At 71.0% G+C, this 57671-nt stretch carries 47 protein-coding genes (2 of these 47 cut by a window edge); 30 read left to right on the top strand and 17 right to left on the bottom strand.

Annotated features, from left to right (window positions below):
• Together ACIQNU_RS34435 and ACIQNU_RS34430 are read right to left on the bottom strand one after the other, a co-directional pair.
• Positions 1–515, bottom strand: the 5' portion of a protein-coding gene (locus ACIQNU_RS34435) for an ABC transporter permease (protein ID WP_401373867.1). 454 nt of this gene lie to the left of the window's left edge; only the first 515 of its 969 coding nucleotides appear in the window; its start codon is at positions 513–515; its stop codon lies off the left edge, out of view.
• Positions 516–522: 7 nt separating this feature from the next.
• Positions 523–2235, bottom strand: coding sequence for a peptide ABC transporter substrate-binding protein (locus ACIQNU_RS34430; protein ID WP_401373865.1), 1713 nt, complete (start codon positions 2233–2235; stop codon positions 523–525).
• A gap of 188 nt (positions 2236–2423) precedes the next feature.
• On the opposite strand from ACIQNU_RS34430, the gene ACIQNU_RS34425 reads away from it, so the two are divergent.
• Positions 2424–3155 carry a TetR/AcrR family transcriptional regulator gene (locus ACIQNU_RS34425; protein WP_401373863.1) on the top strand — a complete coding sequence of 244 codons (732 nt, stop codon included), beginning with the start codon at positions 2424–2426 and terminating at the stop codon, positions 3153–3155.
• A 15-nt stretch (positions 3156–3170) separates the two neighbouring features.
• Here the strand turns inward: ACIQNU_RS34425 and ACIQNU_RS34420 are convergent, their stop codons facing one another.
• Both ACIQNU_RS34420 and ACIQNU_RS34415 read right to left on the bottom strand, forming a co-directional pair.
• On the bottom strand, positions 3171–4304 hold the full coding sequence (locus tag ACIQNU_RS34420; RefSeq protein ID WP_401373862.1) for a M20/M25/M40 family metallo-hydrolase: 1134 nt from the start codon (positions 4302–4304) through the stop codon (positions 3171–3173).
• Positions 4305–4309: 5 nt separating this feature from the next.
• A complete protein-coding gene (locus tag ACIQNU_RS34415) occupies positions 4310–5209 on the bottom strand; it encodes an alpha/beta fold hydrolase (protein WP_401373860.1) in 900 nt (299 codons plus the stop codon).
• Between the two features lie 101 nt (positions 5210–5310).
• On the opposite strand from ACIQNU_RS34415, the gene ACIQNU_RS34410 reads away from it, so the two are divergent.
• From ACIQNU_RS34410 to ACIQNU_RS34385, 6 genes are all read left to right on the top strand, one after another.
• Positions 5311–6198, top strand: coding sequence for a LysR family transcriptional regulator (locus ACIQNU_RS34410; protein WP_401373858.1), 888 nt, complete (start codon positions 5311–5313; stop codon positions 6196–6198).
• 70 nt (positions 6199–6268) lie between these two features.
• Positions 6269–7327: a tartrate dehydrogenase gene (locus tag ACIQNU_RS34405; protein ID WP_401373857.1), complete on the top strand. Its 1059-nt coding sequence runs from the start codon at positions 6269–6271 to the stop codon at positions 7325–7327.
• Positions 7328–7536: 209 nt separating this feature from the next.
• Positions 7537–9360, top strand: a complete 1824-nt coding sequence (locus tag ACIQNU_RS34400; RefSeq protein WP_401373855.1) for a protein kinase — start codon at positions 7537–7539, stop codon at positions 9358–9360.
• A 114-nt stretch (positions 9361–9474) separates the two neighbouring features.
• Positions 9475–10254, top strand: coding sequence for a transglutaminase domain-containing protein (locus ACIQNU_RS34395; protein WP_401373854.1), 780 nt, complete (start codon positions 9475–9477; stop codon positions 10252–10254).
• 113 nt (positions 10255–10367) lie between these two features.
• The gene (locus tag ACIQNU_RS34390) at positions 10368–10844 is read left to right on the top strand and encodes a carboxymuconolactone decarboxylase family protein (RefSeq protein WP_401373852.1); all 477 of its coding nucleotides are present in this window, start codon (positions 10368–10370) and stop codon (positions 10842–10844) included.
• Between the two features lie 46 nt (positions 10845–10890).
• Entirely contained in the window at positions 10891–11814 is a 924-nt protein-coding gene (locus ACIQNU_RS34385) for an RNA polymerase sigma-70 factor (protein WP_401373955.1), read from the top strand.
• A 17-nt stretch (positions 11815–11831) separates the two neighbouring features.
• Here ACIQNU_RS34385 and ACIQNU_RS34380 read toward each other — a convergent pair whose 3' ends face one another.
• Positions 11832–13007, bottom strand: a complete 1176-nt coding sequence (locus tag ACIQNU_RS34380; RefSeq protein WP_401373851.1) for an acyl-CoA dehydrogenase family protein — start codon at positions 13005–13007, stop codon at positions 11832–11834.
• A gap of 94 nt (positions 13008–13101) precedes the next feature.
• The gene (locus tag ACIQNU_RS34375; protein WP_401373849.1) at positions 13102–13557 is read right to left on the bottom strand and encodes a MarR family winged helix-turn-helix transcriptional regulator; all 456 of its coding nucleotides are present in this window, start codon (positions 13555–13557) and stop codon (positions 13102–13104) included.
• Between the two features lie 227 nt (positions 13558–13784).
• Here ACIQNU_RS34375 and ACIQNU_RS34370 point away from each other — a divergent pair, with 227 nt between their 5' ends.
• From ACIQNU_RS34370 to ACIQNU_RS34355, 4 genes are all read left to right on the top strand, one after another.
• On the top strand, positions 13785–14411 hold the full coding sequence (locus tag ACIQNU_RS34370) for an isochorismatase family protein (RefSeq protein ID WP_401373847.1): 627 nt from the start codon (positions 13785–13787) through the stop codon (positions 14409–14411).
• Between the two features lie 166 nt (positions 14412–14577).
• A complete protein-coding gene (gene panD, locus ACIQNU_RS34365; protein WP_401373846.1) occupies positions 14578–15015 on the top strand; it encodes an aspartate 1-decarboxylase in 438 nt (145 codons plus the stop codon).
• A 38-nt stretch (positions 15016–15053) separates the two neighbouring features.
• Positions 15054–15398, top strand: a complete 345-nt coding sequence (locus ACIQNU_RS34360; RefSeq protein ID WP_401373844.1) for a GNAT family N-acetyltransferase — start codon at positions 15054–15056, stop codon at positions 15396–15398.
• Positions 15392–16066: an arylsulfatase gene (locus ACIQNU_RS34355; protein ID WP_401373842.1), complete on the top strand. Its 675-nt coding sequence runs from the start codon at positions 15392–15394 to the stop codon at positions 16064–16066. Before ACIQNU_RS34360 ends, ACIQNU_RS34355 begins: the two co-directional genes overlap by 7 nt.
• Positions 16067–16497: 431 nt before the next feature.
• Here the strand turns inward: ACIQNU_RS34355 and gndA are convergent, their stop codons facing one another.
• Positions 16498–17937, bottom strand: a complete 1440-nt coding sequence (gndA, locus tag ACIQNU_RS34350; RefSeq protein WP_401373840.1) for an NADP-dependent phosphogluconate dehydrogenase — start codon at positions 17935–17937, stop codon at positions 16498–16500.
• A 120-nt stretch (positions 17938–18057) separates the two neighbouring features.
• Here gndA and ACIQNU_RS34345 point away from each other — a divergent pair, with 120 nt between their 5' ends.
• Both ACIQNU_RS34345 and ACIQNU_RS34340 read left to right on the top strand, forming a co-directional pair.
• The gene (locus tag ACIQNU_RS34345; RefSeq protein WP_401373839.1) at positions 18058–19032 is read left to right on the top strand and encodes an acetylxylan esterase; all 975 of its coding nucleotides are present in this window, start codon (positions 18058–18060) and stop codon (positions 19030–19032) included.
• Between the two features lie 136 nt (positions 19033–19168).
• A complete protein-coding gene (locus tag ACIQNU_RS34340) occupies positions 19169–20452 on the top strand; it encodes a transglycosylase family protein (protein WP_401373837.1) in 1284 nt (427 codons plus the stop codon).
• Here the strand turns inward: ACIQNU_RS34340 and ACIQNU_RS34335 are convergent.
• Positions 20442–21575, bottom strand: coding sequence for a DMT family transporter (locus ACIQNU_RS34335; protein WP_401373836.1), 1134 nt, complete (start codon positions 21573–21575; stop codon positions 20442–20444). The genes ACIQNU_RS34340 and ACIQNU_RS34335 overlap by 11 nt on opposite strands.
• A gap of 349 nt (positions 21576–21924) precedes the next feature.
• Between ACIQNU_RS34335 and glgA the strand changes: the two genes are divergently transcribed.
• Positions 21925–23088 (top strand): glycogen synthase, encoded by a 1164-nt coding sequence (glgA, locus tag ACIQNU_RS34330; protein ID WP_401373834.1) that lies wholly within the window; start codon positions 21925–21927, stop codon positions 23086–23088.
• A gap of 18 nt (positions 23089–23106) precedes the next feature.
• Positions 23107–24324 (top strand): glucose-1-phosphate adenylyltransferase, encoded by a 1218-nt coding sequence (gene glgC / locus ACIQNU_RS34325; RefSeq protein ID WP_401373832.1) that lies wholly within the window; start codon positions 23107–23109, stop codon positions 24322–24324.
• A 54-nt stretch (positions 24325–24378) separates the two neighbouring features.
• Here the strand turns inward: glgC and ACIQNU_RS34320 are convergent, their stop codons facing one another.
• The 5 genes from ACIQNU_RS34320 to ACIQNU_RS34300 form a co-directional block, all read right to left on the bottom strand.
• Entirely contained in the window at positions 24379–25401 is a 1023-nt protein-coding gene (locus ACIQNU_RS34320) for an ABC transporter permease (protein ID WP_401373831.1), read from the bottom strand.
• Positions 25398–26360 carry an ABC transporter permease gene (locus ACIQNU_RS34315; protein WP_401373829.1) on the bottom strand — a complete coding sequence of 321 codons (963 nt, stop codon included), beginning with the start codon at positions 26358–26360 and terminating at the stop codon, positions 25398–25400. Before ACIQNU_RS34315 ends, ACIQNU_RS34320 begins: the two co-directional genes overlap by 4 nt.
• The gene (locus tag ACIQNU_RS34310; RefSeq protein ID WP_401373953.1) at positions 26353–27951 is read right to left on the bottom strand and encodes a sugar ABC transporter ATP-binding protein; all 1599 of its coding nucleotides are present in this window, start codon (positions 27949–27951) and stop codon (positions 26353–26355) included. The genes ACIQNU_RS34315 and ACIQNU_RS34310 overlap by 8 nt, the downstream gene beginning before the upstream one ends.
• Positions 27952–27985: 34 nt before the next feature.
• Positions 27986–29083, bottom strand: a complete 1098-nt coding sequence (locus tag ACIQNU_RS34305) for an ABC transporter substrate-binding protein (RefSeq protein WP_401373828.1) — start codon at positions 29081–29083, stop codon at positions 27986–27988.
• 235 nt (positions 29084–29318) lie between these two features.
• A complete protein-coding gene (locus ACIQNU_RS34300) occupies positions 29319–30344 on the bottom strand; it encodes a LacI family DNA-binding transcriptional regulator (protein ID WP_401373826.1) in 1026 nt (341 codons plus the stop codon).
• A 160-nt stretch (positions 30345–30504) separates the two neighbouring features.
• Here ACIQNU_RS34300 and ACIQNU_RS34295 point away from each other — a divergent pair, with 160 nt between their 5' ends.
• From ACIQNU_RS34295 to ACIQNU_RS34280, 4 genes are all read left to right on the top strand, one after another.
• Positions 30505–33117 (top strand): PA14 domain-containing protein, encoded by a 2613-nt coding sequence (locus ACIQNU_RS34295; protein ID WP_401373825.1) that lies wholly within the window; start codon positions 30505–30507, stop codon positions 33115–33117.
• Positions 33118–33381: 264 nt separating this feature from the next.
• A complete protein-coding gene (locus tag ACIQNU_RS34290) occupies positions 33382–35751 on the top strand; it encodes a GH92 family glycosyl hydrolase (RefSeq protein WP_401373822.1) in 2370 nt (789 codons plus the stop codon).
• Positions 35752–35978: 227 nt separating this feature from the next.
• Positions 35979–37382: a wax ester/triacylglycerol synthase family O-acyltransferase gene (locus tag ACIQNU_RS34285; protein ID WP_401373820.1), complete on the top strand. Its 1404-nt coding sequence runs from the start codon at positions 35979–35981 to the stop codon at positions 37380–37382.
• 80 nt (positions 37383–37462) lie between these two features.
• Entirely contained in the window at positions 37463–38950 is a 1488-nt protein-coding gene (locus ACIQNU_RS34280; RefSeq protein ID WP_401373819.1) for an SDR family NAD(P)-dependent oxidoreductase, read from the top strand.
• A 6-nt stretch (positions 38951–38956) separates the two neighbouring features.
• On the opposite strand, the gene ACIQNU_RS34275 is transcribed toward ACIQNU_RS34280, so the two are convergent.
• Together ACIQNU_RS34275 and ACIQNU_RS34270 are read right to left on the bottom strand one after the other, a co-directional pair.
• A complete protein-coding gene (locus ACIQNU_RS34275) occupies positions 38957–39859 on the bottom strand; it encodes a GNAT family N-acetyltransferase (RefSeq protein WP_401373818.1) in 903 nt (300 codons plus the stop codon).
• Between the two features lie 9 nt (positions 39860–39868).
• On the bottom strand, positions 39869–40465 hold the full coding sequence (locus ACIQNU_RS34270) for an inositol oxygenase family protein (protein WP_401373816.1): 597 nt from the start codon (positions 40463–40465) through the stop codon (positions 39869–39871).
• Positions 40466–40804: 339 nt separating this feature from the next.
• Between ACIQNU_RS34270 and ACIQNU_RS34265 the strand changes: the two genes are divergently transcribed.
• Positions 40805–40984, top strand: a complete 180-nt coding sequence (locus ACIQNU_RS34265) for a hypothetical protein (protein WP_401373815.1) — start codon at positions 40805–40807, stop codon at positions 40982–40984.
• A 242-nt stretch (positions 40985–41226) separates the two neighbouring features.
• Positions 41227–43605 carry an alpha-L-fucosidase gene (locus tag ACIQNU_RS34260; RefSeq protein WP_401373813.1) on the top strand — a complete coding sequence of 793 codons (2379 nt, stop codon included), beginning with the start codon at positions 41227–41229 and terminating at the stop codon, positions 43603–43605.
• Between the two features lie 53 nt (positions 43606–43658).
• On the opposite strand, the gene ACIQNU_RS34255 is transcribed toward ACIQNU_RS34260, so the two are convergent.
• A complete protein-coding gene (locus tag ACIQNU_RS34255; protein WP_401373811.1) occupies positions 43659–44675 on the bottom strand; it encodes a LacI family DNA-binding transcriptional regulator in 1017 nt (338 codons plus the stop codon).
• Between the two features lie 271 nt (positions 44676–44946).
• Here ACIQNU_RS34255 and ACIQNU_RS34250 point away from each other — a divergent pair, with 271 nt between their 5' ends.
• The 5 genes from ACIQNU_RS34250 to ACIQNU_RS34230 all read left to right on the top strand — a co-directional run bounded on the left by ACIQNU_RS34250 (position 44947) and on the right by ACIQNU_RS34230 (position 52544).
• Positions 44947–46236: an ABC transporter substrate-binding protein gene (locus ACIQNU_RS34250; protein ID WP_401373810.1), complete on the top strand. Its 1290-nt coding sequence runs from the start codon at positions 44947–44949 to the stop codon at positions 46234–46236.
• An 11-nt stretch (positions 46237–46247) separates the two neighbouring features.
• On the top strand, positions 46248–47150 hold the full coding sequence (locus ACIQNU_RS34245; RefSeq protein ID WP_401373808.1) for a carbohydrate ABC transporter permease: 903 nt from the start codon (positions 46248–46250) through the stop codon (positions 47148–47150).
• Complete coding sequence (locus ACIQNU_RS34240) at positions 47147–48055, top strand: carbohydrate ABC transporter permease (RefSeq protein WP_401373806.1); 909 nt, start codon at positions 47147–47149, stop codon at positions 48053–48055. The genes ACIQNU_RS34245 and ACIQNU_RS34240 overlap by 4 nt, the downstream gene beginning before the upstream one ends.
• Positions 48056–48140: 85 nt before the next feature.
• A complete protein-coding gene (locus ACIQNU_RS34235) occupies positions 48141–49418 on the top strand; it encodes a glycosyl hydrolase (protein WP_401373804.1) in 1278 nt (425 codons plus the stop codon).
• Between the two features lie 99 nt (positions 49419–49517).
• Positions 49518–52544, top strand: a complete 3027-nt coding sequence (locus tag ACIQNU_RS34230) for an alpha-mannosidase (protein WP_401373803.1) — start codon at positions 49518–49520, stop codon at positions 52542–52544.
• Positions 52545–52625: 81 nt separating this feature from the next.
• Here the strand turns inward: ACIQNU_RS34230 and ACIQNU_RS34225 are convergent, their stop codons facing one another.
• Positions 52626–53339 carry a FadR/GntR family transcriptional regulator gene (locus ACIQNU_RS34225; protein WP_401373802.1) on the bottom strand — a complete coding sequence of 238 codons (714 nt, stop codon included), beginning with the start codon at positions 53337–53339 and terminating at the stop codon, positions 52626–52628.
• 287 nt (positions 53340–53626) lie between these two features.
• Here ACIQNU_RS34225 and ACIQNU_RS34220 point away from each other — a divergent pair, with 287 nt between their 5' ends.
• The 4 genes in view from ACIQNU_RS34220 to ACIQNU_RS34205 are tightly spaced (at most 43 nt apart) and all read left to right on the top strand, a layout consistent with a single transcriptional unit that may run on beyond the window.
• Entirely contained in the window at positions 53627–54712 is a 1086-nt protein-coding gene (locus tag ACIQNU_RS34220) for a sugar ABC transporter substrate-binding protein (protein ID WP_401373801.1), read from the top strand.
• Positions 54709–56256 carry a sugar ABC transporter ATP-binding protein gene (locus ACIQNU_RS34215; RefSeq protein WP_401373799.1) on the top strand — a complete coding sequence of 516 codons (1548 nt, stop codon included), beginning with the start codon at positions 54709–54711 and terminating at the stop codon, positions 56254–56256. The genes ACIQNU_RS34220 and ACIQNU_RS34215 overlap by 4 nt, the downstream gene beginning before the upstream one ends.
• Positions 56249–57289: an ABC transporter permease gene (locus tag ACIQNU_RS34210; RefSeq protein WP_401373797.1), complete on the top strand. Its 1041-nt coding sequence runs from the start codon at positions 56249–56251 to the stop codon at positions 57287–57289. Before ACIQNU_RS34215 ends, ACIQNU_RS34210 begins: the two co-directional genes overlap by 8 nt.
• Before the next feature lie 43 nt (positions 57290–57332).
• Positions 57333–57671, top strand: the start of a protein-coding gene (locus ACIQNU_RS34205) for an L-fuconate dehydratase (protein ID WP_401373795.1). Its footprint extends 1020 nt past the window's final position; only the first 339 of its 1359 coding nucleotides appear in the window; it begins with the start codon at positions 57333–57335; the stop codon falls past the right edge of the window.

The raw sequence follows: 57671 nt of genomic DNA, 5'->3' as shown, positions 1-57671 counted from the left end.
CCGACGAAGTACAGCGGCGGTTGATCGAGGCCGAACTGCTGCTGCGGCCAGACCGCGAGCACCTGGATGAGGATCAGCCCCACCCAGAACGGCGGCATCGCGATCCCGAGGTACGACAGCGTGGTGAAGGTGTAGTCGCCGAGCGAGTACTGCCGGGACGCCGAGTAGAGGCCGATGGCGACGGCGAGCAGCACCGCGAACAGGACGCCCCAGCCGATGAGTTGCAGGGTGGTGCCGAGCGCGGAGCCGATCATTCCGGGCACCGCGCCACCGGTGCGGGTACTGGTGCCCCAGTCACCGGTGACGAACGCCTTCATCCACAGCCCGTACTGCTCGGTCACCGAACGGTCCAGACCGAGCCGGGCGGTCTCCCGGGCCAGCGCGGCCGGGTCCTGGCTCTGGCGCAGCTTGGCCAGCGGATCGAAGGTGGCCCGCACTGCCCAGAAGAGGATGAACGACGCCACGGCGAGGACGGGGACGGAGTACAGCAGCCGTCGGGCGAGAAAGGTCAGCATGGCGGTGTCACTCGGCCCTTCCCCAGTCGGCCAGGTTCCACCAGGGGCCCTCCACCGGGTTGATCGAGAGGGGGCCGCCGACCCGCTTGTTCCACAGCAGCACGTTCGGGATCGCGCTCAGCGGCAGCGAGGGCACCTCGTCGGCGATGATCCGCTCGGCCTTCAGCGATTCCGTCCGGCGCGCCGTGTCGTCCATGGCCGCCGCGACATCGCCGAGCAGCGGATCGAGGGCGGGGATGCGGACCCGCATGAAGTTGATGCCCGCGTTGCCGTTGGCCGCCGACGGGATGGCCTCGGAGCGGAAGCTGGCGCCGAGCGACGGCTCGGGGAAGGTGTCGACCAGCGTCCACAGGCCCAGGTCGAAGTCGCCGGCCGGAGCCACCTTGGCGAACAGGTTGGCGGCGCTGGTGTTCTTGATGCTCATCGCGAACCCGGCCTTCTCCAACTGGGTCTGGAGGATCTGCTGGGTCAGCTCACGCCGCTTGTTGCCGGCCATGGAGGTGATGGTGAACCGGGCCTTGCGCCCGTCCTTGGCCCAGATGCCGTCGCCGCCCTTCGCCCACCCGTCCGCCTTCATGATCTCGTCGACCTTCGTGAGATAGAGGGAGTACTGGGAGAAGTCCGTGCCCGCGTACCGTGAGACGAGCGGCGAGTTGAAGCTCTGCGCGGGCTCCTTCACGCCCAGCGGTCCGTACAGCCGCTCGACGAGCGCCTCGCGGTCGATCGCGTAGGAGACCGCCCGGCGCACCGGGGCGGAGTCGAAGGGGAAGCGCGCGTTGTTCATCCACAGCGCTTCGAGGCTTCCGGTGCGGGCCTCGGTCCGTACGGACGCGTTCGGCAGCCCCGACTTGATCTGGTCGATCACATCCATCTGCGGCGACGGGTACAGCGCGTCGAGCTGACCGGTGCGGAACGCCTGGAACGCGGCGGCCGTGTCACTCGTGAACTGGAACGTCACCTTGGACAGGTGCGGCTTCTTCCCCCAGTAGCGGTCGTTGGGAACCAGCGTCAGCGAGGTGCCCCTGACCCACTTCTCCAGCTTCCACGGCCCACCGCTGAACTGGTAGCCGTCCTTCATCGCCGCCGTACGGTCCCTGCCGTCGAGGAGATGGCTGGGCAACACCCCGTACGAGCCGCTGAACAGACCCTTCCAGCTTCCGTAGGGCCGCTTCAGGGTCACCACCGCGGTCCCCGGATCGGGGGTGGCGACGGACGCGATCTCCGTGTAGCCGGTCTTGTCGAAGATGTTCTTGCCGTCACGGATCTGGAGAGCCGTGTACTTCAGGTCCGCCGAGGTGATCGGCTTCCCGTCCGACCAGACGGCCTTCGGGTTGAGCCGGTACGTGACCGTGGGCCGGGCGCCTTTCGAGACGACCGGGTCCGACGCCATCAGCTCGGAGGCGACGGGCACCCAGTCCGCGCCCTTCCGCCGTACGTCGAAGACGCGGGGGATCGTCTGGGTCTGGAAGATGTACGTCCCCCAGATCGAGGCGCCGCAGGTGCCGATCCAGTCCGCGCAGTCGGGTTCCTGCTCGGCGCCGAAGACGAGACTGCCGCCTTCGCGGACGGCCGTCGTGGCCGAATCCCGGCCGTTCGCGGGGCCGGCCGGGGTCGTGGTGCAGCTCGTCAGGGCGAGCCCCAGCGCGACGACCGCGACCGGCACGGGTATCGGAATCCGTCTGCCCGAGCCCGGGGAACTGCTGCTCAGAGGGTGGTTCATGGTGATCGACCTTCCCTGGCACGCGTCCCGACGGGCCGCGGTGAGCGACATCGTAGGTAGCTGCCACATTCGTAGCAAGGGTTGTAGGCAGTCCGATAGTCAATGCCATTGACTTGCGCCGTTGCCAAGGCGTGGGGCAGGGTCGGGCCCTGCCCCACGGCCGACGACGGCCTCACAGGAGGAGACCCATGGCCCCCCAGCCCTCAGGCGGCGGATCCCCCCGCGCCCCGCGTCCGCGACTCCCGCGAGCCACCCTCAGCAGGCAGGTCATCCTCGACGCGGCGGAGCGCCTGGCGAGCCGCGAAGGGCTCGGCGCGCTGACCTTCCAGGCGCTGGGCCGGGAGGTCGGAGCCCATCCCACCTCCATCTACCGGCACTTCAGGGACAAGGACGAACTGGTCCTGGAGCTGATCGACACGCTGCGGTCCCGGTCCTACGGGGGCAAGTTGGAGGCGACCGACTCCTGGCGGGACGATCTGCGCAGCCTGGCCCGCCACATTCACGAGCACTATCTGCGCTATCCGCAGTTCGCCCTGGAGATGGCGGCGCGCACCACACGCCGGCCGACCGAGTTCGTCAATGTCGAAGTGGCCCTCGACGCCATCCAGCGGGCCGGACTCGAAGGCGCCGAAGCGACCATGTTCCTCAGGGTGTTCGGGAACGTGGTGCGCTCCCTGGCGAGCATGGAGGCCGGACTCCTCGCCCTCGACCCCGAGACCCGCGAACGTGACGCGCTGGCCTGGGAGTTGGAGTACCGCCAGCTGCCCGCCGACCGCTATCCGCGGATCGCCGCCGAGGCGGACCGGTTGAACAGCATCGGTGACCCCCGGGTGTTCGACGCGGCGATCGAGCTGTTCCTCGACGCCCTTGAGGCCCGTCTCGCGGAGAAGGCGCGCGGGGCGGTGGACGCGGGCGGCTGACCCGGGCGGCCACCATCAGGGCCTCAGCGCTTCGATCAAACCGGCGACCAGGGTGGCGCGTTGACCCAGGGACCGGGCGTCGACCCACTCGTGCCGGGCGTGCGCCCCGTCCCCGCGGGCCCCGAGACCGTCCAGCGTGGGGACACCGAGGGCGGCCGTGAAATTGCCGTCGGACGCACCCCCGACCCGCGCCTCGCCCACCGCCGGCAGACCGTGCGCCCCGGCCACCCGCCGGGCCGTCTCCAGCAGTCCGGCGGACAGCGCCCGCTCCAGCGGCGGCCGGTTCACACCTCCGCTCACCCGCAGGGACGCCTCCGGATGACGGGCCGTCAGCGACCGCAACGCTTCGTCCACACGCTCCAGTTCGGCCTTGTCCCACGCCCGTACGTCGATGTTCACGTGCGCGGCCTCCGGGACGGTGTTCGACGTGGTGCCCGCCTGGGCCACCGTCGGGGTGACCGTCGTCCCGAGGCCGCCGTCGCCGAGCCCGTTCACGGCGATTACCTGATGGGCCAGCTCGACCAGCGCGTTGACCCCGGTCTCCGGTTCGAGACCGGCGTGTGCCGCCCGCCCGTCCACGGCGAGTCGGTAGAACCCCGCGCCCTTGCGTGCCACCTTGGCGGCGTCGCCGTCGGCGGGCTCCAGGACGAGCACGGCCGCGCAGTCGCGGGCCGCGTCCTCGATCAGGTCCCGCGAGGTCCGCGACCCCGTCTCCTCGTCGCCGGTCACCAGGAGCCGCACATGCCCGAGGCCACGCCTGAGGTCACCGGCCCGCTCCAGCGCGTCCAGCGCGATCACCAGACCCGCCTTCATGTCGAACACACCCGGCCCCGAAAGGTGGTCACCGTCCCGCGTGAACGGCCACGCGGCGAGTGTGCCCAGCGGCCACACCGTGTCCGCGTGCCCCAGCAGCAGCACACCCCCGGGCGCGCCGTCGCCCGGCCAGTACAGATGCGGCACCCCGTCCCGTACGACCCGCTCCGGCGCCCCGAGACCCGGGGGAGCCCACGCGGTCAACGCGTCGTGGACGGCGGAGAGTCCGGGGGCATGACCCGACGGCGTCTCCACGGAGACGAGGTCGGCGAGGCGGCCGATCGCGCGCTCGGCGGTCGGGTCGGGGGCCGTGCCTGCCTGGTGCGAGGACATCATCGGTGTCAGCCTTCCCGGCCGAAGAAGGACCCCAGGAGCCGCGCGGTCTCCGCGGGGGCCTCCTCGGGGACGTAGTGGTCACAGGGCAGCGCCGCACCGCGCACGTCCTTCGCGTACGCGCTCCACACCTCCGGCACGTCATAGGTGCGGCCGACGAAGCTGTGCTCACCCCACAGCGCGAGGACCGGACAGTCCACCGTCCGCCCGGCCGCCGCGTCGGCGTCGTCATGGGCGAGGTCGATCGTCAGCGCGGCCCGGTAGTCCTCGCAGGACGCGTGGACGGCGGCCGGGTCGGCGAAGCAGCGGACGTACTCGTCCAGGGCCGCCGGGTGGAAAGGGGTGCCGCCGTGGTGCCGGGCGTTCATCCGGGTGCGGACCCAGAACTCCGGGTCGGCGCCGATCAGCCGCTCCGGGATGCCGTCGCCCGCGGCGAGGAAGAACCAGTGGTAGTAGCCGCGGCCGAAGTCCAGGTCCGCGTGGCGCAGCGCGTGCCGGGTCGGGACGATGTCCAGGACCGCCAGCGCGGACACCGCCTCCGGGTGGTCGAGCGCGAGCCGGTGGCCGACCCGCCCGCCCCGGTCGTGCCCGGCGACCGCGAACCGGTCGAAACCGAGCGCCCGCATCGCCAGCCACTGGTCGTGCGCCATGGCGCGCTTGGAGTAGGTGCCGTGGTCGGGTGCGAGTGACGCGGGCTTGTCGCTGTCGCCGTATCCCCGCAGATCACTGACCACCACGGTGTACCGGGCGGCGAGCAGGGGAGCGACGTGATGCCAGATGAGATGGGTCTGCGGATACCCGTGCAGCAACAGCACCGGCGGACCCTCGCCGGCGACGCGGAGATGGACACCCACCCCGTCGGCGTCCACCCGGCGCCGGGCGAACCCGGGAAGCAACTCGTCGTTCATGCCCAGATGACAGCAACCCGGAGGAGATCTGTCCAAGACTCTTCGGTGATGCCTCAAATAGGTATGCCCTATCAGCGCTCCCACATGGGCGAAGATGAGCCATGGACGTCAGACAGCTGGAGTACTTTCTCGCCATCGTGGACCACGGAGGTTTCAACCGCGCCGCCTCCGCGCTCTATCTGTCGCAGCCCACGCTCTCGCAGGCGATCCAGTCCCTGGAGCGTGATCTCGGCAGCAGCCTCTTCCACCGCATCGGACGCCGGGCGGTCCTGTCGGAGTCCGGCGCCGCCCTGGTCGAACCGGCGCGTGCCGCCGTGCGCAGCCTGGAGCTGGCGCGGGCCAGTGTCGGCACCGTGCGGTCGCTGCGGGGCGGGGCGCTGGACATCGCCGCCATGCCGTCCCAGGCGGTGGAGCCGCTGAGCGGTCTGGTACGCCGGTTCGCCGAGCGGTACCCGGACGTCGTCGTCCGTATCCGGGCCGCCTTCACCCCACGGGACGTCGTCGAACTCGTCCGCACCGGCGCCTGCGAACTCGGGCTCCTCGCCACACCGGGCGCCCTGCCCGAGCGCGAGGTGACCGCCCACCCGCTGGGCGAACAGAGCTTCGTCCTGATCACCCCGCCCGACGGCCCCTTCCCGGCAGGGCGGCCCGTCCCGTACGAAGAATTGGAGGGGCACCGGCTCATCGTCGGACAGCGCGGCACCGGGATGCGGACCTTCGTGGACGGGCTGCGGGAGCGGGGCGTCGGCTTCACCGTCGCCGTGGAGAGCGAGCACCGGGTGTCGATCCTGCCGCTGGTGCTCGGGGGCGTCGGACTCGCGGTGGTCACCGAGGCGTGGCGGGGGCTGGCGGAGCGCACGGGTGCGCTGGTGCTCGACCTGGAGCCCCGGGCCGTGCTGCGGATCGCGCTGGTCAGCAGGCGGTCGGAGCTGACTCCGGCGGCACGGGCGTGCCTGGAGCTGGCGGGGGAGGAGGGCGGTCACCGATAGGCGCTGCCTATTTAGGGCATCGCCGATCCGACTTGGACGCGCCACCTGCGGTGTTGTTGCAATCGACACCATGAAGACGACCCACCGCATCGCGCTGATCCCGGGAGACGGCATCGGCGCCGAAGTCCTGCCCGCCGCCCGCCAGGTCCTGGACTCCGTCGGCGCCCGCCACGGCATCGGCCTGGAGTACGAGGAGTTCGACTGGTCCTGCGAGCGCTACCTCCGCGAGGGCGCGATGATGCCGCCGGACGGCCTGGAGCGGCTGCGGACCCACGACGCCGTCCTGCTCGGCGCCGTCGGCTACCCGGGCGTGCCCGACCACGTCTCCCTCTGGGGCCTGCTGATCCCGATCCGCCGCACCTTCCGCCAGTACGTGAACCTGCGGCCGATCCGCGTCTTCGAGGGGGTACCGAGCCCGCTGCGCGCCGCCCTGCCCGGCGATGTCGACTTCGTGGTGGTCCGCGAGAACGTCGAGGGCGAGTACAGCGAGGTCGGCGGCCGGGCGAACCGGGGCTTCGCCGATGAACTGGCCGTCCAGGAGTCCCTGTTCACACGGGCCGGTGTGACCCGGGTCGTGGACTACGCGTTCGACCTGGCCGAGCGGCGGAGCGGACGTCTCACCTCCGCGACCAAGTCGAACGGGATCGTCCACACCATGCCGTTCTGGGACGAGATCGTCGCGGAACGGGCCGCCCGGCACCCGGGGGTGGTCTGGGACCAGGAACACATCGACGCCCTCGCGGCCAAGTTCGTGCTCGACCCCGGCCGCTTCGACGTGGTCGTCGCGTCCAACCTGTTCGGCGACATCCTCAGCGATCTCGCCGCGGCCGTGGCGGGAAGCATCGGCATCGCGCCCTCCGCGAATCTGAACCCCAAGCGTGACTACCCGTCGATGTTCGAGCCCGTCCACGGCTCGGCCCCCGACATCGCGGGACGCGGCATAGCCAACCCCATCGGCGCCATCTGGTCGGCCGCCCTCATGCTCGACCACCTGGGCCACCCGGAGGCATCGGCCGACATCACCCGCGCCCTCACCGACGCCCTGGCGACCGGCAAGGCGCTCACCCCGGACCTCGGCGGCACGGCGAGCACCGGCGTCTTCACGGAGCATTTGCTGAGCCTGATCTGAGCCTTTCTGGTCCGGTGCGCGGGGGTCGGACGGGCCGAGGAAGTTGAGGGTGGCTCCTCCGGCGCCGGATCCCCCCGCCCGTCCAGACGGGAAGCTCATGACCGGTTCCGGCTCGCTTCACGCGCCCCCCACGGGAACATGCGGTGACGGAGGCTCCTTGGATAAGGTGCGGCACGCATCAGGCATTTCCACGGGGGAGACGTGACGTGATGGTTGGTCAGCAGCCGGGCCAGGGTGGCCCTTCGGAGATCTTTCAGCCGCTCGCGGCGGACGATCCCACCACGATCGCCGGATACCGGCTGGCCGCCAAGCTCGGCGCGGGCGGCATGGGCAAGGTGTATCTGTCGTACACACCCGGCGGGCGGGCCGTGGCCATCAAGGTCATCCGCCCCGAGTTCGGCGAGGACCCCGAGTTCCGCCGCCGGTTCGCCCAGGAGGTGAAGTCCGCCCAGCGGGTGCAGGGGCTGTTCACCGCGCCCGTCATCGACGCGGACACCGACGGCGCGCAGCCCTGGCTGGCCACCGCGTATGTGCCGGGCCCTTCGCTCGCCGACGCGGTCGCCGCGCACGGGGCGTTGCCCGTCGAGACGGTGCTGCTGCTGGTCGCCGGTATGGCGGAGGCGCTGCACATCATCCACGGCGCGGGCATCGTGCACCGCGACCTCAAGCCGTCCAACGTCCTGCTGGCCGCCGACGGGCCCCGCGTCATCGACTTCGGTATCGCCTACGCGGCCGACGCGACCTCGCTCACCGGCAGCGGCGTCACCATCGGCACCCCGTCGTTCATGGCCCCGGAACAGGCCGCTGGACGCAAGGTGACCGCGGCCACCGACATCTTCGCGCTCGGGCAGGTGGCGGCGTACGCGGCCACCGGCACCCCGGCGTTCGGCGAGGGCACCTCGCACGGCGTGCTCTACCGGATCGTCCACGAGGAACCCGACCTGACCGGCGTCCCCGAGCGGCTGAGGGAACTGGTCACCCGCTGCCTCGCCAAGGACCCCGTCGCCAGGCCCTCGATCGCCGACATCATCGCGATCTGCCAGTCCGCGAACGCCGAGACGGTGCTGCGCCGCCCCGAGGACTGGCTGCCCGCCCCCATCACCGCCGACATCACGGTCCGTACCGCGGCCCCCGCGCCCGCCCAGACCCCGCCGCCGCCGACCGCCGCTCCGGCCGCGGCCTACAGCCCCACGACCCCGGTGTCCCCGACGACCCCGCCCCCGGGCTACGGCCCGCCCGCGACACCCCAGCCCCCGCAGCACCCCATGGGCCAATACCCCATGGCCCAGCACCCCATGGGACCCCCCGCCCCGACGCACGCCCACGCCGCCTACGCCCCGACCCAGGGCCCCGCGGGCCACATGGGCGGGCCGACGTACCCGGGCTACTCCGTGCCGCCGGCGCAGCAGCCGCCGAAGGGTGGTCCGGGCAAGCAGGGCATCCTCATCGCACTCGCCGCCGCGCTGGTCATCGGTGTCGCCGGCGGGGCGTACCTCGTGTCGCGGGGCGAGGGGGACGACACGAAGGGCGACAGCGCGGCGCAGGGCACACCGGACAGCAGCGCGAGCGGGGACACCGGCAGTAAGAATCCTCCTGCGGCGGACAGCACCCCGAAGGACGACCCCAAGGCCGATCCGAAGCCCAGCTCGTACAAGGGCATCAACCTCACCGCCGGCTACCACCTGACCCTCGGCGAGGACCCCGTACGGCCCCAGGAGGGCGAGGACGGCGGGTACGAACTCTCCTACGACACCGGCGGATACCTCGACGCGGAGAGCACTGGCGGGACCCTCGCCCTGCTCGACCCGGGCCAGGAGGGTTCCCTCGAAGCCTGCCGGGCGGACACCCGGTACACACAGAACATCTACGTGGACAAACTGTCGCAGGGCCGGCAGGTCTGCGTCACGACAGGCACCGGACACATGGGGCTCGTCACGGTCAAGGGCTTCTCGGGCGAGGATTCGCCGAGCACGTACATGACCCTGGACCTGACGGTCTGGCGCAACGCCGTGGCCTCGGGGTCGGGCGGCTGAGGCGGCGCGGGGCATCGCACCAGGCCCTGGGCCCACCATGAGTTGAACGTGTTCAAATTGTCTGTCACGATGTCCTCAGTCGCCCGGAGAGTGCTGGACGAGAGGGATGCCGTCGTGACGAGTTCGCTTCTCATGCCGCGCGGTCGTGGACGCGTGGTCCCGGTCGGTGCGGGGGCGGTGGCGGGGGGTGTCGAGCCGACGGCGATCCTCGACTGGCGGCACCCGTACGTCGGCTCGCTGGTCCGGAGCATCGGTACCGTCGGCGAGGGCGCGGGGGACATGGCGGCCCTGCGTCTGGCCCACCGGCGGATCACCGCTGCCGTGCGGCCGGTGTACTCGGTGCAGGACGAGCGGCCCGTGTCGGAGGTGCTGCGCCGGGGCCGCGGCTCGTGCAGCCAGCGGCTGGCCGTACTGGAGGCCGTCGCGCGGGCGTCCGGCGTGGCCACGCGGGTGCGCGGTCTGCTGGTGGACGGGACGTTCTGGTACCCGCGGTTCCCCCGGCTGCACCGCATCGTCCCTGACCAGGTGCTGCTCGCGTGGCCGGAGTTCCGTATCGAAGGGCTGTCCCCGGCCGACCACCCCACCGCACCCTGGCTGCCCGTCTCCGAACTCTTCGGCGGCCTTGACGAGTTGAGCGAGGAGACCAGCGGCGGCTTCACCAACTCCGGTACCGAGACCCTCTTCGAGGCGCTGTCCAGGACGGCGATCGACTGGGACGGTACGACGGTCTGCCCGGCCGGCGGCACGACCTGCGACCTCTCGGCGTACGTCCTCGCGGACCTCGGCCACTTCGACTCCCGCGACCAACTCTTCGCCCGGCACGGCCAGACGCTCTGCGGCATGGCGAGACTGCTGGCCGAACCGGTCCTGGGCCGCCGCTCGGCGGGCGTCTAGGGCGCCGCGGCCACGCACGGCGAGACCCAGGTCACAACGGGCCGTGTCACAGGGCGTCGGGCTACCTCGTCTCAGGGGATGCAGGCACCGACGACCACGGAGGAGCACACCTCATGGAAGCGCGACTGAACTACTTCGCCAACCCGACCGCCGGCAAGATCATCAGGCCCTTCATGGCGGCGGGGAAGGCGCTCAAGGAGTCGGCGTTGCCGGCCGCCACGCAGGAGCTGGTGGCGCTGCGCGTCAGCCAGATCAACGGGTGCGCGGTCTGCCTCGACATGCACGTCAAGGAGGCCGCCGCGGCCGGTGAGACACCGGTGCGGCTGAACCTGGTGGCGGCATGGCGGGAGGCCACGGTGTTCACCGACGCGGAGCGGGCCGCCCTTGAGCTGGCCGAGCAGGGCACCCGGGTCGCGGACGCGGCCACCGGGGTCAGTGACGAGGTATGGGCGAACGCCGCCAAGCACTACGACGACGACCAGCTCGGCGCGCTGGTGGTCCTGATCGCCTTCATGAACACGGTGAACCGGCTGAACATCATCACGCAGCAGCCGGCCACGGGCGAGTACAAGGCCGGTCAGTTCCACTGAAGCCCGGGACGGGAGAGCCGGAGTGAGCAAGGGCATGAGCAAGGGCATGAGCAAGGTCGAGGAGTTCGAGGAGCTGCGACCCCTGCTGTTCTCCCTCGCCTACCGGATTCTCGGCAGCGTGAGCGAGGCCGAGGACGCGGTCCAGGAGACATGGCTGCGCTTCGACGGCTCGGCGACCCGGCCCACGTCGACCAAGGCTTTCCTGTCCACGGCCGTGACCCGGATCGCGATCGACGTACTGCGGTCCGCGCGGGCCCGGCGGGAGACGTACGCCGGGCCCTGGCTCCCGGAACCGCTGCTGGAGGACCCGTACCAGGATCCGGAGCGGTCCGTGGAGCTGGCCGACTCGGTGTCCGTCGCCGCGTTGCTGCTGCTGGAGCGGCTGAGCCCACTGGAGCGCGCCGTCTTCCTGCTGCGGGAGGTGTTCGGCTTCGGATTCGACGAGGTCGCGTCGGCGGTGGGACGTTCGGAGGCGGCGTGCCGCCAGCTCCTGGTACGGGCACGGCGGCACATGGAGGCCGGGCGGCCACGGTTCGACGCGGACCGCCGGGAGCGGCAGGAACTGGCGGAGCGGTTCTTCGACGCGCTGAAGGACGGCGACGTGGACGGGCTGCGGAATCTGCTGGCCGCCGATGTGCGACTCGTCGGGGACGGCGGGGGCAACGCCCCACAGCTGGCCCACGAGGTCTCGGGCGCGGACAAGGTGGCCCGGCTGCTGGGCAGCGTCTACCCCTCGCTGCCCCGGATCGACGTCACATGCGAACCGCACGACCTCAACGGCCAGCCCGGCGCGATCTTCCGAGACCGGGACGGCAAGGTCGTGCACACGCTCGTCCTCGACGTGCTCGACGGGCAGATCCAGACCATCCGCGCCGTGATCAACCCCGACAAGCTCGGCCACCTCGGACCGGTGGCCGACGCCTGGGCCGTCGACCGGGAGCTGAGGCGGGCCCGCCGCCGGCCGAGCTGATCCCCGCTGCGGGCCGGTCAGCGGAAGGCGGCCTCCCCGGTGAGTGCCTTGCCGACGACCAGGGTGTGGACCTCGCTGGTGCCCTCGTAGGTGAGCACCGATTCGAGGTTGTTGGCGTGGCGCATCACCGGGTACTCCAGGGTGACGCCGTTGGCGCCGAGGACGGTGCGGCACTGCCGTGCGATCTCGATGGCCTCGCGCACGTTGTTGAGCTTGCCCACACTCACCTGCTCGGCGGAGAGTTCCCCGGCGTCCTTCAGACGGCCCAGGTGCAGGGCGAGCAGCATGCCCTTGCCGAGTTCCAGCGCCATGTCCGCCAGCTTCTGCTGCGTCAGTTGGTACGAGGCGAGCGAGCGGCCGAAGACCGTGCGGTCACGGGCGTACGAGATCGCCGTCTCCAGACAGTCACGGGCGGCGCCGAGCGAACCGAAGACGATGCCGAACCGCGCCTCGTTCAGACAGCCGAGGGGGCCGGACAGACCACGGGCGCCAGGGAGCATCGCACCGGCGGGCAGCCGGACGTCCTCAAGGACGAGTTCGCTGGTCACGCTGGCCCGCAGCGAGAGCTTCCGCTTGATCTCGGGGGCGCTGAACCCGGGGCTGTCCGTGGGCACCACGAAGCCCCGCACTCCGTCGTCCGTACGGGCCCAGACGACGGCCACGTCGGCCACCGAGCCGTTGGTGATCCACATCTTGGTGCCGTTCAGCACCCAGTCGGAGCCGTCGCGCTTAGCGGCCGTCCGCATGGCACCGGGGTCGGATCCGGCGTCGGGCTCCGTGAGTCCGAAGCAGCCGATCTTCTCGCCCGCCGCCATGCCCGGCAGCCACTCCCGCTTCTGCTCCTCCGAGCCGTGCTGCCACATCGCGTACATCGCGAGCGAACCCTGCACCGAGACCAGGCTGCGCAGGCCCGAGTCGACCGCCTCCAGTTCGAGACAGGCCAGGCCGTAGGACACGGCGCTGGTCCCGGCGCAGCCATACCCCTCCAAATGCATGCCGAGCACGCCCAACTCGCCCAGCTTGCGCGCCAGTTCACGGGCCGGGATCTCACCCGACTCGAACCACTCGGCGACGTACGGCCGCAGCTCGCGCTCGCCCATGGTGCGCACGGTCCGGCGGATCTCACGCTCCTCCTCCGTCAGCAGCCCGTCGACGGCGAGCAGATCGAAGGGGTGCACGGGCGAAGACTTCATCTCGGCCTCCAGGCGATGGCATGCGGGTGGTCCCTGTCGGGCGCCAACTTAACCGCCCCAGGAAGCGGGTGGCCTCGCCGCGGGCAGCGGTGCTTCAGCCGGCGCGCTCGGTCCCGCGCTGGAGTTCGGCCACGCGTCGGAGCGTGGTCTTGAAGGTCGCGTACTCCTGCGCGCCCAGCGCCTGCGCGTGGCGTTCCTCGATCGCGCGCATGATCGAGGCGGCGGCCTCCATCTGGAGCAGGCCGCGGTCGGTGGGGTGGATCAGTTTGGCGCGGCGGTCCGCCGGGTCGGGTTTGCGTACGACATAGCCCAGGCGTTCCAGGTCGTCGATGAGGGTGCCGATGACCTGCTTGTGCTGTCCGGAGACGCGGGCGAGATCGCTGGCCCTGATGCCGTCGGTACGCAGATAGGCGAGGACGGCGCCGGCGCGCGGCTGGATGTCGTCGAAGCCCTGTGCGGCGAGCGCGGTGAACAACTCGCGCTGGACCGAGAAGAGGATCCGGGCGGCGAGCACGCCGAGGTCCGGTTCCGCGGCCTGGTGCCCGGTCAACGTCTCTCCTGTCCCGGCGTCCGCCCGTCCGCCCGTTCGTCAGGTCGTCCGCCCGCTGTGCTGTGTGACCACCGACTTTAGTGGCCCGCCGAGTGCCCCGCCGGGTCGGCCGGAACCTCGTGCTTGCGTCTGAGACCACCGTGCTTGCGCCTCCGACGGCCGAGGTATAGATTCAAGTAGTCACCAATCTTGACTATCAATAATAGTGACTAACTGAGGAGCGGAAGATGACTGAGCGCAGCAAGTTCCTGGAGTCGATCACCCGGGAGAACGCCGCCGTGGTGCTGGTCGACCATCAGGTCGGTCTGCTCTCCGGCGTCCGGGACATCCCGGTCGGCGAGCTGAAGCACAATGTGGTGGCGCTGGCGCGGGCGGCGACCGTGCTGGACATCCCGCTGGTCGTCACCACCACGGCGGCCGACAGCATGTGGGGGCCGACCACCCCCGAACTGGTCGACGCGCTGCCGGCCGGACAGAAGATCATCGACCGCAGCAGCGTCAACGCCTGGCACGACGACCGGGTCCGCGAGGCCATCGAGGCCACCGGCCGTCAGAAGCTGATCATCGCCGGGGTGTCGCTAGAAGTGTGCGCGGCGCTGCCCGCGATCGCCGCGACGGCCGCCGGATACGACGCCTACGTCACCGTCGACGCCTCCGGCACCTTCAGCCCGACCAAGCGGGAGGCAGGGCTGCTGCGCATGCAGCAGGCGGGCGTCGTCCTCAGCGACTACGCCACCCTCATGGTCGAGGCCCTGGCCGACAACGCCGCCCCCGAGTCCGGCGACCTGTACGCCGCCCTCGACATGCCGTTCGCCGTCCTGGTCGGCCAGATCTCGGCGGCCTACCAGTCATAGCGGACCGCCGCCCCCGCCGGCCGTGGCGCCCCGGCACTTTCGGGCGCCGGGGCGCGGCGGGGGCCCTTTCGGGCCTTTCCTGAACCTGCCGCCCGCCCGTAGGCTGAGCACTCAGCCCTTGACCTGCGCAGACGCGGGCAGGGAGCCAAGGTTCGGGAGTGTTTTCATGCTGCGTACCATGTTCAAGTCCAAGATCCATCGCGGCACTGTGACCCAGGCGGACCTGCACTACGTGGGATCCGTGACCATCGACGCGGACCTGCTCGACGGCGCCGATCTGCTGCCCGGCGAACTCGTCCACATCGTCGACATCACCAACGGCGCCCGCCTGGAGACGTACGTCATCGAGGGGGAGCGGGGGTCCGGTGTCATCGGGATCAACGGCGCCGCCGCCCACCTCGTGGACCCCGGCGACCTGGTGATCATCATTAGTTACGCTCAGGTCGACGACGCCGAGGCCCGTACGCTGCGGCCCCGCGTCGTGCACGTGGACCGGGACAACCGGATCGTGGCCCTCGGCGCCGATCCGTCCGAGCCCGTGCCGGGCGGCGACGAACGGCGCGGTCCGCACGTCCGGCCGACCGGATCCCTTCCGGTCGCCTGAGACCGACGAGCAGGACGACGAGCAGGACGAGGAGACCGATGACCGACATCGAGATCCGGGACGACCGCGCCGCGGGCCGCCTCGAAGCGCACGCGGGCGGCGAACTCGCCGGACACATCGCCTACTTCGTCCTCACGGAGCCGCGCCCCGCCCTCGTACCGGTGCACACCATCGTCGAGCCCGCGTACGAGGGACAGGGCGTCGCCGGGTCCCTCGCCCGCGAGCTGTACGCCATGGCCGCCCGCGAGGAAGTGCCGGTCGCGCCGCTCTGCCCGTACGTCGTGAAATGGGCCGCGCGCCATCCCGACGAGGCGCCCGCCGCCGCACCCGAACTGCTGGACGCCGCCAGTGAGTACGTCGCCGCCCACCCCGAACAGTGGTGACGACCGCGCCCCTCGCCCTGCTGCACACCTCGCCCGCACACATCCCCGTCTTCGACGCCGTGCGCGACGCGCACCACCCCGGGCTCGTACTCCGCCACCACGTGGAAGCGGACCTGCTGGCGCGGGCCGGGCGCGACGGGCCGCAGGCGGTGGCTCATGACGTGAGGCAAGCGGTGGAACGCGCTGTGGCGGACGGGGCGGGAGCCGTGCTCTGTACGTGTTCCACCCTCGGGGGAGTCGCGGAGCGGCTGGGACCCGTGGTCGGGGTGCCGGTGCTCCGCGTCGATCGCCCGATGGCCGCCGCCGCCGTGGCCGCCGGACCCGGGGTGGTCGTCGTCGCCACGGTGGCCTCGACCGTGGCGCCCACGCTGGAGCTGATCGAGGAGGAGTCCCGGCGGGCGGGCCGGCCCGTCACGCCCCGGGTGCTTCTGCTGGACGCGGCCTGGGAGTTCTTCGCGCGCGGGGACGCGGAGGGGTACCTGGACGCCGTCGCGGAAGGGGTGGACGGGGTCTCGGACGCCGACGTGATCGTTCTCGCGCAGGTGTCCACGGCCCCGGTGGAGCGCCGCGCGGCGACGCCGATCCCGATGCTCACGAGCCCGCGACCGGGCCTGGCAGCGGCGGTCGTCGCGTACGGCTCGCGGCCGGAGCTGGGGCTTCCGCAGTAACCGGGGTCGCGTGGGCTCGAAGCGGCGGGGTACGCGTGGGAGAGTCCAAGAGACGGTTCGTACCGGCTTCTCCCCCCACACCGGAGGCCCCCGATGACGCATCCGATCCCCGACCCCGTCCCGCCCGGCCCCACACCGGGACCCCCGCCCCGCCCCGAGCCCTTCCCAGGACCGGAACCCGCACCGAAACCCGGACCCGGTCCTGGACCTGGACCCGGTCCCGGACCCGAGCCGGAGCCCACGCCGGGCCCGCGGCCCACACCGCCCCCGCCCCCGCCCCAGCCACCGGCCCCGGTCCCGCCGCCGTCACCGTCCCCCATCCCGGAACCCCCGGGACCGGAACCCCTCCCGCAACCGGGCTGAGCGGAGCGCGGGCCCCCGACCGGCCGGGGTCCGACCGGCCGGGGGCCCGACCGCGCGCGGGGTCCGCGTCAGGCATCCACCTCCGTGCGGTCGCCGCCCCACAGCGTGTGGAAGGAACCGTCACGGTCCGTACGCCGATAGGTGTGCGCGCCGAAGAAGTCCCGCTGCCCCTGCGTCAGTGCCGCAGGCAGCCGCTCCGCGCGCAGCGCGTCGTAGTACGCCAGGGCCGCCGCGAAGCCCGGCGTCGGCACGCCCTGCCGCACCGCAGCCACCAGCACGGCCCGCCAGTCGTCCTGCGCCGCGCCGATCTCCCGCGCGAACCCCTCGTCCGAGAGCAGGCTCGGCAGCTCGGGGCGGGCGTCGTACGCCGCGCGGATCCGGTCCAGGAACGCCGCCCGGATGATGCAGCCGCCCCGCCAGATCGTGGCGACGGAGCCCAGGTCGATGTCCCAGCCGTACTCCTCGCTGCCCGCCGCGATCTCGTGGAAGCCCTGCGTGTACGAGACGATCTTCGACGCGTACAGCGCCTGCTCGACCTGGACCGCGAAGGCCGCCGCCTCGTCCCCGGAGAGCGCTCGCGCGGTCGGCCCCGGGAGCCCCCGCGACGCCTTCCGCAGCTCCGCGTGGCCCGACAGGGACCGCGCGAACACGGCCTCCGCGATGCCCGACACCGGCACCCCGAGGTCGAGCGCGATCTGAACGGTCCAGCGCCCGGTGCCCTTCTGCTCGGCCTGGTCCTCCACCACGTCCACGAACGGCTTGCCCGTCGCGGCGTCCACGTGCGACAGCACATCCGCCGTGATGTCGATCAGATACGAGTCGAGCCGGCCGGTGTTCCAGGTCCGGAAGATGTCCGCGATCTGCGCGGGCCCGTACCCGGCGACGTCCCGCAGCAGTTGGTACGCCTCGGCGATGAGCTGCATGTCGGCGTACTCGATGCCGTTGTGGACCATCTTCACGAAGTGCCCGGCGCCGTCAGGACCGATGTGCGCCACGCACGGCGCACCGTCCGCCGCCTTCGCGGAGATCTTCTCCAGCATCGGCCCGAGCGAGCCATAGGACTCCTTCGAGCCGCCCGGCATGATGCTCGGTCCGTGCAGCGCGCCCTCCTCGCCGCCGGAGATCCCGGTGCCGACGAAGTGGATGCCCTGCTCGCGCAGCTCCCGCTCACGGCGCCGGGTGTCCGCGAAGTGCGCGTTGCCCCCGTCGATGATCATGTCGCCCGGCTCCAGGAGCGGCGCGAACTCCTCGATCACCTGATCGGTCGGTTCCCCCGCCTTGACCATGATGACCAGCCGCCGGGGGCGCTCCAGGGCGGCGACGAACTCCTTCGCCGTCTCGGCGGGCACGAAGGTGCCCTCGTCGCCGAACTCCGCCACCAGCGAGTGCGTCCGGGCGGCCGTGCGGTTGTGGAGGGCGACGGTGTAGCCGTTGCGTGCGAAGTTCCGGGCGAGGTTGCGTCCCATGACAGCGAGCCCCGTGACGCCGATCTGGGCTGTTGCGCTCATGCCTGTTAGCTCCTGACATCGGTGGTGCCGGTCGTGGCATCGGTGGTGCGGTAGTGATCGCCAGTATCACTCCGCGGCGTAGCGTGTCCTGTCGACACTGTGTACGACGAAGGAGCCTCAGTGCCTCATTTCGACCTCCCGCTGGACCGATTGCGTGCCTACCGCTCCGCCGCGACCGAACCCGACGACTTCGACGCCTTCTGGGAGAAGACCCTCGCCGAGGCCCGCGAGCACGACCTCGACGCCCGGTTCGAGCCGGTCGACCTGCCGCTGACGGGCGTGGACGTCTTCGACGTGACCTTCGCCGGGTTCGGCGGACACCCCGTCAAGGGCTGGCTCGTCCTCCCGGCGGGCACGACCGCGCCGCTGCCGACCGTGGTCGAGTACATCGGCTACGGCGGCGGACGCGGACTGCCGCACATGCATCTGCTCTGGGCGGCGGCCGGGTTCGGGCATTTTGTGATGGACACCCGGGGCCAGGGCAGCGGCGGCCGGGCGGGCGGCGAGACCCCGGACCCGGTCGGCTCAGGGCCCTCCCACCCCGGCTATATGACCCGGGGCATAGAGGACCCGCACGACTACTACTACCGGCGGGTGTTCACGGACGGCGTGCGCGCGATCGAGGCGGCGCGCTCGCACCCGCTGGTCGACGCGGCCCGGGTCGGCGCGATCGGCGTCAGCCAGGGCGGCGGCATCACGCTCGCCGTCGGCGGCCTCGTGCCCGACCTCGCCGTGATCGCTCCCGACGTGCCGTTCCTGTGCGACTTCCCGCGCGCCACCACGCTCACCGAGCGGCACCCGTACCGCGAGATCGCGCTCTATCTGAAGGCCCGGCGCGGCGGCGAGGAGCAGGTCTTCCGCACCCTCTCCTACTTCGACGGCGTGCACTTCGCCGCCCGGGGCCGCGCGCCCGCCCTGTTCTCGGCCGCCCTGGAGGACCAGACCTGCCCGCCGTCGACGGTGTTCGCCGCCTTCAACGCGTACGCGGGAAAGGGGCGGTCGATGGAGGTGTACGCCTTCAACGACCACGAGGGCGGGGGCCCTTACCAACAAGGGGTCCAACTCCGCTGGCTGCCGCAGTACTTGACCGAGTAGGGGTGGGTATGCGACCGGTCGCCCTCGCCGTGCGTGAGCGGCCGATTACCCTCTTGTCCTGGCCTGTTCGCAGCACTTACTTTTGCGGCTCCTGATGCCTTGGGGGACACCCCTGTGGACAGCGAGGGGGACCGCCATGGCCGTGCGTGGCCGACACCGCAGGTACCAGCCGAACCGGATCAACCGCGCCTCGCTGACCGTCACGGCGGGCGGTGCCGGTATGGCGCTGCCGCTCCTGGGCACCGGTGTCGCACACGCCGCCGACGTGGACACCTGGAACAAGGTCGCGGCCTGCGAGTCGTCCGGCAACTGGAGCATCAACACCGCCAACGGCTACTTCGGCGGGCTCCAGTTCAGCCAGTCCACCTGGGAGGCGTACGGGGGGCGCGCGTACGCGTCGCGCGCCGACCTGGCCACCAAGGACCAGCAGATTGCCGTGGCCGAGAAGGTGCTCAAGGGCCAGGGGCCCGGCGCCTGGCCGACCTGCTCCGTCCGCGCCGGACTTTCGCGCGGCGGCGACGCCCCGGACATCCGTCCGGCGGGCGGCGAACAGAAAGAATCGGCCACCTCCCAGAAGCAGCAGGCGACCACCCAGAAGCGGCCGGCGCCGCGCGAGGTGAAGGACGTCAAGCCGGAGACGACCCCGCAGTCCCGCGCCGGTACCGCCGAGATGTACACCGTGGTGCGCGGCGACACCCTCTCCGGCATCGCCGACGACCGCCGCCTCACCGGCGGCTGGCAGAAGCTGTACGAGTCCAACCGCCGTACCGTCGGCGCCGATCCGGACCTGATCTTCCCCGGCCAGCGGCTCACCGTCGACCCGGCCGCGAAGCCGCAGTCGCCCGCCGAGAAGCAGCCTGCCGCGAAGAAGCAACAGCCGGAGAAGCAGCAGCCCGAGAAGAAGGCCGAACAGCCGGCCAAGAAGCAGCAGGCCGTCAAGGAACAACAGCCGGCGAAGAAGCAGGAGCCCGCGAAGAAGCAGGAGTCCGCCAAGCCGAAGGCGCCCGAGCACAAGACCGGTCTCTCGGCCCCCGTCGCCGTCTCGCCCAGCACGCCCTACCACCAGACGGGCAGTTACTGGTCGAAGGGCTACCACACGGGCGTCGACTTCGCCGTGCCCACCGGCACCTCCGTGAAGTCCGTCGCGGCGGGCCGGATCGTCTCGGCGGGCTGGGGCGGCTCGTACGGCTACCAGGTGGTCATCCGGCACGGCGACGGCCGCTACAGCCAGTACGCCCATCTGTCGGCGATCTCCGTGAAGTCCGGGCAGAGCGTGGTCGGCGGCCAGCGCATCGGCCGCTCCGGCGCCACCGGCAACGTCACGGGCCCGCACCTGCACTTCGAGGTGCGGACCGGGCCCGACTTCGGCTCCGACGTCGACCCGCTGGCCTACCTCCGCGCGGGCGGCGTCAGGATCTGACGCGGGGCCGTGGACGCAGTACCCGGCGCGCGTACACCCGCTCGCGCCCCGCCCCCGTGGGCTGCACAGGCATCCCCGGGAGCCGCGCTTCGGCGGCCGATGTGTACGCGGCGGACGGACCGGTGTCGCGGTCCCTGCCGTCGCTGCCGTGCGGCCCGTCGCTCTCGGGCCCCAGGACGCCCTCCGGATCCCGACCGGCCCCGGGACCGCTGCCCGCAGCGGGTCCACGGCCGGTGGTGTCCTCGCCCGGCCCGTCCGCGAGCAGCACCTCCGCCGCGGCCTGTTCCCTCCGCGCCGACCCGACCCGCTCGGTCGTCAGCAGGATCAGCCCGCCCGCCGCCACGACCCCGCAGCCGAGCGCGAGTACCGTGCCCGTCGTGCCGTAGCGGAAGGTCTCGCCGAACATCGTGATGCCGACCGCGGCGGCCACCACCGGGTTCACCACGGTCACCGTGGACAGCGGCGCCGCCAGGCCCGCGTCGCGGTAGGACGCCTGCGACAGGAACAGACCCGCCGTCGCGAGCACCGCGATCACCGCGAGGCTCGGCACCTCCACACTCGGTGACGCGTCCGTCCAGTCCACCGCCACCGTCTTGGTGAAGACGGACGCGATCCCGAACGCGACACCGGCCGCCGTCGCGAGCAGCATGCTGCGGACCGCCGGGTGCCGGTGCACCGCCTGGGCCGCGACGAACAGGACCACGATCGCGGCCCCGGTCGTCACCGCCAGCATCAGCCGCTCGGTGCCGTCCAGTGTCCGCGAGTGGGCCGCGCCCGTCAGCGACAGGAGACCCGCCAGGCCGACCGTCGCCATGAGGGCGCCGCGCCACGCGGTCGCCCCGGCCCTGCGGCCCACGAAGAACGCCGCCATGGGCAGCGCGCACACGATCGTCAGCGCGCCCAGCGGCTGCACCAGGCTCAGCGGACCGTACGCCAGCGCCACCACGTGCAGCAGCGCGCCCAGGCCGTTCAGCGCGACGGCCCCCCACCAGACGGCCCGGCGCAGCGGTGCGTACGCGCGGTCCGGCGAGGTCACCGCGACCCGCTCCTGCACGATCGCCCCGCCCGCGTACGCCACCGCGGAGACGAGGGAGAGCAGCGCCGCGAGCGCGAGGGCGCTCATGTGCGGCTCCGCGGGGTGCGGGGGCTCTCGCAGGGCGCGGGGCGCGTCCGGCGCGGCGAACGATCGGCTTCCATATCTCTACGATCTCTCGCCGAAGCGATTCCGTCGTCCTCCCTGAGCGGTCAATGGGTCCTACTGCCGATGGAGTACGTCCCCGGCCTTGTCCTCCCTGGGGTTGGCGACCCAGGGAGGAAAGACGTCCATGGATCACGGAGGGGATGTGGATGATCACTCCTCGTACGGGCCGGGGCCGTTGCGCCGTGGGGAGCGCGCGGCCCGGGGTCTTCCCCAGGGGCCTCCGGTGGGTGACCATGAGGGAGGACCGGGGCGCGACGACTGGGGGTTCTGCGTGAGAGTGGGACTGCTCAGCCGGGAGTATCCGCCGGACGTCTACGGCGGAGCGGGCGTCCATGTCGAGTTCCTGGCACGCGAGTTGGCCTCGCTCGTCGATCTCGAAGTGCACTGCTGGGGCGAGGGCGCCGCCGACGGTCTCGTACGCCACCGGCCCTGGCCCGTGCTCGACGGCGCCAACGACGCGCTGCGCACCTTCTCCGTGGACCTCGCGATGACCGCCGCGCTCGAAGGCCGCGAACTGGTCCACTCGCACACCTGGTACGCGAATCTCGCCGGGCATCTCGCGAAGCTGCTGCACGGCGTCCCCCATGTGATGACCTCGCACTCCCTGGAGCCCCTGCGCCCCTGGAAGGCCGAGCAGCTGGGCGGCGGTTACGCCCTGTCGAGCTGGGCCGAGCGCACCGCGATCGAGGCCGCCGACGCCGTGGTCGCCGTGTCGGGCGCCATGCGCGACGACATCCTCGCCTGCTATCCGGCCCTCGACCCGGCCCGGGTGCACATCGTCCACAACGGCATCGACCCCGAGCTGTACCGCCCCGACCCGGACACGGACGTCCTGCGCCGCGTCGGCGTCGACCCGGAGCGCCCGTACGTCCTGTTCGTCGGACGCGTCACCCGCCAGAAGGGCGTGCCGCATCTGCTGCGCGCCGCCCGACGGCTCGACCCCGAGGCCCAGCTCGTGCTGTGCGCCGGCGCCCCGGACACCCCCGAGATCGGCCGCGAGTTCCGCGCCCTCGTGGACGAACTGGGAGCCGTCAGGGACGGGGTCCACTGGATCCCGCAGATGCTGCCGCGCGGTGAGGTCATCCAACTCCTCACCCACGCACGGGTGTTCGTCTGCCCGTCCGTGTACGAGCCGCTGGGCATCGTCAACCTGGAGGCGATGGCGTGCGGCACCGCCGTCGTCGCCTCCGCCGTCGGCGGTATCCCGGAGGTCGTCGCCGACGGCTCGACCGGCCTGCTCGTGCCGTACGAGGAGCGGGACCCGGACGCCTTCGAGCGGGGGCTCGCCGACGCCCTGAACCGGCTCGTCGGCGAACCGGACACGGCACAGCGGATGGGCACGGCGGGCCGCGACCGTGCGGTGCGGGAGTTCGGCTGGCGCGCGGTGGCGCGGCGCACGGCCGAGTTGTACGAGTCAACCCTGAAATCGGCTTAGCGGGCAGAGGGGGCGTCCATGCGCGGTGGACCATCGGTGCTGGGGATCGTGCTGGCGGGCGGCGAGGGCAAGCGGCTGATGCCGCTCACCGCGGACCGCGCGAAACCGGCGGTGACCTTCGGCGGCACCTACCGCCTGGTCGACTTCGTCCTGTCCAACCTGGTGAACGCCGACATCCTGCGGATCTGCGTCCTCACCCAGTACAAATCGCACTCCCTCGACCGGCACATCACCACCACCTGGCGGATGTCGAGCCTGCTCGGCAACTACGTCACCCCGGTCCCCGCGCAGCAGCGGCTCGGCCCGCGCTGGTACCTCGGCAGCGCGGACGCCATCCTCCAGTCGCTGAACCTCGTCCACGACGAACAGCCCGACCACATCGCCGTGTTCGGCGCCGACCATGTGTACCGGATGGATCCCCGGCAGATGCTGCAGCAGCACATCGAGAGCGGCGCAGGTGTCACGGTCGCCGGAATCCGGGTGCCGCGCGCCGAGGCGTCGCAGTTCGGCGTCATCACGCCCGCGCGGGACGGCCACCGGGTGGAGGAGTTCCTGGAGAAGCCCGCCGATCCGCCGGGGCTGCCCGGCGCCCCGGACCAGGTGTTCGCCTCCATGGGCAACTACATCTTCACCACCAAGGCCCTCATCGACGCCCTCCAGCAGGACGCCGACGACGACCACTCGGTGCACGACATGGGCGGTTCGATCCTGCCGTCCCTCACCGAGCGGGGAACCGCCCAGGTCTACGACTTCGACAGCAACCACGTGCCCGGTGAGACCGCGCGCGATCACGGCTACTGGCGTGACGTGGGGACCCTCGACGCGTACTACGAGGCCCACATGGACCTGATCTCGGACCAGCCGGTGTTCAACCTGGACAACCGGCGCTGGCCGATCTACACGCACGCGGGCCAGTTGCCGCCCGCCAAGTTCTGCTCCGGGGGTATCGCGGGCGAGTCGATCGTCAGCCCCGGGTGTGTCATCCGGGGCCAGGTCACACGCTCCGTCCTGTCGCCCGGTGTCGTCGTCGGCGAAGGTGCCGTGGTGCAGGGCTCCGTGCTGCACGACAACGTCCGGATCGGCCGGGGCGCGGTGGTGCGGGGCGCGGTGCTCGACAAGAACGTGGAGGTACCGGCCGGCGCCACGATCGGCGTGAACCCGGAGCGGGACGAGGAGCTGTACACGGTGTCCAAGGGCGGGGTCATCGCACTGGGGAAGGGGCAGCGGGTGCTGTGACGCCGGGCACCCGCTGCCTTTCGTACCCTCACCACACCCGCCGCCTCCGAACCCTCACAACACCCGCCGTCTGCGCCCCAACCACGTCTGCGCGATCACGACCACCGCGAGGAACGCCCCGCTGACCACCTGCTGATACGCCGAGTCGAGCGAGCCGATCTGGTTGATGACGTTCTGGATGACCTTCAGGAGGAGCACACCGACCAGGGACCCGCTGATGAAGCCGAACCCGCCGGTGAGCAGCGTCCCCCCGATGACGACCGCCGAGATCGCCTCCAGTTCCATGCCCGAGCCCAGGATCGTCACACCGGACACCAGCCACGCCGCGTTGAGGGCGCCCGCGAGCCCCGCGCAGAGCCCCGACAGCGCGTACACGTACACCTTCGTACGGGCCACGGGGACACCCATCAGCGCGGCGGCGTCCTCGTTCCCGCCGACCGCGTACACGTACTGACCGAACCGGGTGCGCCGCAGGACCAGGGCGCCCAGGACGAACAGGGCCGCCGTGATCCACACGGGGACGCCGACGCCGAGGAGTTTGCCCTGGCCGAGCGTCGCGAAGAAGGTGTCCTTGTCGACGAGGTAGGTGGTCGAGCCCTCGTCGGTGACCGCGAGGAGGATGCCCCGCGCGCCCAGCATCGCGGCCAGCGTCACGATGAAGGGGGCGAGCCGGGAGCGGGCGATGAGCAACCCGTTGACCAGGCCGATCAGTCCGCACACCGCGAGCGGCAGGAGCAGCGCGACCGCCGTCCCGTACCGCGAGCCCCAGGCCGCGAGCACCCCGCCGAGCGCGAACAGCGAGCCGACGGACAGATCGATGCCACCGGTGACGATGACGAAGGTCATTCCGAGCGCGACGACGGCGAGGAACGCCGACGACACCGCCATGTTCTCCAGGTTGTCCCCCGTCAGGAACGTGTCGAAGGCCAGCGATGCGGCGATCACCGCGACCACCAGCGTGACCAGCGCGCCATGCTGCTGGGCGAGCGCGCTCAGCCGCTCGGACCGGGTCGCGCCCTCCGGTTCGGCCTCGGGAACGTTCTTCGGCCGGGCCTCGGACGTCAGGGTGTCCGTCATCGCTTCCCCCGTTCCCGCGCCGCGTAGACCGCGAGGACGATCACCACGGCCTGCGCGATCTGGGTCCAGGACGGCGGCAGGTCGTGCTTGATGAGTGTGGCGGTGAGCAACTGGATCAGGACCGCCCCGGCGACGGTGCCGCCGATGCGGACCCGGCCACCGGTCAGCGGGGTCCCGCCGACCACGACGGCGGTGATCGCGGAGAGTTCCATCAGGGTGCCGAGCGAGGTCGGATCGCTCGCGCTGAGCCGGGCCGTCGCGAGAATCCCCGCCACGGCCGCGAGCGCGCCCGCGCACACATAGACGAGGATCAGCACCCGCCGTACGGGGAGTCCGGCGAGCCGTGCGGCGGGGCGGCTGTCGCCGATGGCGAGGAGCTGCCGCCCGAACGTGGTGCGCTTCACGGTGAATCCGACGAGCAGCGCGAGCGCCGCCGCGATCAGCACCAGATACGGGATGCCGAGCACATCGCCCGAGCCGAGCGCGGCCATGCCCGGGTCCCGGACGTCCTTGAGCTGGGGCAGCAGGACCAGGGCCAGGCCCCGGCCCGCGACCATCAGGGCGAGCGTCGCCACGATCGGCTGCACGCCGACGAAGGCGATCAGTGCGCCGTTCGCGGCGCCGACGGCGATGCCGCCGATGATCGCGACCAGGGCGGCGATCCATGGCCCGTAGCCGAGGTACAGCGAGACGAGCGAGGTCGCGAGGGCCATCACCGCGCCCACCGACAGGTCGACGCCCTCGCTGCCGATCGCGAGGGCCATGCCGAGCGCGACGATGAGGACGGGGGCGACCTGGACGGCCTGGGTGCGGAAGTTCTCGGCGGACAGGAAGTGCGGCGTCAAGGCGATGTTGACCAGGAGCAGGACGGCGACACCGAGATACACGCCGTAGCTCTGGAGGAGCCGCAGCAGCCGTTCGCGGTCGGCGCCCGCGCGGGGGAGTGTCAGCTCAGTCATGGTGGTCCTCCTGCGCCGGGGTCGGCGCGGCGGGCGGGGCGTCATCCGCGGCCGGTGCGTCGGCGGGCGGGGTCCGGTCGGGGGGTGTGTCGTCCGGTGCCGTCGCGATGGCCCGCATCAGCCGGTCCTCCGTCACGTCGTCCCCGGTGAGTTCCGCGACCACCGCGCCGTCCTTGAGGACGACGACCCGGTCCGAACCCTCGATCAGCTCTTCCGGATCGGACGAGATCAGCAGCACGCCCAGGCCCTCACCGGCGAGTTCGTCGATCAGCTTCTGCACCTCCGCCTTGGCGCCCACGTCGATACCCCGGGTCGGTTCGTCCAGGAGCAGCACCTTGGGGTTCATGGCGAGCCAGCGCGCGAGGAGCACCTTCTGCTGGTTGCCGCCGGAGAGTTCGCCGACCTTCTGATGCGGCCCGGACGCCTTGATCCGCAGCCGCTTCATGAAGGTGTCCACGATCCGGTCGATCCGGCCCTCGTCCACCAGGCCGAACCGGGACAGGCCCGGCAGCGCGGCCAGGGCGATGTTCTCGCGCACCGAAAGACCGGGCACGATGCCCTCGGCCTTGCGGTCCTCGGGCAGCAGACTGATACCCGCACGGATGGCGGCAGGCGTCGAACCGGTGCGCACCGGGGTTCCGGCCACGGTCACCCGCCCGGAGTCCGGCGGCAGCGCGCCCGCCACGGCCTTCGCGGTCTCGCTGCGGCCCGAGCCGAGGAGCCCGCCGAGCCCGACGACCTCACCGGGACGCACCGAGACGGACACCGCGCGCAGCCGGTGACGTACCGTCAACTCCTCGGCCCGCAGCACCGGTTCACCGTCCGTGCCGTGGCCGCCGCTGAACTTGGTCAGCCCCTCCTGGCGCACCTCGCCCATCTCGCGGCCGAGCATCAGCGACACCAGCCGCAGCCGGTCGAGTCCGGCCAGCGGGCCCGTGTGCACGAGTCGCCCGTCCCGCAGCACGGTGACCGTGTCGCACACCTCGTACAACTCGTCCAGGCGATGGCTGACGTAGACCACCGCGATGCCCCGCTCGCGCAGCATCCGGATCACGCCGAACAAGGTGCGGACCTCGCGGGGCTCCAGCGACGACGTCGGCTCGTCCATGACGACGACCCGCGCGTCCACCGCCACCGCCCGCGCCAGGGCCACCATCTGCTGCGCCCCGACGCCGAGTTCGCGCAGCGGCCTGCGCACGTCGACCCGGACGCCGAGGTCGCGCAGGGCCTCGTCGGCGGCGCGGTGCATCCGGCGGAAGTCGATCAGGCCGAGGCGGCTGCGCGGTTCGCGGCCCAGGAACAGATTGCGGGCCACGGTCATCAGCGGTACGAGGTTGACCTCCTGGTAGATCGTGGAGATCCCGGCGTCCTGGGCCTGGAGCGGGGTGTGGAAGCGCACCGGGCGGCCCTGGTAGCGGACGTCCCCCGCGTCCGGCGCGTACACCCCCGTCAGGACCTTGATCAGCGTGGACTTCCCGGCGCCGTTCTCGCCGATCAGAGCGTGCACCTCGCCGGAGCGTGCCGTGAAGTCGACGCCGTCAAGGGCGCGGACGCCGGGGAACGTCTTCGTGAGACCGGCGACGGACAGCACGTCCGCCGCCGGTACCACCGGAGCTGTGGTCACGTCAGAACGCCTTGCCCAGGTCCGACTTGGCGTTGGCCTTGGAGTAGGCGCTGTCCTGGATCACGATGTCCTGCTGGACCTCGCCGCCCTGCGTGAAGGTGTCCAGGGTCTGGAAGGCGAGCGGTCCGAAGCGCGGGTTGGACTCGATGACGCCCTCGATCCAGCCGTCCACGATGCCCTGCACGGCGTTGCGCGTCCCGTCGATCGTGACGATCTTGACGGCGCCCGCCTTCTTGCCCGCGCCCTTGAGGGCGTTGACCGCGCCGAGTCCCATCTCGTCGTTCTCGGCGTAGATCCCGGTGATGCCGGGCTTCGACTGGATGAGCTGCTCGGTGACCTGCTGGCCCTTCTCGCGCGCGAACTCACCCGTCTGCTTGAACACGATCTTGAGGTCGGGCGCCTTCTCCTTGACGCGGTCCTCGAAGCCCTTGGTGCGCTCGGTGGTCACGTTGTTGCCCGCGGCGCCGAGCAGGATCGCCACCTCGCCCTTGCCGCCCGTCGCGTCGATCATCTGGTCGGCGGCGCGCTTGCCCTGCTCCACGAAGTCGGAGCCGATGAAGCTGACGTAGTCCTTGCAGGCGGTCGCGTTGATCTTCCGGTCGATCGTGACGATCGGGATGTGCTTGGCGCTCGCCGCGCGCAGCACCGGCTCCCAGCCGTCGGAGTTGAGCGGCGCGATCACCAGCAGGTCGGCGCCCTTGGCGATGAGGTCCTGCACATCGCTGATCTGCTTGGAGAACTGCGACTGGGCGTTGGCCGTGAGCAGCTTGACGCCCCGCTTCTCCGCCTCGTCCTTGATCGACTGGGTCTCCGCGATCCGGAACGGGTTGGCCTCCTTCTCGGACTGCGAGAAGCCCACGGTGGCGGTCTTGAGATCGATCTTCTCGGCGCCGTAGGCATCGGTGGTGCAGCCCTTGCCGCCGGCGCTGGGCGTGGCGACGACCTGGCCCGCGTCGCCCGAGGCCGACGGGTCCTTGGCGTCCGACGCGTCGTTCTCGGACTTGGCGCACCCGGTGGCCAGCGCGAGGCTCGCGGCCAGTCCGGCGGCGAGCAGGGAGGTCCTGACAGAGGTACGGCGAAGAGGCGAGGTCGGCTTCATGGGGTCCCCATTACGGCACGGTCCGGCGGCGCGGAGAGCGCTGACGGGAGGGCGGGCTCTTGCTCATGGATGCTCATGCGTGCACAGCACAGGCACATGCGCGCGTGGTCACGAAAAGGCGGGCTCGTACGTCAACTCGGCGTTCCGCAGGAGTTTTTACATCGTTGGAAGGGTGCTGTAAACCCTCCGCGCAGGACGTCCCGTTCCGCGCGGCCCCCGATCCGCGCCCCGGACGTCACCGCCGCCCCAGCGTGCTCTCGCGCTCCACCAGCCTGAATTCCGCCGTGAGTTCGCGTCCGACAGGGTCTCCCTCGCCCCGCGCCGACCGGTCCAGGGTGCGGACCAAGGACTCGACCGCGAGCCGGGCGATGGCCTGCTTGTCCGGGGAGACCGTGGTCAACGTCACCGCCCCGTAGCGGCCCTCGGCGATGTCGTCGAAACCGACCACCGCCACGTCCCACGGCACCCTGAGCCCCCGCTCGTGCAGCACCCGCATGGCACCGATCGCGATGAGGTCGTTGTACGCGAACACCGCGTCGGGCCGCACCCCCGAGTCCAGGAGCCGCGCCATCGCCTCGGCGCCGTCGCCCCGGTCCCAGCCGCCGACCGGCCCGACCAGCGAGTCCGGCGCCGGAAGGCCGGCCGCCGTCAGCTCCTCGCGCCAGCCCGCGAGCCGCAGATGGGCGGGCCGGTTCGAGGAGTCCGTACGGGCCCCGAGGTACGCGATCCGGGTACGGCCCCGGCCCAGCAGATGCCGCACCGCGACCCCGGCCGCCGCGACGTTGTCGATCGCGATGTGGTCGTACGGCAGGTCGTACTCGCGCTCACCGAGCAGCACCAGCGGCACGTCGTCGTCGCGTGAGCGCAGGTCATCGGCCTCCAGCTCCAACGGGCTGAGGATCAGACCGTCGATCACCCGGGCCCGGAACCCCTGGCTGACATGCATCTCCTGCTCACGCTCGCCGCGCGTGTGATCGAGAAGTACCGTCAGATCGTGCTCGGCCGCCGCGTCGATGACCGCGCCCGCCAGCTCCGCGAAGTACGGGTTGCCCAGCTCCGGAACGGCCAGCGCGATGATCCCGGTCCTGCCCTTTCGCAGATGACGCGCCGTCAAGTTCGGCCGGTAGCCCAGCTCGTCGATGGCCTGCTGAACGCGTGCCCGCATCCCCGGGGTGACGTGCTGATAGTTGTTCACCACGTTCGACACGGTCTTGATCGAGACGCCCGCGCGTTCCGCGACATCCTTGAGGCTCACCCGCACGCCCACTCCTCCGCATCGGTGGACGCCCCCTCGCCGGGAGCGTTTGTCATGACCCTGGACAGCGCGCCCAGGGCCGTGCTGTCATGCCAACGGCCGTTCCTTCCAACGTTGTACAGACTGTAGCGACGAGCCGCCACCCTTCCTCGGCAAAGGAGGATCCGTGCGCCTGAGACGACTCGGACGACACCTGGCCCTGCTGCTCGCAGGGGCTCTGGGCATCGCCGGACTCACTTCCGCCCCGTCCGCTTCCGCGGCCGACGACCAGGTCGAAGTCCATGGCCTGAAGGGCGAGTACTACACCCACTCGGCCCCCGGGGCCTTCGACTTCCATGAGTTGAAGGCCACCGGATTCGACCCCCAACTCGACTTCGACAGCCTCGAATCCCGCCTCCAGTCCGCCACCGGGCAGTCCGACGACGTCAGCGTCCGCTGGACCGGGAAGATCGTGCCGGAGAAGACCGGCCCGACCACCTTCTCGATCATCGGCGACAACGGATTCCGGCTCTGGGTCGACGGCAAGCTCACCATCGACCACTGGGTCGACGACTGGGACCGGGAACAACACTCCCAGCCCGTCGAACTGACCGCGGGCCGCGCCTACGACTTCAAGGTCGAGTACTTCGAGCACTACGGAGGCTCCAACCTCCATGTGCGCTGGACCCCGCCCGGCGCCACCAAGACGGCGATCCCGTCGTCCGCGTTCCGGCTGCCGGACGGCTACTCCTACGACGGTGCCGTCGCCGCCACCGTCCTGAAGACCGGCCGCACCCTGAAACTCGACTTCGCCCAGAACCTCGCGAAGCCACCGGCCCAGCTCACCGACCACCTCACCGCCGTCATCGGCGGCGCCAAATGGCCCATCGCGGGCATCAAGGCCGACCCGTCGGACAAGCGGGCGCTCCTGGTCACGCTCAAGGAACCCGTCGTCGGCAAGAAGGGCGGCGGCGCGTCCGGGCTCGCGGACGTCCGCTACGACGGAGCGGGCGGCCTCGCGTCCGACCAGGGCAAGGCGGTCGGCGCGTTCTGGAGCAGCGGCCCCAACCGCTCCGAGTACGAACTGCGCACCCCGTGGGCCGGCAAGGTCGGCCCGGACAACGTCCTGCCCGAGTACCCCCGGCCCCAGCTCACCCGGGACGCCTGGCAGAACCTCAACGGCACCTGGGAGTTCGCCGCGGCCACCGAGGGCGAGCAGCCCCCGGTCGGCAAGAAGCTGCGCGAGAAGATCCTCGTCCCGTACCCGGTGGAGTCCCAGCTCTCCGGTATCCAGCGGCACGAGGACCGGATGTGGTACCGCCGCACCTTCACCGTGCCGAAGAGTTGGAAGGTCGGCGACGACCAGCGGCTGCGGCTCAACTTCGGCGCGGTCGACTGGCAGTCCGACATCTACGTCAACGGCACCAAGGTCACCTCGCACAAGGGCGGCTACGACAAGTTCAGCGCCGACATCACCGACGCGCTGAAGCCCGGCCGTACGCAGGAACTCATCGTCGGCGTCTACGACCCGACCGACTCCCGCGACGGCGAGAACCCGCCCGTCGGCAAGCAGCGCCTGGACCCCAGCGGCATCTGGTACACCCCGTCCTCCGGTATCTGGCAGACCGTCTGGATGGAGCCCGTCGCCGCCGACCACGCCGACTCGCTCAAGCTCACCCCCGACGTCAAGGGCGAACAGCTCACCGTCGAGGTGCGCGGCGTCCGCGACGGCGTGCCGGTGACGGCCACCGCGTACGAGGGCAGGAAGAAGGTGGGCACCGTGACAGGGCGGACCGGTGCGCCGCTCACCCTGAAGGTCCCGAAGCCGCGGCTGTGGTCACCGGACGACCCGTTCCTGTACGACCTCAAGGTCAGCGTCGGCGCCGACCGCGTCAGCAGCTACTTCGGGATGCGGTCCATAGCCGTCGAGAAGGTCGGCGGCACCCCGCGCACGGTGCTCAACGGCAAGCCCGTCTTCATGATGGCCACGCTCGACCAGGGCTTCTGGCCCGACGGACTGCACACCGCGCCCACCGACGAAGCCCTCGCCTACGACCTCAAGGCGCACAAGCAGATGGGCTTCAACTCCGTCCGCAAGCACATCAAGGTCGAGCCCGACCGCTGGTTCTACTGGGCGGACAAGCTCGGCCTCCTGGTCTGGCAGGACATGCCGGCCATGACCGCGGGCGTCACCCCCGACGCCGAGTCCCGCGCCACCTACGAACACGAGATGAAGGAGATGATCGACGAGCACATCAGCAGCCCCTCGGTGGTCATGTGGGTCACCTTCAACGAGGGCTGGGGCCAGTACGACCAGGCCCGGATAGCCGACCAGGCCAAGACCTGGGACCCGACCCGGCTGGTCAACAACATGAGCGGCCTCAACTGCTGCGGCGCGGTGGACGGCGGCAACGGCGACATCGCCGACGCCCACGGCTACCCGAGCCCGCAGATCCCCCGGGCCGACGGCCAACGGGCCCTGGTCAGCGGCGAGTACGGCGGCCTCGGCCTCGCGGTGCCCGGCCACGCCTGGTCGGTGCAGCAGTCGTACGTGGACGTCGACCCGGCGACCTACACCGACGACTACCTGACCAAGCTCGGCGAGGTGCGCGCGCTCGCCTGCCGGGGGAACAACGGCGCCGTCTACACCCAGATCTCGGACGTGGAGGGCGAACTCAACGGTCTGGTCACCTATGACCGCAAGGTGGTCAAGCCCGATGTGAAGCGGCTGAAGGCGGCGCACCGGGCGCTGATCGACGACGCCTCACGCGCGGTACCGGCGGGCTGCCCGGCCTCCTGAGCCGCACACGGGCTCAGACCGGACACCGCTCCGGATTCCGCCAGGCACACCCGTACCACCTGTTCCGCTCCGGTCCGTCCACACCCGTACGGGGGACGGCCCGGAGCGGTCCCGGTCCGTTTCTTGACGCGCCCCCTTATGCCCTCAAGAATGAGCGCGCTCTGACAACGTTGTCGGTTTTCCTTACAACTTCCGGGGGCCCGTGAGGGGTTCGGAGGGCGGGAACGCGACGACGATGTCCACCCCATCCGGAGGTCTTTCACGATGCGATGGACCCGGTCTCTGCGTCTGCGGACCGCAGGGGCGGTCACGGCCGTGACCCTGCTCGGCGGCGCGCTCGCCACCCCCGCCGTGCAGGCGGCCGAGCCGAGCCACGGTACGAAGGCGGACCGGCTCACCGATCTGGTCAACCCCTTCATCGGCTCCGAGAACGAAGGCAACACCTACCCAGGCGCCGCCGTGCCCTTCGGCATGGTGCAGCTCTCGCCGGACACCGGACACAACACCGGCTACGACTACTCCGAGACCCAGATCCGCGGCTTCTCGACGGTCCACCTCTCGGGCGTCGGCTGCGGACTCGGCGGCGATCTGCCCGTCCTGCCGACCACGGGCGACGTGACCCGGACCGACTACGCGAAGTACGCGGCGGAGTTCGGCCACGACGACGAACAGGCGAGCCCCGGCTACTACCGGGTCGGCTTGAAGACGGGCATCGGCGCCGAACTGACGGCGACAGCGCGCACCGGAGTGCAGCGCTACACCTTCCCCGCGACGGACAAGGCCAACGTCCTGCTCAACGCGGGCCAGTCGCTGCACCGCACGGTGGCCACCAAGGTCGAGATCGTCGACAACCGCACGGTGCGCACCGCGATCACCGGAAAGGGCTTCTGCCAGGGCACCGAGCCCTACACCGTCTACACGGTGACCCGCTTCGACCGGCCTTTCACCACCTCGGGCACCTGGAACGGCGACACCGTCACCGAGGGCTCCAAGGAGTCGTCCGCGACCACCGGACGCAACGGCGCCTGGGTCCGCTTCGACACCCGGGCCGACCGCACGGTGGAGGCCACCACCGCCCTGTCGTACGTGGACGCCCGGGGCGCGGCGGTCAATCTGCGCGCCGAGGGCGGCCGTTCCTTCGACCGGGTCCGGGACGCCGCGCGCGCCGCGTGGGAGGACCGGCTCGACGACGTACGGGTCCAGGGCGGCGGCGAGACCCTGCGCCGCACCTTCTACTCGTCGCTGTACCGGTCCTTCCTCGCGCCGAACATCGGCAGCGACGCGGACGGCCGCTACACCGGCTGGGACCAGAAGATCCACCGCGCTGTGTCTGCCGGCAAGGCCTTCACGTACTACCAGAACTGGTCCCTCTGGGACACGTACCGCACCCAGGCCCAGCTCCTGGCGCTGCTCGCACCCCATGAGTCCCGGGACATGGCGCTGTCCGTGCTGCGGATCGACCGGGACGCCGGCTGGCTGCCCAAGTGGGGCTACGGAACGGTCGAGACGAACATCATGACCGGCGACCCCGTCACGCCCTTCCTCACCAACGCCTACCAGCAGGGGCTGCTCAAGGGGCACGAGGAGGAGGCGTACCGGGCGCTGAAGAAGAACGCCGACGGGGTGCCGCCGACCGCGTCCACCGCGCTCGGCCGCGAGGCCAACCGGGAGTACATCGCCGGCGGCTTCGCCCCGTACCTCAAGGGCCGCAAGCACGCCAAGCCCGGTGACTCGGACTACGACCACGGCGCGTCCGCGACCCTGGAGTACGCGCTGTCCGACGGGGTGCTCGCCGAGATGGCCCGCGACCTCGGCCACGACGCCGACGCGCGCCGCTACGCCCGGCGGGCGCAGAACTACCGCTCGGTGTTCGACGCGTCGACCGGCTTCTTCCGCGCGAAGGACGCGTCGGGCGCCTTCACCGGATCGGCCGACCCGGCCCGGAGCGAGGGCTTCCACGAGGGCACGTCCTGGCAGTACCAGTGGCTCGTACCGCAGGACATCGCGGGCCTGGTCGGGCTGATCGGCGGCAGGGACGCCACCAACAAGCGGCTCGACGCCTTCTTCGCCTACGACCAGCTCCTGAAGGACCCGGCGAAGACCGCGCGCGAGGTGTGGGTCGACGGCCCGTACGACTACTACAACGCGGACAAGTACAACCCGCAGAACGAGCCCGACCTCATCGCGCCCTACACCTATCTGTCCACCGGGCAGCCGTGGAAGACCACGGACGTCGTGCACGCGGCGCTGACCCTCTTCACGGACAGCCCGACCGGCATGACCGGCAACGACGACCTGGGCACGATGTCCGCCTGGAACGTCCTGTCGTCCATCGGGATCTTCCCGGTGCAGCCGGGCGCCGCCACCTGGGGCCTGTCCACGCCCGTCTTCGAACGGGTCGACCTCACCCTCGACCGGCGCTACTACCCGAACGGCCGCCTCACCGTACGGGCGCCCGGCACCTCGGACGGCGTCCGCTACATCCAGTCGGCGCGCGTGGACGGCGCCTCCTACAAGAGGACGTATCTGACGACCGACGCACTCCGGGGCATGCGGGAGCTGGCCTTCACGGTCGGCGCAGCGCCCTCGGACTGGGGCACCGACCCGCAGGCGGTCGCGCCGGCGCTGAAGTGACGGCCGGGGCGCGCCCGACCTTGTCGGGCCCGGCGCGCCCCTCCGCCCAGGTGGAGCCCCTTTTTGAGCCCCACTGGGCCCGGCTGCCCCAGGAGTCCCGCCCCCATGGGGGCGGGACTTAATACGTTGTTAACTGTGCGTAGCTTGATCGTACTTGACCGTAGTCGCTCGTCGGGGTTTGACTGCTGACACCGCACCTCACCGTCGTCGACGCGAGAGCAAATCCGATGGCCAACGTAAGGTCCACTGACCTGCTCGCCCCCCTCGACCTGGCGTTCTGGAACATCGAGTCCGCCGAGCACCCCATGCACCTGGCCGCACTCGGCGTCTTCACGGCGGGGGACCCCGGGGCCGCCCGGCACGCCGCTGAACTGCTCGCGACCCGCGCCGCCGCCGTTCCTGGGCTGCGGATGCGGATCCGTGACGTACGGGTGCCGGTCGGCGGTGCGGCACGCGAGCACGCGCCCGGCTTCGACCCGCAGGACCACGTCCACCTCGCCGATCCCGCCGCCGACTTCCACGCGGCGGCCGGCGCCCTCATGGAGCGGCCCCTCGACCGGGGCAGACCGCCGTGGGAGGCGCACGTCCTGCCGGGCACCGGGCCGAGCGGGGCCTCCTTCGCGGTGCTGTTCAAGTTCCATCACGCCCTCGCCGACGGGCTGCGCGCGCTCACCCTCGCCGCCGGAATGATGGACCCGGCGGGCCCGGCGGACGCGCCCCCCGCACGCCGGACCTCGCGCCCGGCCGACCCGGGGGAGCGGCGCGGCATCCGGCTGCCAGGGCTGGGGTCCGTGGTGCCCGGCGACCTCGACCCGCGCAAGCTGCCGGGCCGCGTCCTCGACACCGTCGCCGGGGTGACCCGGGCCCTCGACATCGGCGCCTCCGTGGCCCGCGCCACCTGGGACGTACGCTCCACGCCCGCCCTCACCTCCCGCCCCACCGGCACCCGCCGCACCGCGGGCGTCGTCCTCGACCTCGACGAGGTGCACCGCGTCCGCAAGGCGGCCGGCGGCACCGTGAACGACGTGCTGCTCGCCGTCGTCGCGGGCGCCCTGCGCCGCTGGCTGGACGAGCGCGGCGACTCCAGCGCGGGCGTCCTGCCGCGCGCCCTCGTCCCGGTGTCCCGGCGCCGTCCGCGCTCCGCCCATCCGCAGGGCAACCGGCTGTCCGGCTATCTCGTCCGGCTGCCCGTGGACGACCCGGACCCGCTGGCCCGGCTGCGGACCGTGCGGACGGCGATGGACCGCAACAAGGACGCCGGGCCGCACCGGGGCGCGGGGGCCGTCGCGCTGCTCGCCGACCATGTGCCCGCGCTCGGCCACCGGCTCGGCGGACCCGTCGTCGCCCAGGCCGCCCGGCTGCTGTTCGACATCCTCGTCACCAGCGTGCCGCTGCCCAGCCTCGGCCTGCGGCTCGGCGGCTGCCCGCTCACCGAGGTCTACCCGCTCGCCCCGCTCGCCCACGGACAGGCGCTCGCCGTCGCCGTCTCCACCTACCGGGGTCGCGTCCACTACGGCCTGGTCGCCGACGCCCGCGCCGTCCCCGACCTCGACGGCCTCGCCCGCGCGCTCCGCGAGGAACTGGCCGTGCTGACGGCTGTGACCTCGGTGACCTTCCCGGCCGCCGACTGAACTGTTTGGCGTGAGCGCACGCGCCTGCCGTAAAGTTCCGCTTTCGGAACTTCAGGGCGCGAGCGGCACGAGGAACGGCAATGACGGTGACAGAGGACAACCCCGTACCCGGTACGGGCGTGGACCAGCGGCACGGTCCGGGGATCGACCCGGAGCGCCTCGCCGTCTGCCTGAGCGTGCTCGACGAGCTGGACAAGCTGGACGTCGACCACCCCGACGCGATCCTCGTACGCCGCGCCACCTCCGGGATCTACCGCACGGTGAAGCAGCGCCGCCGCCAGGAGCGGCGCGCCGCCAAGACCGCGCACGACAAGGCCGTCACCGAGGCCACCGCGACCGGCTCCGCCGAGCGCATCGACGACGAGACCCAGGGCATCCTTCCGTCCGGCACGGCCGTCGGCGAGATCGCGGGGATACTCCAGCGCCCCCGCTCCTGCTACACGTGCAAGAAGCGGTACGTCGAGGTCGACGTCTTCTACCACCAACTGTGCCGCGAGTGCGCCGCCGAGAACCGCGCCCGGCGCGACGCCCGCACCGACCTCACCGGCAAGCGCGCCCTGCTCACCGGGGGCCGCGCCAAGATCGGCATGTACATCGCGCTGCGGCTGCTGCGGGACGGCGCCCACACGACGATCACCACGCGCTTCCCGAACGACGCGATCCGCCGCTTCAAGGCGATGCCCGACAGCGACGAGTGGATCCACCGGCTGAAGATCGTCGGCATCGACCTGCGGGACCCCGCACAGGTCGTCGCCCTCGCCGACTCGGTGGCGGCGGCGGGACCGCTGGACATCCTCATCAACAACGCCGCGCAGACGGTACGCCGCTCTCCGCAGGCGTACAGCGAACTGCTCGGCGCCGAGTCCGCGCCGCTGCCCGCCGGTGAGCTGCCGTCGGCCGAGGTGATCGGCACCTTCGGGTCCGGCGCGGTCGCCGCGCTGCCCGCCGCACGCGACGGCGGACTCAGCGCCCAGGACGTCACGGAACTTGCCCTGGTCTCGGGGTCGGCGTCCCTGGAGCGGATCGCCGCCGGTACCGCGATCGACGCGGGCGGCCTGGTGCCCGACCTGCACGACAGCAACAGTTGGATCCAGGCCGTGGAGGAGGTGGACCCGGTCGAACTCCTGGAGGTCCAGCTCTGCAACTCCACCGCGCCGTTCATCCTCATCAGCAGGCTGCGCGCGGCGATGACTGCGGCCGTCGCTGCCGGGTCCCGGCGGGCGTACGTCGTCAACGTCTCCGCGATGGAAGGCGTGTTCAACCGCGGCTACAAGGGCGCGGGCCATCCGCACACCAACATGGCCAAGGCCGCCCTGAACATGCTGACGCGCACCAGCGCCCAGGAGATGTTCGACACCGACCGCATCCTCATGACGGCCGTCGACACCGGCTGGATCACCGACGAACGCCCCCACCCGGACAAGATCCGCCTCGCCGATGCGGGCTTCCACGCCCCGCTGGACCTGATCGACGGCGCGGCCCGCGTCTACGACCCGATCGTCCGGGGCGAGTCGGGCGAGGACCTGTACGGCGTGTTCCTCAAGGACTACGCGCCGGGCAAGTGGTGAGCATCTTCAGAGGGACGGCGGCGGTGTGCCGAGGCGCTTCTCGAACCAGTGGTGGGCGTACGGCTCGTCGTTGAACGCGGCCACCTCCTGGAAGCCGTAGGAGTGGTAGAGGCCGATCGCCGCGTCGAGCGCCTTGTTGGTGTCCAGGCGCAGCAGGTCGCAGCCGTGCCGGGTGGCGCGCGCCTCCAGTTCGGAGAGGAACCGGCGGCCGAGGCCGAGGCCCCGGGTGCCCGGTGCGACCCACATCCGTTTGATCTCGGCGGGGGCGCCGGGCGGCAGCTTCAGACCGGCGCAGCCGACGGGTTCGCCGTGCAGCCGGGCGACCAGGAACAGGCCGTGCGGCGGCCGGAGTTCCCCCGGATCGGGCAGCCGGCTGCGCGCCGGGTCGAAGCCGGTGTCGAAGCGCTCCCGCAGCTCGGCGGCGTAGGACTCCAGGCAGCGCCGTACGTCGGGGTGGTCCGGGTCGACCACGTCCAGCGTGACCGTTCCCGCGGTCAGCAGCCGGTCGACCTCGGCCATGGCGGCGACGAGGCGGGCGCGCTGACGGGGGTTCAGCGGTGCCAGGAGGGAGCCGGCGAGGGCGTCGCTGTCGCGGTCGAGGAGCGCGCGCTCGGTACGGCCGGTGGGGGTGAGCCGGACCGTGCGGACCCGCCGGTCGCCGGGGTGCGGCTCCACGGTGACGAGACCGTCGCGCTCCAGGGAGCGCAACAGCCTGCTGAGGTAACCGGAGTCGAGCCCGAGCCGCTCGCGCAGCCGCCGTACGTCCCGGCCCTCCTCGTCGATCTCCCAGAGCAGCCGCGCCTCGCCGACGGGCCGGTCACGGCCGAGGTAGTGGTCGTGGAGCACACCCACGCGTTCGGTGACGGTGCGGTTGAACCGCCGCACCTGCTCGATCTGCGCCCTGTCCATTCCCTGACTTTAGTCAGAGAATTCCGAGCGTGCCAGTGGCCGGGTGCGCCGGGACCGCCTGGCGTGGCCGGCCGCCACGGCGACCAGTTCCAGGACCGGGCGCCAGTCCTCCAGTATTCCGGCGTCGAACCCCACGACCTTGCCCGCGTCGTCCGCCTGCCGCAGGGTCACCGCGTCCGCCGCGTCCGGGTCGGCCTCGAACGCCCTCACCTCTTCGGCGCTCATCGCCCCGCCCTGCACCATCAGCGTCAGCACGCTCTGCCGGGACAGCGGGTGCCCCGGCTCGGTCGTCGCCAGATACCGCTTCGCCGGGACGTGCAGCACCACCAGGCGGGCCACCCGCTCGCCGAGCAGGGGCCGTACCGCGTCGGCCGCGTGGTCGGCGTGGCGGGCGTCGTCACCCGGACGGAGTAGGTGGCCGATATCGTGCACCAGGCCCGCGACCTGGAGTTCCTTGTCACTCGGGTGACCTCGGCGGAGCAGCGCCGCCGTCTGGAGCGCGTGGTCGTGCAGATCGACCGGATCCCCGCTGTGGTCCGGTGTGTCCCACGCGCCACGGCAGGCGTGCAGCAGATCCATCAGCTCGTCGACGCTGCGCAGCTCCATGCGTCACTCCTCCCTCATGACTGGAAGACCGGCACAAGGCAGCAGATCATGGCCGAATGAACACCAGGCGACCTGGAACGGTCGCACTTCTTGCGGCGCTATCGAGCGGCTGCCCGCTCATTTGGTTAGGCTGTAGCGGACGGACAACACCAAGGGGTCCCACCCACACCCACGGTCCGTCCCGGGACGAGCCGCTCACCACGGCCCGCCTCCGCAGTGAGTCATTGGCGCCACCGCGTCCGCAGTGCCCTCAACCCCAGCCCGACCGGGCGTTCGGCGCCTGGTGACAAGGCAGGGCCGATACGACCCGAGGGTTACCCGACACATAAGGAGTGCGCGGTGACACCAGAGAAGACAGACAGCGAGCAGCGTCCCGAGGAACGTACCGACAAGGCCGCCCGCAAGACGGAGAAGAAGAAGCTGGGCAGCCTCGAAGTGTGGTCCCGTTCGGCGCCGATCCGGCTGGCCGGCTACGAGGACGACCTCGCCGAGCCCCACATCCTGCCGAGCGTCGACTGACCCACCGGTTCCCCGGTTCCCAGGACGTCTGCCGACCGGCAGAGGCGTGACACCTCACGCCTCTGCCGGTTTTTCGTGTGCCGTTCGCCGGTCGCGGGAACGGTCGTCGGATCAATTCTCCAACTTGAGCTTGTGCACGCCCCATTGACAGGTATTCGCGTCGCACCAATCATCAAACCTCCGATGACTGCTCAGCGCACCCGCACCCAAGCCCCGTACACGTGCACAAAGGAGTGCCGCTCATGAGTACGTACCCCAGACGACGTCAGGTCCTCGGCGCGGCGGCCGGTGTGGCCGCCGCCGCGGCCGTACCGCTCGCCGCCGCCGGCCCCGCCTCCGCCACCCCGGCCACGCACCCCGACACCGGCACCGGCGCGGACGAGGAGCGCGGCGACCCGTGGGGCACCGCGCCCGACCCGGTGCCCGTACCGCTGGACGCCCTGTTCGACAACGACGGCATCGACACCGCCGGAGCGCGCGGCGGCAACTTCGACGGCTCCGGCTACACCTTCCCCGGCGAGGAACTCCCTGCGGGCCGCGTCGAGGTGGACGGCATCCCGTTCACCTTCCCCTCGTCCGCCGCGGGCGCCAAGAACAATGTCGTCGCGCTGGGCCAGCGCCTCGATCTGCCCAGGGGCCGCTATCTTTCGGCCGTATTCCTGACGGCGGGCAGCTACGGCGAGGCGTCCGGGCACGCCACCGTGCACTACGCCGACGGCACCACGTCGGGTGCGGGACTCGGCGGCTCCGACTGGTACTCGGGGTCCGGCGCGCTGTCGGCGCCGTACCGCTACAAGCCGGACGGGACGAAGGACGAGCACCGGGTCGGCATAGGTGTCAGCGAGATCTGGCTCGACCCGGGGCGCGAGGCCGTCGCCCTCACCCTGCCCACCACCAACCCGGCGCAGGAGAACAAGGCGTCCCTGCACATCTTCGCGCTGTCCCTGCAACCCGCCGCCGTGGGACGGGCGTTGTTCCTGCGGGACGCGCACTCGACCAACTCACTCCTGGAGTCGTCGGGGGCGCAGAGCGTCGAGGCGACCGTCGTCAACGCGGGCTCCGTCGCCGTGCTCGCCGCCGACCGGCTGACCGTGAGCGTGGACGTGCCGGGCGCCCGGACCGTGGAACCCGCCCGTGTCACCCGGCTGCTGCCCGGCGAACAGGCCCGCGTACGCGTCGGCATCCGCAACCGGGGCGGGGTGCGCCCCGGCACCGTGCAGGGCGGCCGGGTCCTCGCGACCGGGCGCGGCGCCACGGCGGCGGCCAGCAGCCGCGACCTCACCCTGGGCGTCGCGGACTATCTGCCCACCGACGCCTCGCTCGCGGGCCATCAGGCGCCGTACTGGTTCCACGCCGCGAAGTTCGGCATCTTCATCCACTGGGGCCTGTACTCGGTGCCCGCCTGGTCACCGGTCGGAAAGCAGTACGCCGAGTGGTACTGGAACCACCTCCAGAGCCCGGACAACGAGGTGTACGCGTACCACGAGCAGAAGTACGGGCGGGACTTCGCGTACGACGACTTCATCCCGATGTTCCGCGCCGAGCGGTTCGACCCGCGCGCGTGGGTGGAGCTGTTCCGGGACGCGGGCGCGCAGTACCACGTGCTGACGTCGAAGCACCATGAGGGCTTCGCGCTGTGGGACACCAAGGTCTCCGACCGCAACTCCGTGAAGATGGGACCCAAGCGGGACCTGATCAAGGAACTCTTCGACGCGTCGAAGCGGTACACGCCCGAACTGCACCGAGGTCTGTACTTCTCGATGCCCGAGTGGTTCAACCCGGACAACCCGTGGATGGGTCACGCGCCCCGCAACCCCTACACCCAGGCACCGGTCCCGTACACCGGCCACACCGCCGGCAAGGACTATGTGAAGGACTACCAGGCCCCGCAGATGCGGGAGTTGATCCACGGCTACGACCCGCAGGTCATCTGGTGCGACATCGGCGGCGCGAACGACAGCTACCACGTCATCGCCGACTACTTCAACAACGGCAAGAACCGCCCCAAGCCGTACGAGGTCGCCGTCAACAACCGCTCCGGGATCCCGTTCCACGACTTCACGACGCCCGAGTACACGACGTACGAGAACACGGTCGTCGCGAAGTGGGAGTCGAGCCGGGGTCTCGACCCGTTCAGCTACGGCTACAACCAGGCGACCCCCGACGACCGTTACATGACCACCGAGGAGGTCGTGCACAGCCTCGTCGACATCGTCAGCAAGAACGGCAACTTCCTGCTCGACATCGGCCCGCGCGCGGACGGCACGATCCCCGAGATCATGCAGACCCGGCTCCGCGAGACGGGGGAGTGGCTGAAGGTCAACGGCGAGGCGATCTACGACACCACCTACTGGTCGCGGATGGCGCAGCTCGGTCAGGATCTGCGGTTCACCGTCCGGCAGAACCGCGCCTTCTACATCCACTCCCTGTCCGCGCCCGGCGCCAAGCTCACCGTCGAGGCACCCGTACCGATCCGCTCCGGCGACAAGGTCACGCTGCTCGGCCACCGGCGCCCGCTGACCTGGACGGTCAGGGGCGGTGCGCTCGTCATCGACGTACCGGAGGCCGCCCGCAGGTCGGGGAAGCACGTGTGGGTGTTCAAGGTGGAATGGCAGCAGTAGCACGCGTGAAGGTGCTATGACAGACCGTCAAATCATCGGCCCGGTACGCGCGTTCAGGCGGGTGCCGGGCCCGTGCTCTCCCGTTCGATGAGGGTGGGCACCGGGACCTGGACGGTTCTCGCCGGGCCGCCGTCCAGGAGGGTCAGGAGTTCCCGGGCCGCCGTGCGTCCGAAGGACACCGTGTCGCGGGAGAGCGCCGACAGCCACGGTTCGACCATGCGGCACAGCGCCGAGTCCTCCCACGCCACGATCGACACGTCGCCGGGCACAGAGAAGCCGAGCCCGGTGGCGGCGGCGACTCCGGCGACGGCCATCACATCGTTGTCGTAGACGAGCGCCGTCGGCGGCCGGCCGGCGCCGAGTACCCCACGGGTGACCGCCGCGCCCTCCGCGTCCGAGTAGTCCGTCGGCACCGAGCGGACCTCGGTGAGCCCGCGCCGCTCGGCCTCCGCGCGCAGCGTCCGCATCCGGCGCTCGGTGTGTGCGAGGCCCGGCAGGCCCGCGATGTGCACGATCCGCCGGTGCCCAAGACCGTACAGCCGGTCCACCACGGCGGCCATCGCGCCCGCGTCGTCCGCCCACACCGTGGACAGGCCCGGGTGGTCCGGGCCCCGGGTGGACGGCACGCCGCCGATCACCACGGCGGGCAGGCCGAGTTCGTCGAGGAGCGCGGGACGGGGGTCGTCGGTGCGCGGGTCGACCACGAGGACGCCGTCCACCCGGTGCTCGGCCCACCACCGCCGGTACGCCGCGCACTCCGCGTCCACGTCCTCCACCACCTGGAAGAGCAGCCCGAGGTGACGCTCCGCCAGGACTTCCTGGACGCCGGAGATGAGCTGGAGGAAGAACGAGTCCACGCCGAGCGTGCCGGCGGGCCGGGCCACCACCAGGCCGACGGTCGCCGAGCCCTCCCCGGACAGGGCGCGCGCCGCGGTGCTGGGCCGCCAGCCCAACTGCTCCGCGACCCGGCGCACCCGGTCGCGGGTGATCTCGGAGACCCCGGGCCGGTCGTTGAGCGCGAAGGAGACCGCGCTCTCCGACACGCCGGCGCGCCGCGCGATGTCCTTCATCGTCGGCCGGCGTGCGGGAGACCTCTTGCCTTGCACTCGTCGTGCCCCCTTTGGCTGTCCTCGGATTGACCACCCTCGGACTAATGCGCTTGAGCACTCACACCCTAAAGCGCATTAGTCCCGTACCGCAAGAGGCGATTTCGACGTTCTGACCTGGGATGTTGTCGAGCGCTAGCATTTATTTGCTGCGAATCCATTGACTTTTCATCGGGCCACGCTGCAAGGTCGGCCACGGCACGATTCGCCGCCGCAGCAAAGGAGCCCCATCACCGTGCGCATCTCACGCAGGGCAGTCGCCGCTGCCGCCGCTCTCGCCGTCCTCCTGCCGCTGAGCGCCTGTGGCTCCGGGGACGGAAGCGGTGGTTCGACGGACGCGTCAGGGAAGGTCGAGGGTGACATCACCTTCCAGACCTGGAACCTCCGCGCCAACTTCAAGCCGTACTTCGAGGGCCTGATCGCCGACTTCGAGAAGGAGTACCCGGGCACCAAGGTCAAGTGGGTCGACCAGCCCGGCGAGGGCTACGCCGACAAGATCAGCGCGGACGCCGCCGGCGGGACCCTGCCCGACGTCGTCAATGTCTCGCCGGACCTCGTCGCCCCGCTCGCCAAGGCCGGACTCGCCCTCGACCTCGACAAGTCGGCCGCGAAGTACCGCGACGAATATCTGCCGGGCGCCTGGGCCGGGCACCAGATACCGGGCATGGAGGGCACGTACGCCTTCCCCTGGTACCTCAACACCGGGCCCCTCTTCTACAACAAGCGCCTGTTCGAGCAGGCAGGACTCGACGCGTCGAAGCCACCGAAGACGTACGACGAACTCTTCGCGGACGGGCTCCAGTTGGCGGAGAAGTCCAAGGGGAAGGTCGCCACGCTCGCCAACGTCCCGACCATCGAGGACTTCGGCCGCTACGGCGTCCCCCTGATGAACAAGGAAGGCACCGGCTTCAGCTTCAACGACGCGAAGGGCGTCGAACTGCTCACCCACTACAAGGAGTTGTACGACGCCAAGGCGCTCGACCCGCAGGCGCTCACCGCGACCCCCGAGTCCTCGGGCAAGAAGTTCCTCACCGAGGCCGTCGCCATGAACCCGGGCAGCGCGCTCGACCTCGACAACTTCAAGAAGCAGGCACCGAGCCTCTACAAGAACATCGGGATCACCGACCAGATCACCAGCACCGGCAAGGCCAACATGTATGTGATGGGTGTGATGGTCAACGCGCAGACCAAGCGGACGCCCGCCGCCGTCGCGTTCGCGCACTGGGTCACCGACGCACGGCACCAGATGGAGTTCGCCAAGAAGGTCGCGATCTTCCCGAGCACCAAGGGGTCCCTGGACGACCCGTACTTCACCCAGCAGGACGGCACGGACGAGACCCGGGTCAGGGTCGCCGCCGCCGAGTCCCTGAAGACCGCCGAGAACTACACGCCCGTCCTGTTCAGCGAGCAGATGAAGGTCGAGCTGCGCAACGCCGTCGCGCGGGCCCTCCAGGGCAAGGAGAGCCCCAAGGAAGCGCTCGACAACGCTGTCAAGGCGTGTGACCGGCTGCTTCAGCAGAGCTGAGAGCCGCCGCCATGAAGAGCCCCGCCCCTTCCTCCGCCGCGCGCGTACGGCGCCAACTGCCCACCAGCCCCTGGCTGTTCGCGGCGCCGGGCATGCTGATCGTCGGCGTGTTCATCCTGTACCCGTTCGTCTCCACCGTGGTGAACTCCTTCACCGACCGCAGGACCCTGGTCCCCGGTGAGTGGGTCGGCCTGGCCAACTTCCGTGAACTGCTGCACGACGACATGTTCTGGATCGGCCTGCGCAACAGCGCGCTGTACGTCGTCGGGGTCGTCCCGGCCCTCGTCCTGCTGCCGCTGCTGCTCGCCCTCCTGGTGCAGAAGAACATCCCCGGCATCACGTTCTTCCGGTCCGCCTTCTACACCCCCGTCGTCGCCTCGATCGTCGTGGTCGGGCTGATCTGGGTGTGGCTGCTCGACGAACGCGGCCTGGTGAACTCCCTCCTGGAGACCGTCGGCGTGGGCCGGGTCGGCTTCCTCAGCGACCAGTGGCTGCTCCTGCTGAGCGCCATGGCCGTCACCGTGTGGAAGGGGCTCGGCTACTACATGATCATTTACCTGGCGGCGCTAGCCAATGTGCCGCGTGAACTCCACGAGGCGGCGTCGGTGGACGGCGCGGGGGCGATCCGCCGCTTCGTCACCGTCACCGTCCCCGCCGTCCGCTCCACGATGGTCCTGGTGGGGGCGCTGTCCTCGGTCGCCGCGTTCAAGGTGTTCTCCGAGGTGTATCTGATGGCCGGACCCGCCGGCGGGCCGGCGGGCGAGGACACGACCCTGGTGATGCTCGTGCAGCGCACCGGCACCGGCCTGACCGGACGGGTCGGCTACGCGTCGGCGATCTCCGTCGTCGTCTTCGTCGTCACCGTCGTGCTGATGCTGCTCGTGCTGCGCGCCGACCGCAAGGAGGACGCGTGACCACGACGACGCCCGAAGACCACGCGACCCCGAAGGCCCGGCGCCGCCGGGTTTCCCGGATCGCCGACGAGAACGGCCGGCGGGTCCCCGGCTGGGAACTCGCCCTGCGTTACGCCGTGTTGCTCGCCGTCCTGGCGCTGACCGTCGGACCCTTCCTCTGGCAGCTCTCCACCTCGCTGAAAGGCCCGCACGAGGACATCTTCAGCTCCCCGCCGAAGTTCCTGCCCGGCTCGCCGACCCTGCACAACTACGAGCGGGTCGCCGAGACGATCCCCGTCTGGGACTACGCCCTCAACTCGCTGAAGGTCGCCACCGCCAACGTCGTCACCAACTGCGTCGGCGCCTCGCTCGCCGGCTACGCGCTCGCCCGGCTCCGCTACCGGGGCCGCCGCGCCGCCACGCTCGTCTTCGTCCTGGCGATGCTGGTGCCCACCGAGAGCATCATCATCGCCCAGTTCACGACCATGCGTGACCTCGGTCTGAACAACACCCTCGTCGGTGTCGTCCTGCCCGCCTGCGTCGCCTCCATGAACGTGCTGCTGATGCGCAACGCCTTCCTCAATCTGCCGTACGAGATCGAGGAGGCCGCGTTCATGGACGGCGCCAACGCCTGGCAGAGGTTCCTGCGGATCGCGCTGCCGTCCGTGAAGGGCACTCTCGCCGTCGTCGCGATCTTCGCGTTCATGGGCGCCTGGGACGACTTCCTGTGGCCGCTGATCGTGCTGAGCGACCCGGAGAACTTCACCCTGACCATCGGACTCAACTATCTGCACGGCACCTTCGCCAACGACGAACGGCTCGTCGCCGCCGGCACCATCATCGCCGTGGCCCCGCTGATCGCCCTCTTCGCCTGCCTTCAGCGGTACTTCTTCCGCGGGGTCGGCGAGGGCGCCGTCAAGGGATGACGCCGCGCGCACGACCCGTGACCCCCGTACCCCCGTACCGCTCGATCCGCTGTATCCCCCGCACCTCCCGAACCACAGGATCCGCATGCCTTCTGTCGTGCGCTTCGGCGCCAACTACACCCCCAGCCAGGGGTGGTTCCACCACTGGCTCGACTTCGACATCGACGCGGTGCGCGCCGACCTCGACTCGATCGCCGGTCTCGGACTCGACCATGTCCGGGTCTTCCCGATCTGGCCGTACTTCCAGCCCAACCGGACCCTCATCCGGCCGCGCGCCGTCGAGCAGTTGGTGCAGCTCGCCGACGCCGCCGCCGAACGCGGCCTGGACGTCAACGTCGACGGTCTGCAAGGCCATCTGTCGAGCTTCGACTTCCTGCCCGCCTGGACCCGGACCTGGCACCGGCGCAACCTCTTCACCGACCCCGACGTGGTCGAAGGGCAGGCGGCGTATCTGCGGACCCTCGCGTCGGCGCTCGCCGACCGGCCCAACTTCATCGGGATGACCCTCGGTAACGAGGTCAACCAGTTCGCCTCGGGGCCGCACCCCGACCCCGACCGCATCACGCCCGCGCAGGCCGGGAGTTGGCTGACCCGGCTGCTGGAGGCCTGCGAGGAGGGCGCGCCCGGCAAGCTGCATCTGCACGCCGAGTACGACGCCGCCTGGTACCAGGACGACCAGCCGTTCACGCCCGCGCAGGCCGCCCGGCTCGGCGCCGTCACGGCCGTGCACTCCTGGGTGTTCAACGGCACGGCCCAGCGGTACGGGCGTACCGGCACGGCGACCGAGCACCATGCCGCGTACCTCGTGGAACTCGCCAAGGCGTGGGCGCTCGAACCGCACCGGCCCGTCTGGTTGCAGGAAGTGGGCGCACCGGCGCCGGTGATCCCCGCCGAGCATGCCGCCGAGTTCACCGAGGCGACCGTCACCAACGCCCTGGACTGCCCGGACCTCTGGGGCGTCACCTGGTGGTGCTCCCACGACGTGTCCCGCTCGCTCGCCGACTTCCCCGCACTCGAATACGGCCTCGGCCTGCTCACCGATGACCGGCGGCGCAAGCCGGCGGGCGACGCCGTCGCACGGATCGCGGACGCCTGGCGCGGCCGGGAGCACACGCCCGCGCCCCGGACCCTCGCCCTGGTGGTCGACGCGGGCGAGGAGCCCGGGGCGGACGGCGGCGATCCCGTTCCGGTACGCCGGTCGGTGTGCGCGCCCGGCGGCGCCGTCTTCGAGGCGTTCGCCCGGCTCACCGCCGACGGCGCCCGTCCCACCACGGTTCTGAAGAGCCACAGCGAGGACCGTGCGCATCTCGCGTCCCGCGGCATCACGGAGGTGGTCGGACCCGACCAGGTGATGATCGACTAGACCGGCCGCACCCCCGGCACCGCCTACCCCGGCACCGACCGCCCCGGTACCCACCTGCCCCCGGTAACCACCCGCACCCGACTCCCACGGAGCACCCTCATGCATGACGACCGCACCCTGGTAGAAGCCCGTCTCAAGCGCGTACTCGACGAGCGCATCCGCCCCGCCGTGTACCCCGAGTCCGTACCCCTGGACGTCGCGGTCTGGGACGCACCCGGCGAACCGGTCCCGGTCGCCGAGGGGCTTGCCGCCGAGCCGTCACCGATCGCGGTCGGCGACCGGTGGGGTGCTCCGTGGGGCACCTGCTGGTTCCGGGTGACCGGGACCGTGCCCGCCGCCTGGGCCGGGCGGACCGTCGAGGCGCTGCTCGACCTCGGGTTCGACGAGAACATGCCCGGCTTCCAGTGCGAGGGCCTGGTGTACAGGCCCGACGGCAGCCCGGTGAAGGGCCTCAACCCGCGCAACCAGTGGGTGCGGATCGGTGCGCCGGTCGCAGGCGGCGAAGAGGTACGGCTGCACATCGAGGCCGCGTCCAACCCGGTCATCCTCGACTACCACCCCTTCCTGCCGACCCAGCTCGGCGACAAGGAGACCGCGGGCAGCGAACCGCAGTACAAGCTGGAGCGGATGGACCTCGCCGTCTTCGACGAGACGGTGTGGCAGCTCGTCGTCGATCTGGAGGTGCTCGGCGAGCTGATGGCGGAACTCCCCGTCGAATCGGCGCGCCGCTGGGACATCCTGCGCGCCGTCGACAAGGCGCTCGACGCGGTCGACCTCCAGGACGTGGGCGGCACGGCCGCCGCAGCCCGCGCCCGCCTCGAAGCCGTACTCGCCGAGCCCGCGGCGCCCTCCGCGCACCGGATCAGCGCCGTCGGGCACGCGCACATCGACTCGGCGTGGCTGTGGCCGCTGCGCGAGACCGTCCGCAAGGTGGCGCGGACCACGTCGAACATGACCGCGCTCCTGGAGGACGAGCCGGACTTCGTGTTCGCCATGTCGCAGGCCCAGCAGTGGGCGTGGGTCAAGGAGCACCGGCCCGAGGTGTGGGCGAAGGTGAAGAAGGCCGTCGCGGACGGACGGTTCGTGCCCGCGGGCGGGATGTGGGTCGAGTCGGACACGAACATGCCGGGCTCCGAGGCGATGGCCCGTCAGTTCGTGCACGGCAAAAGGTTCTTCATCGACGAGTTCGGCGTCGACAACCAGGAGGCGTGGCTGCCGGACACCTTCGGGTTCGCCGCGGGTCTGCCCCAGATCATCAAGGCGGCCGGCGCCAAGTGGCTGCTCACGCAGAAGATCTCCTGGTCGCAGACGAACAAGTTCCCCCACCACACCTTCCGCTGGGAGGGCATCGACGGCACCCGGATCTTCACGCACTTCCCGCCCGTCGACACCTACAACTGCTCCATGAAGGGCAGCGAGATCGCGCACGCGGCCCGCAACTTCAAGGACAAGGGCGTCGCCCGGCACTCGCTCGCGCCGACCGGCTGGGGCGACGGCGGTGGCGGCACCAGCCGCGAGATGGTCGCCAAGGCCGCCCGGATGCGGAATCTGGAGGGCGCGGCGACCGTCGCCTGGGAGACGCCCGAGGCGTTCTTCCGCAAGGCCGAGGCCGAGTACCCCGAGCCGCCGGTCTGGGTCGGCGAACTGTACCTGGAGCTGCACCGCGCCACGCTCACCAGCCAGGCGAAGACCAAGCAGGGCAACCGCCGCAGCGAACACCTCCTGCGCGAGGCCGAACTCTGGGCGGCCACCGCCACCGTACGGGCCGGACTCCCGTATCCCTACGAGGAGTTGGACCGGATCTGGAAGACGGTGCTGCTGCACCAGTTCCACGACATCCTGCCCGGCTCGTCCATCGCCTGGGTGCACCGCGAGGCCGAGAAGACGTACGCGGCCGTCGCCGACGAGCTGAACGCGATCATCTCCCGGGCGCAGGAAGCGCTCGCCCCGGAAGGCGGCCTCGTCTTCAACTCGGCGCCGCACGCCTGGGACGGGATCCCGGCCGGTGGCGCGGGGGAGCCCGCCGCGACCGGAGGCACGTCGCTCGCGCCGCGCGCCGAAGGCGGCTTCGTCCTCGACAACGGACTGCTCCGGGTCACCGTCGACGCGAACGGCCTCGTCGTCTCCGCGTACGACATCGCCGCCGACCGCGAGACCGTGGCTCCGGGCCGGGCCGCCAACCTGCTCCAGATCCACCCCGACTTCCCGAACATGTGGGACGCGTGGGACGTGGACGAGTTCTACCGGAACACCGTGACGGATCTGGTCGACGCCGACGAAGTCACCGAGGGGGAAGGCGCGTCCGTCCGTGTCGTGCGGAGCTTCGGGGCGTCCAAGGTCACCCAGACCCTCTCCCTGGAGCCCGGCGCGCGGCGGCTCGACATCGTGACCGAGGTCGACTGGCACGAGACGGAGAAGTTCCTCAAGCTCGCGTTCCCGCTGGACCTGCACGCCGAGCGGTACGCGTCCGAGACCCAGTTCGGGCACTTCTACCGGCCCACGCACACCAACACCAGTTGGGAGGCCGCCAAGTTCGAGGCGTGCAACCACCGCTTCGTCCACTTCGCGGAGCCCGACTGGGGTGTCGCCCTCGTCAACGACTCCACGTACGGGCACGACGTCACGCGGACCGTCCGCGCCGAGGACTCCGGGACGACCACCACTGTGCGCGCCTCGCTGCTGCGGGCGCCGCGCTTCCCCGACCCGGAGACCGACCAGGGCGTCCACCGTTTCCGGCACGCGCTGGTGGCGGGTGCCTCGATCGGGGACGCGGTGCGTGAGGGCTACCGGATCAATCTGCCGCGGCGGACCGGGGCAGGGCGGGGCGGCGCCGAGGTCGCCCCGCTGGTGGGCGTGGACGACGACGCCGTCGTGGTCACCGCCGTCAAACTGGCCGACGACGGCAGCGGCGATGTCGTCGTCCGCTTCCACGAGTCCCGGGGCGGCCGGGCCCGCGCGACCCTCACCACCGGGTTCCCGCTGACCGGCGCCACCGTCACGGACCTGCTGGAACGCCCGCTCGCCGACGCCGCCGTACCGGCACGCGACGGGAACGCGATCGCCGTGGCGCTGCGCCCGTTCGAGCTGGTCACCCTGCGGCTGACCCGGGCCTCCACGGCCCGTTGACCCGCGCGCTCACGGCCCCCGAACCCGTACGGACGGTACGGGCGGGGGCCGTGAGCCCCTTATGTGCGAGGCCCGTCAGGGCTACGGATCGGGCTGTGCGTCGAGCTGAGATCTGAGCCAGTCCTCGACCTCGCCGACATGCGCCGCCGCAGCCGCCCGCGCGGCCTCCGGGTCGCGCGCCACCAGCGCCCGGTGGATACGGGCGTGCTCGCGGCGCGTCCTTTCGAAGGCGCCCTCCTCCTGGTAGCCGCGCCAGACGCGGGCCCGGAAGGTGCGCGACGACAGGCCCTCCAGGATCGCCGCCATCGTGTCGTTGCCCGCCGATGCGGCGATCACGCGATGGAACGCGAGGTCGTGCGACAGGATCTCCTCCGGGTCGTCGGTGGCGTTCATCGCCTCCAGATGCTTCTCGACCTCGGCCAGTTCGTCCGCCGATATCCGGGCCGCCGCCAGCGCGGTCGCCGTGGACTCCAGGACCCGCCGTACCTCCAGAAGCTCGACCAGACGCGGCCCGCGTGACAGATCCGCGACCACCCCGAAGGTCTCCAGGAGGTCACCGGCCTCCAGTTGGGTGACGTAGATCCCGGAGCCGTGCCGCGCCTCAAGGACGCCGAGGACGGTCAGCGCCCGGATCGCCTCCCGCATCGAACTGCGGGAGATGCCGAGCTGCGTCGCGAGGTCCCGCTCGGTGGGCAGCCGCGCCCCGGGTTCGAGCCGGCCCTCGGCGATCATGCCCTTGACCTCCTCGATGGCCCGCTGCGTCACGGTGCCCTTCTGCGGGGCGGTCTCGTCCACGCCGTTCCTTCCGTAGGCCGTCCCGGTGGGCCGGGCGAGCGTCCCGGCGGGCCGGGTCCGCCGCAGTCTAACCAGTGAGGTGGTCGGACCACTATGGCTGGAACGGCGAAGAAATCGGCGCCCATGGGTGTTGCGACGGCCAAGTGGTCTGATAAATATTCGTCCCGGCCGTGGTGTGGGACACCCGGCCGCGCTCCGATCCCCACGCTCGAACACAGCTCTCGAACACAGGTCTCGATACCAGCTCTCGACCACAGCTTTCGAACCCCTCGATGAGGAGCCGTCAGATGGCCGGCAGGACAGTGCGGAACAGCGGGAGAATCACGCCACGGGCGATCCGCGCGACGGCGGTGGCCGCCTGCGCGGCCCTCGCGCTCACCGCGTGCGGCAGCACGAAGGACGCAGCGGGCTCCGGGAACGGCGCCGGTGACGGCAAGGGCAACGGCAAGGTCGGGGTCATCCTGCCCCTGCTCACCTCGCCGTTCTGGCAGTCCTACAACGACTACGTGCCCAAGATGGCCGAGTCCGAGAAGGTGAACGCGCTCAAGACGGTCAACTCCAACAGCGACCCGTCGCAGCAGATCACCGACATCAACAACCAGCTCAACCAGGGCGTCCAGGGCCTGGTCGTGGCGCCTCTCGACAGCGCCGCGATCTCCGCCGGGCTCGACCAGGCCGAGCGCAAGGGCGTTCCCGTCGTCGCCGTGGACGTCGCCCCCGAGAAGGGCAAGGTCGCGATGGTCGTGCGCGCCAACAACGTCGCGTACGGCGAGAAGGCGTGCGAGTTCCTGGGGGACCAGGTCAAGACGGGCAAGGTCGTCCAGATCATGGGCGATCTGGCGTCCGTCAACGGCCGGGACCGCTCCGAGGCGTTCCGCACCTGTGTGAAGGACAAGTACCCCGGCCTCAAGGTCCTGGAGATCCCGGCCAAGTGGGAGTCCGACACGGCGGCCTCCAAGCTGGACACCCTCCTCAACGCCAACCCCGACATCAAGGGCATCTACATGCAGGCGGGCGGCGTCTACCTCGCGCCCACCCTCCAGACCCTCAAGTCCAAGGGCATGCTGAAGAAGGCCGGCGAGAAGGGCCACATCAGCATCGTCTCGAACGACGGCATCCCGCAGGAGTTCGACGCCATCCGCAAGGGCGAGATCGACGCCACCGTCTCGCAGCCTGCCGACTCCTATGCCAAGTACGGCATGTACTACATCAAGGCCGCGATGCAGGGAAAGACGTTCAAGCCGGGCCCGACGGACCACGACTCGACGATCGTCAAGCTGCCCAACGGGCTCCTTGAGGACCAGCTCCCCGCGCCCCTGGTCACCAAGGACAACGTCGACGATCCCCAGCTCTGGGGCAACACCGTCAAATGAGCCGGCCCACGAACGTGAACCCGCTGGTCGAGGCGGCCGGCATCGTCAAGCGGTACGGACCCACCGTCGCCCTCCAGGACGGCCGCCTCACCGTCCTGCCGGGGGAGTCCCACGCCCTCGTCGGCCGCAACGGCGCCGGAAAGTCCACGCTGGTCACCGTGCTCACCGGGCTCCAGGCCCCGGACGCGGGCACGGTCCGCTTCGACGGCGAACCGGCGCCGCCGCTCGCCGACCGGGACGCCTGGCGCCGCAAGGTCGCCTGCGTCTACCAGAAGCCCACCGTCGTCCCCGAACTCACCGTCGCCGAGAACCTGTTCATCAACCGGCAGCCCACCGGGCGCGGCGGCCTCATCAGCTGGCGCCGCCTGCACAAGGAGGCCGCCGAAGTCCTCCAGACCTGGGACGTCCACGTCGACCCGGAGGCACGTACCGCCGACCTCAAGGTCGAGGACCGCCAAATGGTCGAGATCGCACGGGCGTTGAGCTTCGGCGCCCGGTTCATCGTCCTGGACGAGCCGACCGCGCAGCTCGACAACAAGGAGATCGACCGGCTGTTCACCCGGATGCGGGCGCTCCAGGAGTCCGGTGTCACCTTCCTGTTCATCTCGCACCACCTCCAAGAGGTGTACGAGGTGTGCCAGACCGTCACCGTGCTGCGCGACGCCCGCTGGATCACCACGGCCCCCGTCGCCGAACTCCCGCGCGGCGCGCTCGTGGAGGCCATGGCGGGCGAGGCCGTCACCGAACAGGCCACCGCACGCACCGCCGTCCCCGCCGACGCGCCCGTCATGCTCTCCGTCGAAGGGCTCGCCGGTGACGCGTACGCCCCCGTGGACCTGACCGTGCGCGGCGGCGAGGTCGTCGGGCTCGCCGGCACCAGCGGCAGCGGCAAGATCGAGTTCGCGGAGACCATCGCCGGACTGCGTACCCCGGTGTCCGGCACCGCCCGGATCGCCGGGGAACCGCTGCCCTTCGGGGACGTCCAGGCCGCGTTGCGCGCCGGGGTCGGCTGTGTGCCGCGCGACCGGCACGAGCAGGGGCTCGTCCCCGGCATGACCATCGGCGACAACACCACCATGAGCGTCCTGGGCCGCCTCGGCCGCTACGGCTTCATCGGCACCGACCGCAAACGGGGCTTCGCCCGCGAGCTGATCCAGCGCCTCGACATCCACGCCGAGGGCCCCGACCAGCCCGTGTCCGACCTGTCCGGCGGCAACGCGCAGAAGGTCGTCATGGCCCGCGCCCTGGCGTCGGACCCCCGGCTGCTCGTCCTCATCAACCCCACCGCCGGCGTCGACGTGAAGTCGAAGGAGTCCCTGCTGCGCCGCATGGACAGCGCCCGCGACGACGGCACCGCCGTCCTCGTCGTCTCCGACGAACTCGACGACCTGCGGCGCTGCGACCGCGTCCTCGTCCTCTACCACGGCGAGGTCGTCGCCGAGCACGCGGCGGGCTGGCACGACCACGAACTCATCGCGTCGATCGAGGGCGTCGACAGCGCCGAAGCGACCCAGGGAACCGAAGGAGTTGACCTCCATGGCTGATACGAAGGCCCCGTCGGCCTCCACACCCGCACCACTCGCCGCAGCGTCCGGAGGGCGGCCCGCCGCCAGGTCCGTACTGCTGCGCCGGGCCCGCGAACTCGCCCTGGTACCCGCGCTGTTGCTGCTGATGGTCCTCGGCGCCGTCGTCAACGACTCGTTCCTCACCGAGCGGAACCTGATCTCCATCCTCGGCGCGTCCGCCGCGCTCGCCATGGTCGTGCTCGCCGAGTCCCTGGTGCTCATCACCGGCAAGTTCGATCTGTCCCTCGAATCCGTCGTCGGTATCGCGCCCGCCATCGGTGCCCTGCTCGTGCTGCCCGCCGTGCAGGCCGGGTTCGGCACCGAGATGCCGGTCGCGGTCGCCATGGTCGCGATCCTCGCCGTCGGCGCGGCGATCGGCGCCTTCAACGGCATCCTCGTGGTCAAGTTCAAGCTGAACGCGTTCATCGTGACCCTGGCCATGCTGATCATCCTGCGCGGTGTCCTCGTCGGCGCCACCAAGGGCAAGACCCTCTTCGACATGCCCGAGCCCTTCTACACCCTCGCCACCTCCACCTTCCTCACGGTCCCGCTCTCCGTGTGGGTGGCCGCGGCGGCCTTCGGCATCGCGGGGCTCGTCCTCAAATACCACCGCTGGGGACGCGCCCTGTACGCGATCGGCGGCAACGCGGACGCCGCACGCGCGGCGGGGATCCGGGTCGAGCGCGTCATGCTCGGCGTGTTCGTCGTGGCCGGCACGCTCGCCGCCGTCGGTGGCCTCATGCAGACCGGATACGTCGGCGCCATCAACGCCAACCAGGGCCAGAACATGATCTTCACCGTGTTCGCGGCGGCCGTCATCGGCGGCATCAGCCTCGACGGCGGCAAGGGCACCATGTTCGGCGCCCTGACCGGTGTGCTGCTGCTCGGTGTCGTACAGAACCTGCTCACCCTGGCCCAGGTGCCGTCCTTCTGGATCCAGGCCATCTACGGCGGCATCATCCTCGTCGCCCTGATGATCGCCCGCGTCACCACCGGCCGCGCGCAGGACTGACACCCCCCGCTCCCGGCCCCCGCTCCTCCAGGAAAGGCCCCTCGTGACCCCATCCGCCACCCCCGCCGCCTCCGAAGCCCGGGTCATCGCGGTCGACACCTACGACATCCGGTTCCCGACCTCGCGGGAGCTGGACGGGTCCGACGCGATGAACCCGGACCCCGACTACTCCGCCGCCTATGTCGTGCTCCGCACCGACGCGGGCGACGGCCAGGAGGGGCACGGCTTCACCTTCACCATCGGGCGGGGCAACGATGTCCAGGTCGCCGCGATCGACGCCCTGCGCGGCCATGTCCTGGGCCGCCCGGTGGACGAGCTGTGCGCCGACCCCGGCTCGCTGGGCCGTGACCTGATCGGGGACAGCCAACTGCGCTGGCTCGGA

This window comes from Streptomyces sp. NPDC091292 (assembly GCF_044757265.1).
GTDB lineage: Bacteria > Actinomycetota > Actinomycetes > Streptomycetales > Streptomycetaceae > Streptomyces.
Note: the sequence above shows the minus strand (reverse complement) of the source record. Positions and strands in the feature narration are given on the sequence as shown.

Coding starts and splice junctions, on each gene's coding strand:
- ACIQNU_RS34410 (WP_401373858.1), top strand. CDS start 5,311: ATGGACGTCAGACAGCTGGAGTACTTTCTCGCCATCGTGGACCACGGA.
- ACIQNU_RS34425 (WP_401373863.1), top strand. CDS start 2,424: ATGGCCCCCCAGCCCTCAGGCGGCGGATCCCCCCGCGCCCCGCGTCCG.
- ACIQNU_RS34415 (WP_401373860.1), bottom strand. CDS start 5,209: ATGAACGACGAGTTGCTTCCCGGGTTCGCCCGGCGCCGGGTGGACGCC.
- ACIQNU_RS34285 (WP_401373820.1), top strand. CDS start 35,979: ATGGCCAACGTAAGGTCCACTGACCTGCTCGCCCCCCTCGACCTGGCG.
- ACIQNU_RS34405 (WP_401373857.1), top strand. CDS start 6,269: ATGAAGACGACCCACCGCATCGCGCTGATCCCGGGAGACGGCATCGGC.
- ACIQNU_RS34320 (WP_401373831.1), bottom strand. CDS start 25,401: ATGACGGACACCCTGACGTCCGAGGCCCGGCCGAAGAACGTTCCCGAG.
- ACIQNU_RS34360 (WP_401373844.1), top strand. CDS start 15,054: ATGACCGACATCGAGATCCGGGACGACCGCGCCGCGGGCCGCCTCGAA.
- ACIQNU_RS34340 (WP_401373837.1), top strand. CDS start 19,169: ATGGCCGTGCGTGGCCGACACCGCAGGTACCAGCCGAACCGGATCAAC.
- ACIQNU_RS34255 (WP_401373811.1), bottom strand. CDS start 44,675: ATGAAGGACATCGCGCGGCGCGCCGGCGTGTCGGAGAGCGCGGTCTCC.
- ACIQNU_RS34400 (WP_401373855.1), top strand. CDS start 7,537: ATGGTTGGTCAGCAGCCGGGCCAGGGTGGCCCTTCGGAGATCTTTCAG.
- ACIQNU_RS34275 (WP_401373818.1), bottom strand. CDS start 39,859: ATGGACAGGGCGCAGATCGAGCAGGTGCGGCGGTTCAACCGCACCGTC.
- ACIQNU_RS34380 (WP_401373851.1), bottom strand. CDS start 13,007: ATGAAGTCTTCGCCCGTGCACCCCTTCGATCTGCTCGCCGTCGACGGG.
- ACIQNU_RS34270 (WP_401373816.1), bottom strand. CDS start 40,465: ATGGAGCTGCGCAGCGTCGACGAGCTGATGGATCTGCTGCACGCCTGC.
- ACIQNU_RS34260 (WP_401373813.1), top strand. CDS start 41,227: ATGAGTACGTACCCCAGACGACGTCAGGTCCTCGGCGCGGCGGCCGGT.
- ACIQNU_RS34430 (WP_401373865.1), bottom strand. CDS start 2,235: ATGAACCACCCTCTGAGCAGCAGTTCCCCGGGCTCGGGCAGACGGATT.
- ACIQNU_RS34305 (WP_401373828.1), bottom strand. CDS start 29,083: ATGAAGCCGACCTCGCCTCTTCGCCGTACCTCTGTCAGGACCTCCCTG.
- ACIQNU_RS34220 (WP_401373801.1), top strand. CDS start 53,627: ATGGCCGGCAGGACAGTGCGGAACAGCGGGAGAATCACGCCACGGGCG.
- ACIQNU_RS34215 (WP_401373799.1), top strand. CDS start 54,709: ATGAGCCGGCCCACGAACGTGAACCCGCTGGTCGAGGCGGCCGGCATC.
- ACIQNU_RS34230 (WP_401373803.1), top strand. CDS start 49,518: ATGCATGACGACCGCACCCTGGTAGAAGCCCGTCTCAAGCGCGTACTC.
- ACIQNU_RS34280 (WP_401373819.1), top strand. CDS start 37,463: ATGACGGTGACAGAGGACAACCCCGTACCCGGTACGGGCGTGGACCAG.
- ACIQNU_RS34335 (WP_401373836.1), bottom strand. CDS start 21,575: ATGAGCGCCCTCGCGCTCGCGGCGCTGCTCTCCCTCGTCTCCGCGGTG.
- ACIQNU_RS34370 (WP_401373847.1), top strand. CDS start 13,785: ATGACTGAGCGCAGCAAGTTCCTGGAGTCGATCACCCGGGAGAACGCC.
- glgC (WP_401373832.1), top strand. CDS start 23,107: ATGCGCGGTGGACCATCGGTGCTGGGGATCGTGCTGGCGGGCGGCGAG.
- ACIQNU_RS34385 (WP_401373955.1), top strand. CDS start 10,891: ATGAGCAAGGTCGAGGAGTTCGAGGAGCTGCGACCCCTGCTGTTCTCC.
- ACIQNU_RS34315 (WP_401373829.1), bottom strand. CDS start 26,360: ATGACTGAGCTGACACTCCCCCGCGCGGGCGCCGACCGCGAACGGCTG.
- gndA (WP_401373840.1), bottom strand. CDS start 17,937: ATGAGCGCAACAGCCCAGATCGGCGTCACGGGGCTCGCTGTCATGGGA.
- panD (WP_401373846.1), top strand. CDS start 14,578: ATGCTGCGTACCATGTTCAAGTCCAAGATCCATCGCGGCACTGTGACC.
- ACIQNU_RS34210 (WP_401373797.1), top strand. CDS start 56,249: ATGGCTGATACGAAGGCCCCGTCGGCCTCCACACCCGCACCACTCGCC.
- ACIQNU_RS34245 (WP_401373808.1), top strand. CDS start 46,248: ATGAAGAGCCCCGCCCCTTCCTCCGCCGCGCGCGTACGGCGCCAACTG.
- ACIQNU_RS34235 (WP_401373804.1), top strand. CDS start 48,141: ATGCCTTCTGTCGTGCGCTTCGGCGCCAACTACACCCCCAGCCAGGGG.
- ACIQNU_RS34420 (WP_401373862.1), bottom strand. CDS start 4,304: ATGATGTCCTCGCACCAGGCAGGCACGGCCCCCGACCCGACCGCCGAG.
- ACIQNU_RS34290 (WP_401373822.1), top strand. CDS start 33,382: ATGCGATGGACCCGGTCTCTGCGTCTGCGGACCGCAGGGGCGGTCACG.
- ACIQNU_RS34390 (WP_401373852.1), top strand. CDS start 10,368: ATGGAAGCGCGACTGAACTACTTCGCCAACCCGACCGCCGGCAAGATC.